We start from the raw sequence: 57,018 nt of genomic DNA on the forward strand, positions 1-57,018 counted from the left end.
CTCCAGCACGTCGGCGAGTTCCGTTTCCAGCTGGGCCAGCACCGGCGCGACCATTCGGCACGGCGGGCACCACGTCGCCCAGAAGTAGACGAGCACCGGTCGCTGCGCCGAGGCCAGGTGGGAGGTGAAGGTCGAGTCGGTCAGCGCGAGCACGGGCGGGTCCTTTCCGAGGCGGTGTCCAGCTGGGCGGCGAGGCGGTCGCGGATCTCGCAGAGCCGGGTGATCCCGGCGTCCAGCTCGGCCAGTTTGCGGCGGTAGACCTCGACCGAGGCCGGGCAGGCGTCCCCGGAGGCGTGTCCGGCCCGCAGGCACTCCACGAACGGCCGGGTCTCCTCCAGGGCGAAGCCGATCGCCAGCAACGACCTGATCTCCTGGACGAGCCGCACGTCGCTCTCGTCGTACTCGCGGTGCCCGTTGGCCGCGCGCCGCGCGGAAAGCAGGCCCTGGGCTTCGTAGTACCGCAGTGACCGTGTGCTCGTTCCCACCAGCCGGGCCAGCTCGCCGATCCGCATCATGACCACAACGTTAGGCCTTGACATCGACGTCAAGTCCAGGCTGCGTACTCTTGGTCGGTGCTCGTTCTCGCCCTTGACACCGCGACGCCCGCGGTCACCGCTGGTGTCGTCGACTTCGACCACGAAGGTCTGGCCCGTACGCTGGCCACCCGGGTCACGATCGACGCCCGCGCGCACGGCGAGCTGCTGACTCCGCACACGAAGGAGGCGCTCGCCGAGGCCGGACTGGACTTCGCCGACCTGGACGCCGTCGTGTGCGGCTCCGGGCCGGGCCCGTTCACCGGGCTGCGCGCCGGAATGGTCACCGCCGCCGCGCTCGGCCAAGCGCTTGGTAAGCCCGTCTACCCGGTCTCGACGCTCGACGCCCTCGCCGCGGACTATGCGGAGGTGCACCGCCTTCTCGTGGTCACGGACGCCCGCCGCAAAGAGGTGTACTGGGCGCGCTACGAGAACGGCCACCGCGTCGAGGGGCCGGACGTGTGCAAGCCCGCCGGGCTGGAGGACGTCGAGGTCGATCTCGTCGTCGGCGCCGAGCTGCTGCAGCGTGCCGTCGAGCCGGCGTCACCGAGTCCCAACGGCCTGGTCATGGCGGCCTCGCCCCTGTTCGGGCGGACGCCGCCGCCGTTGACCCCGCTGTACCTGCGCAGGCCGGACGCGGTCGAACCAGGCGCGCGTAAGCGGGTGAGCCGGGCGTGACCGTCCGGCTCGCACCCCTGCGCGGCGAGGATCTTCCCCGCTGCGCCGAACTGGAGAAGATCCTGTTCCCGGGTGAGGACCCGTGGAGCGTGCAGGCGTTCCAGTTCGAGCTGGAGAACGGCAACTACTACGTCGGCGCGCACGCCGAACCGGTCGGGCTGGTCGGTTACGCGGGGATCGCCGAGCTCGGCTCGCCCGGCAACTTCGAGTGCGAGATCCACACGATCGGGGTGGACCCGGCGTTCCAGGGCAAGGGCGTCGGCAAGGCGCTGCTGCGGGACCTGCTGGACCGTGCGGACAAGCTGCACGCCCCGGTGTTCCTGGAAGTGCGGACCGACAACGTGCCCGCGATCAAACTCTACGAGACACACGGCTTCGAACAGATCGGTCTGCGCAGGCGGTACTACCAGCCGTCGGGCGCGGACGCGTACACCATGGCCAGGCCGGGGAGACCCCAATGAGTGAGAAGATAATTCTCGGCATCGAGAGCTCGTGCGACGAGACCGGCGTCGGTATCGTCCGGCTGTCCGAGGATGGCGGCATCACGCTGCTCGCCGACCAGGTCGCGTCCAGTGTGGACCAGCACGCCCGGTTCGGCGGTGTGGTGCCGGAGGTCGCCAGCCGCGCCCACCTCGAGGCGATGACCCCGACGATGGAACGGGCGCTGGACGAAGCGGGCCTGTCGCTGTCCAATGTGGACGCCATCGCGGTGACGTGCGGGCCTGGTCTCGCCGGTGCGCTGCTCGTCGGCGTGTCCGCCGCGAAGGCGTACGCCGCCGCGCTGGACGTGCCGTTGTACGGCGTCAACCACTTGGCTGGGCACGTGGCCGCGGACACCTTGCAGCACGGGCCGTTGCCGGCGGAATGCCTGGCTTTGCTGGTGTCCGGCGGGCACACGCAGCTGCTGAAGGTCGAGGACCTGGCCGGGAAGATCACCGAGATCGGCTCCACGATCGACGACGCCGCGGGCGAGGCCTACGACAAGGTCGCCCGGATCATCGGCCTGCCGTACCCCGGCGGCCCGCCGATCGACAAGGCCGCCAAGCAGGGCGACCCGGACGCGATCAAGTTCCCGCGTGGCCTGACCGGTCCGCGGGACCCGAAGTTCGACTTCTCCTTCTCCGGCTTGAAGACCGCGGTGGCCCGCTGGGTCGAGGCCCAGGAGGCGGACGGCAGGCCGATCCCGGTCGACGACGTCTGTGCGTCCTTCCAGGAGTCCGTGGCGGACGTGCTGACGGCCAAGGCGGTCCGGGCGGCCAAGGAACTCGGCATCGGCACGCTGGTGATCTCCGGTGGTGTCGCGGCGAACTCGCGGCTGTCCGGGCTGGCCCGGGAGCGGTGCGAGGAAGCCGGGATCGAGCTTCGCGTGCCGCGGCCCCGGCTGTGCACCGACAACGGCGCCATGATCGCCGCGTTGGGCGCGCATGTCGTCGCTGCCGGTGTCCGGCCTTCTTCGCTTGAGCTGCCGACAGATCCAGGCCTGCCGGTCGACACCGTGTATGTCTAGCGCCAGAACGACGGGAGGACGTCGACGTCGTCGGCGTTGACGAACATGATCCGGTGTCCGAACTGGATTTGCAGGTACTTCGTCTTGCCGCGGACCACGGTGTGGTTCGCGGCGTCGAAGGTGGTCGCCCAGTAGTACTCGGACGGCAGGACCTGGCCGAGCGAGTACCGCTCACCCGCGGAGAACGTGTACTGCAGCGGCGTGACGGCCTGTGCCGGGATGTGCGACGGATACGCCGCTGCCTCGGGATATGCCCGGCCGTACACCTGAACCGTGGCCTTGCCCTTCTTCGGGGTGACCACGAGCCCGGTCGCGCCAAGGGCATTGGGCGCCTTGCGCGGGTTGTGGAACCAGCCCTTCTGGCCCAGGTACCAGATCGCGGTCCAGTCGCCACGGACTTCGGCGACCGCGAACTGCTGCCCGGTCTCCACGCGGCTGCTGTGGTCCGAGATCTCCATGGTGCCCGGTGACCCGTCCGGCCGGAGCCCGGCGTCCTTCAGCAGAGGCGCGTCCGCCCGGGGTTCGGTGTGCAGGATGACCGAAGTGGAGCCACGCGGCGGGCACGGTTCGCCGGGGGTGACGCAGCCGATGAACGCGGGCTTGTTGGTGGCGAAATCCGGCTTGATCGTGACCAGGCCGAGGTTGCCGGTCGGCCGCAGCGGCGCGCCGAGCAGGTCGAAGTAGTGCGCCCAGTCCCAGTAGGGGCCCGGATCCCAGTGCATTCCGCGCACGGTGGCCGGGATCGTGCCCGGGACGTTGTCGTGCCCGATGATGTGCGCGCGGTCCAAGGGAATCCGGTACTTCGCCGCCAGGTAACGCACGAGCTTCGCGGACGAGCGGTACATCGCCTCGGTGTACCAGGTGCCGAGCTTGGCGAAACCCTCGTGCTCCAGGCCGATCGACTTGGCGTTGACGTACCAGTTGCCCGCCTGCCAGGCCACGTCCTTGGCCTTCACGTGCTGGGCGACGTGCCCGTCGGCCGAGCGCAGTGAGTACTGCCAGCTCACGTAGGCCGGGTCCTGCACCATCTTGAGCACGCCGTCCCACTGGCCCTCGGTGTCGTGGATGACGATGTACTTGATCTCCTGCGACTCCGGCCGGTTCGCCTTGTCGTGGTTGCCGTAGTCGTTGTCCGGAAGTTCTTGGTACGGCGCGGGAATCCACTCGCAGGCCAGCGTACGCGGGCATTCCGTGTTGTCCGAAGTGGAGTTTCGGAGACCGAGTTCGCCGAGCAGTTGCTTGTTCGGCTGGACCGTGGTCGCCGGGAGTCTCACGCGCTGGCCGTCGTCGGTGAGACGTTCGGCGCCCGTGTTGATCGTCGCGTACACCTCGTCCGCGAAAGTCGCCGCGGAGCCGGTGTCGCCCGCTCCCGCGTACCGCGCCACGGCGCCGTACCAGTCGGCGGGATTGTCGCTGACGATCCCGATGTCCCTCTGGTACTTGGCGAGCAGTGCCGCGCCGCCACGGATGTTCTGCGCGGTGTCGGTCCGCAGCTTCTCGGTGGACACGCCCGTCAACGCGGCCGCGTCGTGCACGGTCAGCAGTTTCTGGAGTTGCTCGTCCACGGGGCCTGGTTTGGGCAGGCGCGGCGGCCGTGCTTCGTCACCGCGAGGGTCCTCGGTGCCGTCGTCGTGATGGGTGCCGCCCGCGTTGGCGGTCCGTACGTCGGTGAGGTGCATCGGGCCGTAACCGGCGCTGGTGCTCGGGGTCCCGGCGTTGGCGTCCCAGCGGGACTCCAGATAGGACACTCCGAGCAGGACGCTTTCCGGCACGCCGAACTCGGCCGCGGCAGCGCTGAACGCACGCTGGCGGGACAGGTCGGCTGGTTCGGCACTGGCCGCCGTGGTCACGCCGAGCACGAGGCCGGTGACCGTGGCCAGGACGAGGGCAGGGCGCATGGCGTTCTCCCGTAGACGAGGTCACGCATACTCTGCGGGCGTCGCGCCCTGCCCGTCAATAACTTGCGTCCAATCAGCCTGTTTAGTGGCTGAATTACGCCTGGTGGAGGCTGGGGTCGCGGTCGGCGACCACAAAACTGACGGCAGTCGTGGCCTCGGCACCAGGCTGCCGTACGTACGGCAGGATCCGGTAGTCCGCCCGCAGTTCGTCGGCGGTGAACTTGGTCCGGATGTACCCACGCCGGTTCTTGTGGAACTTGACGTGGGGGTTCTCGGCGAGCACCGCGGCGTTCGGGTTGTCGTTGCCGTCACCGCCGCTCGTGATCGACGTGGTGACGAACTCGGTGCCCAGGCCGCGGGAAGTCGGGTCGGTGTAGTCCGACTTGATCTCCGCTGCCCAGTGCCGGTGCACGTCGCCCGTCAGCACAACGCCGTTACGGGTCTTGCCGAGGCCTTCGGCGATCCGGTCACGGTTGGCCTTGTAGCCGTCCCAGGCGTCCATGTTGTAGCCCTGCGGCGCGCCGGGCGTGAGGTCGATCTGCGAGAAGAACACCTGCTGGCCAAGGACGTCCCAGCGGGCCCGGGACCGGCGCAGGTTGTCCAGCAGCCACCGTTCCTGCTCCTCACCGGTGATCGACCGGGTCGGTTCGAGGCGCACGTCGCAGTTCGCCTTGACGCCGTCGCCGCAGGCCTGGTCGTCGCGGTACTGCCGGGTGTCGAGCATGTGGAAGTTGATCAGCCCGCCCCACTGGACGGTCCGGTAGAGCCGCATGTCGATGCCCCGCGGCCGGGCGGTGCGGCGCAGCGGCATGTTCTCGTAGTACGCCTGGAAGGCGTTCTTGCGGCGGTCGAGGAAGTTCGGGTCCGGCTGCTCAGGAACCTCGTCAGCCCAGTTGTTCTCGGTCTCGTGGTCGTCCCACACGACCAGCCAGGGCGCGGTCGCGTGCGCGAGCTGCAGGTCCGGGTCGGTCTTGTACTGCGCGTGCCGCAGACGGTAGTTCTCCAACGTCCGCGTCTCCGGCCCAAGCACCTTGCGGACATCGTTGGCGCCCGCGGCGTACTCGTACTGGTAATCACCGAGATGCAGGATCAGGCCCGGCTCGTCCTCAGCCAGTCGCTTGTAGGCGGTGAAGTGCCCGGCACCGAAGTGGCTGCAGGAGGCGAAACACATCGTCAGGTCGGTGCGCGTGATGCCAGGCGCGGGCGCGGTCCGGGTACGGCCCGCCCGCGAGATGTGGCCCTGGGTACGGAATCGGTAGAAGTACTCCGCACCAGGCCTCAGCCCTTCCACCTCGACGTGGACGCTGTGCGCGAACTCCGGCCGCGCGACCTCCGCGCCGCGCCGGACCGTCCGGCGGAAGTTCTCGTCGGTCGCGATCTCCCACTCGACCAGGTAGGACCGATCCGGCATCCCGCCAAGACCGTTGTCCGCCAACGGGTTCTGCGCCAACCGGGTCCACAGCACGACACTGTGGTGATCAGGGTCGCCGGACGCGACACCAAGGGTGAACGGGTCCGTGAGCTTGTCCGCAGACGCACTCGCCTGCGTCGTGCCTAACGCCGTCAAACCTACGGCCGCCGCTCCGCCGAGCAGGACGGAACGACGTGAAGGTGTGGTGGGGACGGACACAGTACCTCCCATTTCCGGGCTCTACTGGTGTGTCACCCTCACCCGGCGGTTCGACCACCACCTCAAGATCCGGTTATCCCAGGATGAACAGTCCGTACCCACCCACCCCCCTCGTGAGTGTTTGTCAGGGTTAGAACACGGATAAACGCTCACGAGGGGTGAGCGGCCCAGGACAGCGTCATACCTCGTCCGTGGAGATGAGCGTGCAGCCGTTCAGCTTGCGTACTTGGCTTATCGCACACACCCATCGGACGGCTGGGTCGTCGTATGCGACAAGTCGCCGTTCTCCGTTGAACGGGACCGTGACCACTCCATTGCTTCGGTAGATGGGGCCGTGAACCCCGACAACCGGAAACTCCTGTGCCCAAAGCAGCGCTGCGCCCCGCCTGAGCGCCGGGCACAGCCGACTGGCCACCCCAACGCATCGCCTGCACACAGGCGGTTCGGTGACCGCCATGTCCTCGGGCCAGTTCTTCCAGTCCTCGCGGTGGTCCTTGAGCAGCCACAGAACACCGTGTTCCGAGCGCTCGGCCTGATCGCCGCAGACCTGGCAGAGCAGCCTCAGCATCGCGCGGCGTTGCCGCAGCGGATGCACGATCCCGAAGTTCGGTCTGCCCTGCTGTGGACGACAACCCCAGCGTGCAAACAGAAACGGCGCTTCTCGCCGACGTGAGGCTCGTGAGTGTTTATCAGGGTTAGAACACTGATATACGCTCACGAGGGAGGGGGCGAAACGAAACGGCGCTCCTCGCCGGAGCGAGGAGCGCCGTTCGCGTCGAACGAACTCAGTGGCCGAACGAACTCAGTGGCCGTGGCCATGTCCGTGGCCGTGACCGGCCGCGGGTGGCTCTTCTTCCTTCTTCTCCACGACCGAGCTCTCGGTGGTCAGGACCATCCGCGCGATGGACGCGGCGTTGGTGACCGCGGAGCGGGTGACCTTGACCGGGTCGATGATGCCGTCGGCGACGAGGTCGCCGTAGGTCAGCTTGGCCGCGTTGAGGCCCTGGCCCCACTCGCCCTCGCGCACGCGGTGCACCACGACGGCGCCCTCGAGGCCGGCGTTGCTGGCGATCCAGTGCAGCGGGGCGGACAGCGCCTCGCGCACGATGGCGACACCGGTCGCCTCATCGCCGGTGAGGCCGAGGTTGCCCTCGAGCTCCTTGGCCGCGTGCACGATGGCCGAACCGCCGCCGGGCACGATGCCTTCCTCCACCGCCGCCTTCGTGGCCGCGACCGCGTCCTCGATGCGGTGCTTGCGCTCGGTCAGCTCGGTCTCGGTCGCCGCACCGACCCGGATCACCGCGACGCCGCCGGCCAGCTTGGCCAGCCGCTCCTGCAGCTTCTCGCGGTCCCAGTCGGAGTCGGACGCCTCGATCTCCTTGCGCAGCTGCTCGATCCGGCCCTGCACCTCGGACTTGTCGCCACGACCCTCGACGATGGTCGTCTCGTCCTTGGTGATCACGATGCGCCGGGCCTGGCCCAGCACGTCCAGGCCGACCTCGGCGAGCTTCATGCCGATCTCGCTGGAGACCACCTGGCCGCCGGTGACGTACGCCAGGTCGTCCAGGAACGCCTTGCGGCGGTCGCCGAAGAACGGCGCCTTGACCGCGACGGCCTTGATCGTCTTGCGGACGGAGTTGACCACCAGGGTGGACAGCGCCTCGCCCTCGACGTCCTCGGCGATGATCAGCACCGGCTTGCCGTCCTGGACGATCTTCTCCAGGATCGGCAGCAGGTCCGCCAGCGCGGAGATCTTCTCCCGGTACAGCAGGATGTACGCGTCCTCGAGGACGGCTTCCTGTGCCTCCGCGTCGGTGGCGAAGTGCGCCGAGATGAAGCCCTTGTCGAACTGCACGCCCTCGGTGATGACGAGCTCGGTGGCCAGCGTGGAGGACTCCTCCACGGTGATCACGCCGTCCTCGCCGACCTTCTCGATGGCCTCGCCGAGCAGCGCGCCGATCGACGCGTCCCGCGAGGTGACCGTGCCGACCTGGGCGATGTTGTCGCGGCCCTTGATCGGGGTCGCCTTGGCGAGCAGCACCTCGACGACCTTGTCGACCGCGGCCTGCATGCCACGGCCGAGCGCGGTCGGGTTGGCACCCGCCGCGATGTTGCGCATACCGACGCGCACGAGGGCCTGCGCCAGCACGGTGGCCGTGGTGGTGCCGTCACCCGCGACGTCGTTGGTCTTGGTGGCCACGCTCTTGGCGAGCTGCGCACCGAGGTTCTCGAACGAGTCTTCCAGCTCGATCTCGCGCGCCACGGTGACACCGTCGAGCGTCACGGTCGGGCCGCCGAACTTCTTGGCGAGCACGACGTGCCGTCCGCGCGGGCCCAGAGTCACCTTGACCGCGTCGGCCAGCTTGTTGACCCCGCGCTCGAGTGCCCGACGAGCGTCCTCGTCGAAGCTGATCTGCTTGGGCATTTACAACCTCTCTTTATGACAAACACCCCGGGGGCCCCGGTGAAGGGGCCGCCGGGGCGTTTGACGTGGAGTGGTAGCGCGTCAGTTGATGACGGCCAGCACGTCGCGGGCGGAGAGGATCAAGTACTCCTCGCCGTTGTACTTGACCTCGGTGCCGCCGTACTTGGAGTAGATGACGACGTCGCCGACGCTCACGTCCAGCGGGACGCGGTTGCCGTTGTCGTCGATGCGGCCCGGGCCCACTGCCAGGACCTTGCCCTCCTGGGGCTTCTCCTTGGCGGTGTCCGGAATGACGAGACCGGACGCGGTCGTCGCCTCGGCCTCGCTGGCCTGGACGACGATCTTGTCCTCGAGCGGCTTGATGTTCACGCTCACCGGTGTGACCTCCATGGGTCTTCCAAAGCGTTGGCAGGTACCTACAGCGGCTCCTGGCCACCCCGCCGTCGCGGGTGCCGGGGCGGTGTCGGGTGCCGTGCAACTAGCACTCTACCCAGTCGAGTGCCAACGCTTCAACGAGGCCTCGCACATACCGGTGACGGCGGCATCCGGCGAAACGCTGCGAAGCGTGTTAGCGCTGGTTATGCTCCCGCTGCACAGGGTGGGAATTCGAGGCTGGGGGCTGGAAGTGAGCTATCCGCAGGGGCCGCAGTACGGCGGCTATCAGCAGCAACCGGGCGGCTACCCGCAACAGCAGGGCGGCTATCCCCAGCAGCAGGGATATCCGCAGCAGCCCGGACCGCAGCAGCCCGGATACCCGGGGCAGTACCCGCCGCCACGCAAGAACAACAACGGCCTGATCATCGCGCTTGCCGGCGTCGCCGGAGCGGCCGTGATCGCGTTGGTGCTCGTGCTCGCGTTATCCGGAGGGGACGATGACAGCGGCGAGTCGGCCGACGGCACCGGAACCGAGAAGCCGATCGGTGCGCCCGAGGTGAACGTTCCGCCGCCCAACGCGGGCAAGCCCACCGGCGGCAGCAGGCCGTCGAGCGGTGGCGGCGGAGGCGGCGGCGCGTCCAGTCCCGAGGCGTTGGCCGAGACGGCCATCGGTGTGATCGAGTCCCGTTCGACGAGCGCGATCGACGAGCTGGCCTGCAGCAGCTCGGCGGCCAGCGAGCTCAAGCGCGAACTGTCCCGCCTGCCACCGGGCGCCTCCGCCGAGCTACAGGGCGTGACCGGCTCGGGGTCGACGGCGCAGGCCCGGATCAGGCTGACCGTGCAGGGGCAGAACCAGACCATCACGATGGAGATGCGCAAGAGCGGCTCGAACTGGTGTGCCAGCGGCCTGTGATGGCGTACGAAGCGGTCACACCTGCGGCGGCCACGGCCGCCGCAGGTGTGGTCGGTGCATTTCCACCTCGCTGACGTGCCAACGCGCGACTGGCGACATTCCGCGGGTCACAGCTTGAATTCCGTCCGGGGTGTCGGGAACCGGGCGGGCTGCCGCAGCGGCGACTCAGGGGGAATCGTCGTGTCCGGCGAGACATGCCCCTCGTGCCGGAGGGAGCCGACCAGTGTGCCGTCCGGATGGAAGAACCCGACCTGCAGCCGCTGGATTCGCTCGTACTGGTCGTCCGGCACATGCATCATGATCGCGTTCACGTCTCTCATGACGACTTCCCGCAGCGCGTCGGCGGTCGCCAGCCCCCCGGGGATCTGGATCCACAGCTCGTGCCGGTCCGGTCCCAGCGTCGTGAGGTTGTCGGCCGCCGCCTTCATCGCGTCGGCCACGCGGTGGACCATCTCGAGCGGGCGGCCGTCGACGTTGACGATCTCCCGGCCGACAACCGGATGGGCGGGGTTGTTCTCACTCGGGAGGCCGATCACGCCGGTGCCCGCGTGCTCGCCGACAACCGGCAGGCCGGTACCCGGTGGTGTGAAGGACAACGCCATCGACGCCAGGCGCGGGCTGATTCCGGCGGCGGTCATCTTGCGCAGCCAGTCGGTATAGCGGGCCTGGTCCGGTTCGGGTACCCGGTGGAAGATCGCGTCCGGGGAGTTGCGGTGACCTGTGGGCGCCCAGCCGTTCCGAGAGAACGTCCAGTCCGTTCGCCCTGGTGTGTGCGGGGGATCAGTGGGCTTGGCCGGCCGGTCGTGCGGAATGATCTCGGCGACGCGCACCGGCTGCACCGACCTGGTGTCCGCGGGCACGGTGGTCGAGGCGGCGCCGTGGCTCTGCCAGAGGCGGGCCAGCTCGTCGAGCTTCGCGGTGGGGCCCGCCAATGATCCGGCCGCCGACGTCACCGTGTCCTGCACTTGGCGTTCGAGCGCCGCGAGCGGTTTGACATAGGCCGTGACGAGCTCGCTCGCTTGCGCGAGCACGGTGGCGGTCATGCCGCCCTGGGCAGCCATGATGTGCTGGGCGAGGGAGATGAGCCGCCGGACGAGGTCGGTAAGCAAGTCGTTCGCGGCGCTCCGGCCCGCCGCGACCGCGGCGGCGGTGCGGTCCACGGTGTCGGCCGCGGTTTTCGCCGTGGCCGCGAACTCGCCCAGTGCGGCGGCGATCCGCGCGGCCCGGGCACGGTAGCCGTCGGCGGCCACGCCGCGCCAGGCGTTGGTCTGGTCGGTGGCCGCCTCCGCCAGTCGACGCCGGACCTGCTCGACGTGCTGGGCCGCACCCGTCCATGCCTGCGTGAAGGCCTGGACCACCTGGGTGTTTCCCGCCATCCGGTCGAGCACACCCTGCAGCGGCCCGACGAGCGTGCTCAGGCTGCCCAGACCGGCTTGGTGCAGGGCGTCGACGGGTTTCATCGGCGCCGACAGGGCTGCCAGGTCAGACATCGCCACCGCCCAGGCGCGCCGCGTTGCCGTGCTCGGTGGTGTCGATCGCGGCGGCCGACGTGGCCACGCCGGTCGCGGTCGCGTTCAGCGCCACGACCCCGGCAGCCAGGGCCCGCTGCGCGGCGTGGACGACCTTGTCGAGTTCGGCGGTGAAGGGCTGGCCCACCTGGCCGAGCGCGTCGGCGGTCAGGCTCGTGCGCACCGCGTCCGCACCGTCGTGCAGGTCGTCAGCTACCTGCCGTAGGACGCGTGCGTGTCCGGTCAGCTCGTCCGTGACGGCAGTGAATCCGCTGGTCATCAGGCACCTGTCCCCCCGACGCTGTATCCGTGCCAGCAAGGCCGGGACGGATACAGCGTCTCCGCCTCTCGTTCCCTCGACTTTGGCACCGTAACGCGATCACGGTCGAGCGGAGACGACAGAAACAGCTACCACTACCGGAGTACCCGCGCTGTCGCCCGGTCGGACCACAGACGCCGCAACGACATTCCGCACGCGAGGAGTTGCCCACGTGCCTTCAGGGGCCGCGCTTTCTCGGAGGAAAGTCTCTGATCAGGTGCCCGCGCCGACAAAACTTCGCTTGCGGGACTTGATGATGGTGTCTCGTTCGGACTCGGAGAGCCCGCCCCAAATTCCGTACGGCTCGTGCACCGCGAGTGCGTGTTTGCGGCACAGTTCCAGGACGGGGCACGCGTGGCAGATCGCCTTCGCCCGTGCCTCCCGCCTGCTGCGTGCCGGCCCCCGCTCGCCGTCGGGGTGGAAGAAGAAGGCGCTGTCCATGCCGCGACAGCTACCTTCCAGCTGCCAGTCCCATACGTCCGCGTTGGGGCCGGGAAGCCTGCGCGTGTCCGCCATCGTGGCCCGCCTCCTCGTTCTCGTGGAGAGGACGTCGGTACTCCATTCGGTCCAACGAAGGCGACAGTAGAACCGCGCCAATACTTGTTCAAGGGTGATCACCTACAGATCACCCAATCCAGTAAACCGTCCACTACGGACAGCGCCCGGTCACCCGGACGGCGTACAGCGTGCGGTTCGGGCGATCACTCCGTCGGCACATTTGCTCACTTATGCGACACGAACCATGGATCCGGCCGTCCACTTTGCTCGGTCCGGCTGTTCCGGTTGCCGGGCCGGGTGGCGGACCCGACCATGAGACGCGTGGCGACGGGGCCGGATTCCTTGCTCGGCAACCCTCCGCGGGAGGAGATGCCCGAGCCGTCATTGCCGGTGGCAGCCGTGGCTCGCCGGCTCGGTGTGGCGCCGTCGACCCTGCGGACCTGGGACCGGCGTTACGGCTTAGGCCCGCGTGGCCATACGACAGGAAGACATCGCCGCTACAGCCCTGAGGACGTCGCGCGGCTCGAACTGATGCAGCGGGCCCTGCTGCGCGGCGCGTCGCCCGCCGAAGCGGCGGAGTACGCGCTCAAGGTGCACGCGGAGCCGGAAAAGCCCGCGCCGCAACCGATTGTGGTTCCGGGTGAGTCCACTTTGGCCAAAGGACTGGGCCGGGCCGCACTCGCCATGGACGGCCTCGGCGTCCAGCGGCTGCTCGTCGAGGCGATCGAGGCGGACGGTGTCGTCGCCTGCTGGGACCGTGTCGTCCGGCCCGTGCTGACCGCGGTCGCGGGTCGGTGGGCGCACTCGGGTGCGTGCGTGGAGGTCGAGCACCTGCTCAACGAGTGCGTGCTCGCGGCGATGATCGCGGCGACCCCGTTGCTCGGCCGCGCTCGTAACCCACGACCGGTACTACTGTCTTGTGCACCGGACGAGCGGCACAGTTTGCCGCTGTATGTACTGCGCGCCGCGCTGGCGCGCCGGGAGGTCGGAACCCAGATGCTCGGTGCCGCGCTGCCGGCCGACGCCCTCGCCTCCGCGGTACGCCGGACGGCACCGGCGGCAGTGGTGCTGTGGGCGCAGTTGCCGCGGCACGGCGATCCGGCCGTGTTCGGGCGGCTGCCGCGGACCCGGCAGAAGATCAGGATGTTCGTGTGCGGCCCCGGCTGGGCGCTCGCCCGGTTGCCCTCCCAGGTTCAGCGACTCGACGTGTTGGCCGACGCGGTCGACCGGATCGAGGCGGTGGTCGCGGGTGCCCGTGAGTGAGCAGTTGCGGCGCGCCGCGTTCGGCGACCGTCCGGACGTCCGCGTGGTGCCCGGGGAGACCCCCAAGGACCGCTGGCTCGCCGCCGTGGTGCTCGGCGGGCAGGGCCGGTACGCCGCGGCCGCCGCGATCCTGACCGATCTGCTCACGCACCCGGAGCCGGTGATCGGCTCGCTCGCGGCGAGCACCCTCGGCTCGCACCGCAGACAAGTAGGTGGGCACGACGTCGCCCGGCGCCTGGACGCGACGGCGCTCGCCCGGCTGACCGACACCGCCGCCGACGGGGATTGTGACGGAATCGATACTCTCGGTGCCCGGTCGGACGCACTGCTCGGGCTGGCGGCCGACGCGCTGGGCACCGGCAGGCTGACCGCCGCCCGCCGGCTCATCGCCACCGCGGACGCCCTCGGCGACGTCGGCTGGCGTGGCCAGGTCCGGCTCGGCTGGGTCAAGGCGGAAGTCGAGCTCGCCGCCGGAAATTCGTCTGAATCGGTACCGTTCGCCGAGGCGGCGCTGCGCCGGGCCCGTGCCGCGGGGGCCGCGAGGCACATCGCGAAGTCTCAGATGGTGCTCGCCGCGGCGCTGACCGCGAGCGGTGGCGTCACGCAGCGCATTCGGGCCAAGCACCTGGCGTCAGGGGTCGTGGACCAGTCAATCGAGTACGGCTTACTGCCTCTGGTGTGGCCTTGCTCACTGTTGCTCGCCGATTTGGACCCCGCGAAGGCGGCCGAGCACCAGCGCCGCGCCGCGGGTGCTCTGCACTGTGTGTTACGACGCGCAGACCCGATCGCGCGTCGCCTGGCCGCGTCCTCCCCTTGGGTGCCGGACACGCTCCTGGCATCGGGGGAACCCACTCAGCGGAGCATCCGGGCGAACTCGTTCACAGAATTACCACCAGATCGTGTCAAGGTCGGCGCGCAAGCGTCCGATAGGGGAGGAGGAACGTCACTCGGCTGCAGGAAGGAGTCCCCGTGACGACGGTCTTGATCTGCGACGACCGGCGCAGCGTGCGGGAGGGTCTCACCCGCGTTATGTCTGCTGTCCCAGGGGTTAGTCGCATCGACTGCGTAGCGCACGGTGACGAGTTGCTCGCCCGCTTCTCCCGCCAGCCGGTGGACGTCGTGCTCGTGGGTACCCAGCGCGCCGTACCGACAGGTGTGGAGGCCACGCGCCGGCTCGTCTCGGCCAACCCGCAGGCCAATGTCATCGTGTTCGGCGCGCCGGACGACGCGGGCAGCATCGCCGCCGCGATCGCCGGTGGAGCCCGTGGTTACCTGCGGTGGGACGCCTCGCGTCCGGAACTGGTCGCCGCGTTGGCGCACACGCTGGCCAGCACCTCGGTGCCGGCGCCGCGGCAGCCCTCGGACCCCGGTGTCCAGCTCACCGATCGCGAGCTGCAGGTGCTGCGCGGGATGAGCCAGGGCAAGAGCAACGGCCAGATCGGCCGCGAGCTCTACCTCTCGGAGGACACGGTGAAGACCCACGCCCGGCGGCTGTTCCGCAAGCTGGGCGTGCGCGACCGCGCGCAAGCCGTGGCGCACGGTTTCCGCCGGGGTCTGGTTTCCTGACCGCCGATCGACGACTATCTACAGCGTGGCGCGGCCCGGGGGTTGATGACCTCGGGCCGTTCCGCATGCCGGAACTGGTCGTTCGGTTCCACCGTGGTCGGATCCGACCACAAAGCCCCATCCGGCGGTTAGTCCGCTTGGGTGCGACCGGTACGGTGAGGAAGTTGTCACCGTGAGGAGGGATACTCCGCGCACGGTGACGGTTACTGTCGGACGCCTACGAGTAACGCCAAGGCTGTTGTCTGCGATGACGAATTTGGGGGACGGGCTGGACGCTTCAGTGAGCGCTGCCGTCGAGGGTGATCCTCAGGCGGTGGAGCGTGTATTGGCGTCCATACGTCCCCTCGTGGTGCGGTACTGCCGCGCACGGGTCGGTAGGCAGGAACGTTCATTCGCTTCGGCGGACGACGTCGCTCAGGAGGTGTGCCTCGCGGTGCTCACAGCTCTGCCGAGCTACCGCGATCAAGGCAGGCCCTTCCTGGCGTTTGTGTACGGCATCGCCGCACACAAAGTCGCGGACGCGCATCGCGCGGCGGCACGTAACCGTTCGGAGCCGGTGGCCGACGTACCTGACGAACCGGAAACCGACGCGGGACCGGAACAACGGGCAATGCAGGGCGAGCTCACCAGGCGCATGAAGCAACTGCTGGACGTCCTGCCTGACAAACAACGCGAGATCGTGGTGCTGCGGGTGGTCGTCGGGCTGTCCGCGGAGGAGACCGCAGAAGCGGTGGGGTCGACTCCCGGGGCCGTACGAGTGGCTCAGCACCGCGCTTTGGCACGGCTACGTAAGACTCTGTCAGCGGAGGAGGTGGTCTGAATGGCCGACCGGCACGAAAGTGACGGCAGAGAGTCACCCGAGTCGCCGCAGACCGGCCGATCGGGTGACCTTCACCCGGTCACCTCGGGCGCTACGTCCACGGAACGTGACGATACCCACGTTTCGCCAGAAAATGAATACTTCTCGGCAATTGACCTTGATGACGTCGAGGACGACCTGGCGCAGGTGCGCGCGGACGACGCGCTGCTCGACGCCCTCGCGGCCAAGACCATCGACGATGCCGAGTCCGTGGACTTCGACGACGAGCAGCTCAACGCGCTGCTGCTCGCGTGGCGCCAGGACGTGGACAGCGTTCCCGTACCCGAGATCGTGGACACCAAGACCGCCGTGGCGACCGTCACCGCGGCACGATCGGCGCGGAGACGCAGGCCACGCATGCTTGTCCCAGTCGCGGCCGCAGCGGCCGTGCTGGCGATGGCGTTCGCAGGTGTGGGGATGGCAGCGCGGGGAGCCGAGCCCGGCGACGCGCTCTGGGGTTTGAGCAAGGTCCTCTACGCCGAACACGCACGCTCGGTGGAAGCCGCCAAGTCCGTGCGCACCGACTTGAACGACGCCCAGCAGGCACTGGAACAAGGCAAGATCAGCGAGGCCAAGGACGCCCTCGAAGCAGCGGGTACCGCGTTGTCCAACGTCTCCACCGAAGACGGCAAGGACGTGTTGCAGGCCGAACACGAGTCGCTGCTCGAGCAGCTGACCCTGGGCCCGTTCCCGCCCCCGGCGACGTCGACGAACCCGCGCTCGGACGTGACCAAGCCCACGGCGAGCTCCTCGTCGAGCAAGCCGACGCCGAGCGGAACCCCGTCGGCCCCGCCCTCGAACCCGCCGAACTCCGGCACGCCGACGTCGACCTCCTCCGTGCCGGAGAACCCGCCGGGTTCGGGCACCAACGGTGGCACCGGAGAGCCCGGCAGCGGCAGCGGCCCGCCCCGCAGTGAATCCCCGGGAACGGGTGAAGGCGGCAGGCCGGGCGACGGCGACATCGTCAACACCGACGGCCTCGAAACCGAAAACCCCAGCTGACTGTTCGTGAGTGGTTCTCGTGAGTGGTTGTCGGGGTTAGAACCCCGATAAACACTCACGAGGACGTAGCCACTCACGAGGGGTTAGCGGGCGCTTTCGGTCGCGGTGACTCCGTCGGCGTAGCCGCGGCAGTATTCCCAGCTCACGTAGGCGCCGGGGTCTGGGTCGTACGCGGGTTCGTGCGGACGCATCCGGCCGTCGGTCAGCAGCTGCTCCAGGCTTGCCCGCAGCAGGGCCCAGTCGTGGTAGTGCGGCTCTTGGCATTCACCGCAGTCCACGACCACGCCCTTCACCCCGCGGTGCTCCAGCAGAGCCTGGTAAACGGCCAGGTCGGACAGGTCGGTCAGCAGTTCGGCCCGCTCGTCCTCTCCCATCGGGTGCTCGACCTCGTCATCGTGGTCGATGATCGCCCGGGCGGGGTCGTCCGGGTCGCCCGCGAAGGGGTCGGGGGGCAGTGAGTCGTGCGGCACGGTCTCGCACGGTACCGGGCGGGCCCCTGGGCCTGTCCAGATACCATGGGGTCAACTCCTCTCGCCTGGGAAAACACGGGCGAGTGCAGACGTCAGGCGTAGGAAGGCCCGGCAACGATGACCAGCGAGCTCACCGCCCATGAGGTGCCGGGCAAGTTCGCCATGCTCGGTCTGACCTTCGACGACGTGCTGCTGTTGCCGGCCGCCTCGGACGTGGTGCCCAGCGAGGTCGACACCCAGAGCAAGCTGTCGCGCAACATCACCTTGCGGGTCCCGCTGGCCTCGGCCGCGATGGACACGGTCACCGACGCGCGGATGGCCATCGCCATGGCCCGTCATGGCGGTATCGGCGTCTTACAGCGCAATCTGCCGATCGACGTGCAGGCGACGCAGGTCGAGACCGTGAAGCGGTCGGAGGCGGGCATGGTGACCGACCCCGTCACGTGCTCTCCGGAGGACACGCTGGCCGAGGTGGACGCGATGTGCGCGCGCTACCGCATCTCCGGCCTGCCGGTCACCGACGCCGAGGGCAAGCTCGTGGGCATCATCACCAACCGCGACATGCGCTTCGAGATGGACCACACCAAGAAGGTCAGCGAGGTGATGACCAAGGGTCCGCTGGTCACCGCCCAGGTCGGCGTCTCCGCCGAGCCCGCGCTGGGTCTGCTGCGCCGTCACAAGGTGGAGAAGCTGCCGATCGTCGACGGCGCGGGCAAGCTGCGCGGACTGATCACGGTGAAGGACTTCGTCAAGACCGAGCAGTACCCGCTGGCCACCAAGGACCCGGACGGCAGGCTGCTGTGCGGCGCCGCGATCGGCGTCGACGAGGCGGCGCACAAGCGGGCGATGGCCCTGGTGGACGCGGGCGTCGACGTGATCATGGTGGACACCGCGCACGGGCATCAGCGCAACGTCGTCGAGATGGTCGCCCGCCTGAAGAAGGAGCTCGGTGACGTCGTCGACATCGTCGGCGGGAACGTCGCGACCCGGGCCGGCGCTCAGGCGCTCGTGGACGCGGGCGCGGACGGCGTCAAGGTCGGTGTCGGTCCTGGCTCGATCTGCACGACGCGCGTGGTCGCGGGCGTCGGCGTCCCGCAGATCAGCGCGATCCACGAGGCTTCGCTGGTGTGCCGCCCGGCCGGCGTGCCGGTGATCGGCGACGGCGGGATCCAGTATTCCGGCGACATCGCCAAGGCGATCGCCTCCGGCGCCAGCACGGTCATGATCGGCGGCCTGCTCGCCGGCACCGCCGAGGCACCGGGCGAGGTGGTCCTGGTCAACGGCCAGCAGTTCAAGACCTACCGGGGCATGGGCTCGTTGGGGGCGATGCAGGCCCGCGGCGAAGGCAAGTCGTACTCCAAGGACCGGTACTTCCAGGACGACGTGCTCGCCGAGGACAAACTCGTGCCCGAGGGCATCGAAGGGCGCATCCCGTACCGCGGTCCGTTGGCGACCGTGGTGCACCAGCTCGTCGGCGGGCTGCGGGCCGCCATGGGCTACACGGGATCGCACAGCATCGCGGAGCTGCAGGACGCGCAGCTCGTCCGGATCACCGCGGCAGGCCTGAAGGAAAGCCACCCGCACGACATCACCATGACCGTCGAAGCGCCGAACTACACCAAGCGCTGACGGGCTAGCAGTAGCTGGAGGAATTCACAGTGCGGGATCTTGTCGAGATCGGCATGGGCCGGACGGCCCGGCGCGCCTACGAGCTTGACGACATCGAGATCGTGCCGTCGCGCCGGACGCGGTCGTCGAAGGACGTGTCCACGGCGTGGCAGCTCGACGCGTACCGCTTCGAGATCCCGTTGGTGACGCACCCGACCGACGCGGTGGTCTCGCCGCGCACCGCGGTCGCGGTCGGCGAGCTCGGCGGCCTCGGCGTGATCAACGCGGAGGGCCTGTGGGCCCGGCACTCCAATGTGGACGATGTGCTGTTCCGGCTGATCGAGGCCGCCGAAGAGGCGAACGAGGCGGCCGACGTGACCAAGGTGTTGCAGGAGCTGCACTCGGCGCCGATCCAGGCGGACCTGATCGCGCAGTCGGTCAAGGAGATCCGCGACTCCGGCGTGACGGTCGCGGCCCGGGTCAGCCCGCAGCGCGCGGCCGAACTGACCCCGGACCTGATCGCGGCGGGCGTGGAGATCCTGGTCGTGCAGGGCACGATCGTGTCGGCCGAGCACGTGGCCCGCGACGGGGAACCGTTGAACCTCAAGAAGTTCATCGAGGATCTGGACGTCCCGGTCGTCGCAGGCGGTGTGCACGACTACCGCACCGCGATGCACCTGATGCGCACTGGCGCCGCGGGCGTCATCGTCGGCTACGGCTACAGCAGCGGCGTCACTTCGACGGACAGCGTGCTCGGCATCGGCGTACCGATGGCGACCGCGATCGTCGACGCAGCGGCCGCACGGCGTGACTACCTCGACGAGACCGGCGGCCGGTACGTCCACGTGCTCGCCGACGGCGGCATGGAGACCAGCGGCGAGATCGCCAAGGCGATCGCCTGCGGCGCCGACGCGGTCATGCTCGGCGCGCCCCTGGCCGCCGCCAGCGAGGCGCCCGGCGGCGGCTTGTACTGGACGGCCGCTGCCGCGCACCCGTCGTTGCCGCGCAGCCGGGTCGTGCCTGCCGCGGAAAGCGAAGTCAGCCTGCGTGAGCTGCTGTTCGGCCCGTCCAGCGACGCCGACGGCACGCTCAACCTCTTCGGCGCGCTGCGCCGGGCGATGGCCAAGACCGGCTACTCGGACCTGAAGGAGTTCCAGAAGGTCGGCCTCACGATCCGGGGCTGACCTCGTCCAGCTGTGCGTTGATCAGCTGCTGGATCCGTTCCCGCCCGGCGGCGCCCAGTGCGCCGCCGAGCGCGTGGGCGAGCTTCTCGAACTGGTCGGCGAAGCGAAGCTCGCCCAGCGCCTTGCCGAGCTCATCGACTGTCCACAGTGAACCATCCCTGGTCACGTGCGCGCCGGGCGACCATCCGTTGGCGACCACGACTGTGCTGCCTCGGACCACGAGCACCTGACCGGTCAGCGGGCAGTCCGCACTCGCCAGGTAACCGGCGACCGGCGCGCTTGCTCCGGGGTGCAAGGGATCGAACGTGCCCGACGGCGGGCTGTCCGACATCCCGGGGACGCCGAGGGTGAGCCGGGTGCGGGCCATCGACGGCGAGATGCAGTTGACCCGCACGCCGTACCGGCCGAGTTCCAGTGCGCTCGAGATCGTCATCGCCGCGACGCCCGCGTTGGCCGCCGCGTAGTTCGTCTGCCCCGGCAACGGGTTCGTCAGGCCGGAACCGGACGACGTGGTCACGATCGCCCGGTCGACGCGGATTCCGGATTCGTACTGGGCACGCCAGTACCGTGCGGCCCACCTGCTGACCGCGAACGTGCCTTTCAGCTTGACCGCGACGACGTCGTCGAACTCGCGCTCGGTCATCCTGGTCATGGCCCGATCGGCCTTGATCGTGGCGTTGTTGACCACGGCGTGCAGGTCTCCGAATGCTTCGACAGCGGTATCGACCATGCGGCGCGCGCCTTCCCAGTCGTTGACGCTGTCGGTGTTCGCCACCGCGCTACCGCCGCGGGCCACGATCTCGTCGACGACCGCGGCCGCGACGCCGGCATCGCGGCCGCTGCCGTCCGGTGCCACGCCGGGATCGTTGACCACGACTTTCGCGCCTTCATCCGCGAAGAAGAGCGCTTCCTCGCGCCCGATACCCCGGCCGGCGCCGGTGATGAGGACGACTCTTCCCGTCAGAGCTCCCATAGTGACCCCAGTTGCTGCATGAGATGAATGAGTGCAGTCAATGTAGCAATTCATTGGATGTCGTATAGTCCTCGGGTGACCGAGGGGCGCCGTGAGCGCAAGAAGCAGCGAACGCGTCAGGCGTTGGTCGAAGCGGCGATCGAGCTGTTCGAGACCAAGGGCTACGAGGAAACGACCGTCGCCCAGATCGCCGAGGCCGCCGACGTGTCGACCAGAACGTTCTTCCTGCACTTCGCGGCCAAGGAGGACGTGCTGCTGGCGAATGCCGCCACCCGGGTCGGCAGCGGCGTGCGGGCCATCGTTCAACGTCAGGCCGATGAGTCCGTGCCAGAGGTTCTGCGCCGCGCGGCCGAGCGGATGATCGCCGATGCCTGGCACACCGATCTGCCCAACGGGTTGGCCGCGCTGCGCGCCCGCCTGATCGTGTCCGTGCCCGCGTTGCAGGCTGGACTCCTGCACCGGTTGCTCACCGGGCAGACCGAGCTGACCGAGGCCCTGTACCAGGCGTTTCCCGAGCAGCTGACGCTGATCGACGCTGCCGCCTTGGTCGGCGCGGTGGTCGGCGCGATCAACGCCGCCGCGCTCACCAGCCTGCGGCAAGGCGACCAACCTGACGAGGTCCGTGCCGCGATGAGCCGTGCTGTGGACGTCGCCATCACGAGTTCATCCGCTCATGGGTATTTTGTCGGGTGAATCCCTGCGGGGACCTCTTATCCGACCTGGGGGTTGGTGTGCGCAAGATCGTGTTCAAGGGCGACGGGTTCGCGTTGGCCGAACTCGCCGCGGGCGACCTGGAGTATCTGGGGGAGCATGGCGACGGTGCCTACGACGTCGACCGCGACGGCCGCGAGATACCCATCGAGTGCCCGATATACCGGCTGGCGGTGACCACCGAGGACGGCACTGAACTGCTCGGCCACGTGATGTGGCACCCGGTGACGTACGGGCCGTCGTACGGCTGCCTGGCGTGGAACTTCGGGCGTGAACTCCTGCCTCGTGCCCGGGGCAAGGGCATCGGAACAGCCGTGCTCAAGGCGTTCGTCCGGCACCTGTTCGACACGACTGACGTCGACCGCATCGAGTGCAGCACGGACGAGACCAACGTGCGTGCGCAGAAATCCCTCGAAAAGGCGGGATTCACCCGGGAAGGCGTGTTGCGCGGCGCCCAGCTGCGCAAGGGCAAGCGGCACGATCTGATCAGCTACAGCATCCTGCGCACCGACCTGAAGAAGAAGTGACGCCGCCGGGCTGATGTTACTGGCGAGAAACTTACTCCTAGTCAGAACGCGGTCGGCGAACTAGCCTCAGGGGATGGTTGACTACGACGTCATCGTCGTCGGCTCGGGTTTCGGCGGAAGTGTCGCCGCGCTCCGGCTGACCGAGAAGGGCTACCGGGTCGCCGTCATCGAGGCGGGCAGGCGGTTCGCCGACGACGAGTTCGCCAAGACTTCGTGGGATCTGCGCAGGTACCTGTGGGCGCCGGCGGTCGGCTGCTTCGGCATTCAGCGCATCCACCTGCTGCGGGACGTGATGGTGCTGGCGGGCGCCGGTGTCGGCGGTGGATCGCTCGTCTACGCGAACACGCTGTACCGGCCGCTCGACCCGTTCTACGAGGACAAGCAGTGGGCGCACATCACTGACTGGCGTGACGAGCTGGCGCCGCACTACGACCAGGCGAGCCGGATGCTCGGTGTCGTCACCAACCCGACCGTTACGGCGTCGGACGAGGTCATGCAGAAGGTGGCCGCGGACATGGGCGTCGCGGAGTCGTACCACCCGACGCCGGTGGGCGTGTACTTCGGCAAGCCAGGGGAGACGGTCGGCGACCCGTACTTCGGCGGCGCCGGGCCCGCGCGGACCGGCTGCACCGAGTGCGGTTCGTGCATGACCGGGTGCCGGGTCGGCGCCAAGAACACCCTGATGAAGAACTACCTGTACCTGGCCGAACAGGCCGGGGCCAAGATCGTTCCGATGACGACGGTCATCGGGCTGACCGAGCGGCCGGACGGGTCGTTCGAGGTGGCGATCCGCAAGACGGGCACACGTTTCCGGCATGCGCTGACCGCGTCGCATGTGGTGCTCGCGGCGGGCACGTGGGGCACGCAGCAGTTGCTGCACCAGATGCGCCGGTCAGGTACGCTGCCCCGGCTCTCGCCGAGACTGGGCGAGCTGACCAGGACGAACTCCGAGGCGATCATCGGCTCCGGGCGGTTCACAGTGGACCCGGCCAGGGACTTCAGCCGCGGTGTCGCGATCACGTCGTCCATCCACCCGGACGCGAACACGCACATCGAGCCGGTGCGCTACGGCAAAGGCAGCAACGCCATGAGTCTGTTGCAGACCATCGCGACCGACGGCGCGTCAGAGGTGCCACGGTGGAAGCAGGCGCTGCGGTTCGTGGTCCGGCATCCGGTGCAGACCGCGCGGCTGCTCAACGGGTATCGGTGGAGCGAACGGACCGTGATCCTGCTCGTCATGCAGTCGCTGGACAACTCGATCACCACCTATTTGGACAAACGCGGCCGGTACACGTCCAAACAGGGCCACGGCGAACCGAACCCGAGTTTCATCCCGGCCGGTCACCTGGCGAACCAGCTGACCGCGAAACACATCGGCGGCGTCGCGGGCGGCACGTGGGGCGAGATCTTCGATATCCCGCTCACCGCGCACTTCATCGGCGGCTGCCCGATCGGCCAGGACGCGGCGAGTGGCGTGATCGACCCCTACCACCGGGTGCACAACTATCCCGGACTGTCCGTTGTGGACGGAGCGGCGATCACCGCGAACCTGGGAGTGAATCCCTCGTTGACCATCACCGCGCAGGCCGAACGCGCATTCTCCCTGTGGCCCAACAAGGGCGAGGCCGATCCCCGGCCGGACCAAGGTTCACCGTATCGTCGTATCGAGGCGGTCGCGCCGAGATCACCCGCCGTACCCGATTCCGCTCCGGGGGCGCTGCGCTGAACGACACTACTCGTTTCGGGTGACATCTCCCGCCTCCACCCGCTGTTATGCATCTGACGACATTGTCGTGCGCGGAGTCGCCGGACGACCGATGATGGAGAAGTCGGGAGGAGTTCGGGGATGATCGATCGGCGTGCCTTCTTGCGGGCCGCGGGACTGGCCGGGGCGGGCACCGTCCTGGCGGGCTGTTCGTCCGCCGACACGACCGCGCCCGGCGCTCCGGGCACGACGACGTCGCCCGTGCCTACGGCCACCACCACGGTGACCGTGCCGCCGGCCCCGCCGAACTGGGAATCCCTGCGCGCGCGAATCTCCGGCACACTGTTCTTGCCGGGTGACAAGGACTTCGACACGGTCAGGCAGGTCTACAACCCGCTTGTGGACGGCCGCAAACCCGCCGCGGTCGCCCGGTGTCAGACCATTGAGGACGTTCAGGCCTGCGTCTCGTTGGCGGCGGAGTCCAAGGTGCCGATCGCCGCCCGCGGCGGCGGCCACAGCTATGCGGGCTATTCGGTCCCGGAATCCGGCCTTCAGGTGGACCTGAGCGAGCTGAAGAAAGTCGCTGTCCGTCCAGATGGGACAGTCCGGATCGGGGCGGGCGCCAAGCTCGTCGACGTCTACACCGAACTGGCCAAAGCCGGGAAATGCCTGCCCGCCGGCTCGTGCCCGACCGTCGGCATCGCCGGGCTGACGCTGGGCGGCGGAATAGGCGTGCTCTCGCGGAAATTCGGGCTTACCTGTGACCGTCTCGACGCGGCGACGGTGATCACAGCGGACAGCCGGGTCGTCGAGGCGTCCTCGGCCAGGGACACGGATCTCTTCTGGGCACTGCGAGGCGGTGGCGGCGGGAACTTCGGGATCGTCACGGAGTTCGTTTTCGCCCCGCTGCCCGCGCCCGCGTTGGCCGTCTTCACCATGCGGTTCCCGGCCGGATCGGCAACGGATGTGCTGGGTGCGTGGCAACAATGGATCGCCGCGGCGCCACCGGAGCTGTGGTCCAACATCATTGTCACCGGCGCGGCCCAGGCACCCGCCTGCGAGGTCAGCGGCTGTCACGTCGGCTCGCTCGGCGAGCTCAACGGCCTGCTCGCGGGCCTGAAGGTCCGCCCGTCCTCGCGCGTGGTGCAGGCGAAGGAATACCTCGACGGAATGCGGTTCTTCGCCGGGAGCAGCCGTCGACAGTCCTTTGTGGCCTCGTCGCGGATGCTGCCGGGCCCGGCCGATCCCGCGAAGATCACCCGCATGATGACCGGCAGGCCCGGACTGGACCTGTTGATCGACAGCCTCGGCGGCGCGATCGCGGACCTCGGGCCGTCGGACACCGCGTTCCCCCACCGGAAAGCCTTCGCCAGCGCCCAGATCTACATGAAGGCGGACGCCGCCGACGCCGCCCGGGCCACCACTCAGGTCAGCGAGGTTCGCGACGCCCTGACCGAGGTCGCCGGCACCACGGGGTACGTGAACTACATCGACCCGACCATGCCGGACTGGGCTGACGCGTACTACGGCGCCAATCTCCCCCGGCTGCGGAAGATCGCCGAAACCGTCGACCCGCACCGGGTTTTCGCCTTCCCGCAGGCGATCCCACGGGCCTAGGCCGTGTTTCAAATGCCCGATCGCGATAGCCGGGCCGGATGCGGCCCCTGACGCCACCGCGGGACCGCCCAAAGACAACCAGTATTCGCGGCGATCCCGCGGCGACGCCAGGAACCGCCCCACCGAGCCGATTCCGGCCTCCGGCCGGGGCAGACTCTCATCGACCGGGACATTCGAAACACGACCTAGCCGACAGGGGTTCAGCTGCCGAGGCAGACGAAAGGACGGCGCAACGGGTCGACGGCCACCGCTTCGGCCAAAGCCACGGCAGGCGAAGAACCAGCGGCCAAAGCGCGGTGGTAGTCGTCCATCGCGGCCGCGGCGGGCAGGTCGCCGACCCGGCTGGCGGCGGCGACAACGGTTCCGACGCCGCCGGCCAGCAACGCACCGGCGAACCCCAAAGCCTCGTCACCAGGCCGGATGCGGTGCAACGCCAGTTCGCACGCGGCGAGCACGACCTGGCGCGGAGGCCGTTCCAACCGGGCGAGTTCGTGCGCGAACAAGGCCCCGTCGACCAGTTCGAGCCTGGAGAACAACGCGTTCTCGGCCTCGTGTTCCCCGTGCGCCGCGATGTGCACGAGCGAGGCGCCGTCCAGGCTTTCCAGCACCCGGAACGAAGTCGCGTCCGGACCGGCGAGCAGTGTCGCCTTCTCGTAGTGCGCCGCCAGCTTGTCGATCTCGCCGATGGCGGCCGACAACCCCGGCCCACGGACCAAAGCCGTGTGTCCCGAATGGACAGGCGAGCGCGAGGCGGCCAGCCAGGCGGTGGCTGAAGGAGCGACCACGACCGGCCGGGAACGCAGCGAATCCAAAGCGCCCCAAGGAACTGCGTACAGCGCTCGCGTCGGCACGATCACCAGGTCCCCGGTTAACGCGGCCAACGGGCGCATCAGCTGCGCGTCCAACGCGGCCGCGTGCTTGCGGGCGGACGTCGAGATCGCGTTGAACAGCGGTTCCGGCAGGTGATCGGGCGCCATCGCGTTCAAGTCGGCCTGCAACCGCATCGCGTTCTCGGTCGCCTGGGCCGCCGAACCCAGTCGCACCAGCTGGACGCGACCCTCGGTCAGCACCACCGCCAGCATGGCGCCGCCTGACACCGCGAAGCTGACCAATGCGCCGGATCCGAGCTGCGTCAACACATCCGCGAAGTCGGCGACCGGTCGAGGCTTGCCCCACCGGGACGCCGCGTGCCAGCCGAGCCGCATGGCGGCTCGTTGCCGTTCGGCGTAACGGGACCGCAGCCGTGTCGTCGGCCGACCGTCCAGTTTGGCCTGCCGCAACGCGTAGCCGAGGTTACGGATCTCCGCGATCAACTCGACCAGCTGGGGGTCGTCGATCCCGGAAACCGGTTCATAGCGGTACATCTGCGCCCGAGTCTGTTCAAGCCAGCCGAACATGCGACGTGCCTCGGCCGTGGAGTCACCGCCGTCGAGCACCAGCCGGACAGCCAGATCACCGAGTTCCTGGCCGTGGATCGCGGTCGCGGACACCAGTTCGAGCCCGCCCATCCGGTCACGTGCCCGGCCGAGGTCGCCCAGGCCCGCCCGAGCCTGGGCGAACGCCTGGCGCCTGTTCCCCTCGGCGGCCGCGAGCTCGGCACGAGTCAGGCGAAGGAGCATGCGCTGCTCGATCGGTGTCAGTGGCCCAGGCCGGCTCAACGCACCGAGCAACGACTTCGCCTCAGCGATGTTTCCTCGCCGGACCTCCAGCCGCGCTGCCAACGTACGGGCGATCGCGGCTTCGTCCATCAGCCGGACGGACGTGAGTTCGTCCGCCAGCTGACTTGCCCGCGCGGGCAGGGACGCGGGGATTCTTTTGCCACGCCACGCTTGTGCGACGTCCACACGCAATCCGATGAGCGCCGCCACCGCGGCCCACGCGTCACTGCCGCGCCGCTTGAAACGGCGTCGTGCGGAGTTGGCGAGCTTACGGCCCAGCGAGAGGTTGTCCTCCATCAGCGCGGCCGTCGCACGCATCAGCTCGGCTTCGGCGAGGTCCTGCTGGACGCGCTCCACCTGCATCTGCGGCAGCACGTCGTCGAGGTGCTTGGCGACCTCGTCGGCCAGGCCCGCGGAGATCAGCGCCTGAGCCTGGTCGATCCGCAGCCGCGGCAGCATGAACGGGGCGAGTTCGAGGTAGTCCCGTTCGGCCAGTTGGTAGTAGCGCAACGCCTCCGGGATGTCGCCCGCGCGCTGGTACAGGTCGCCCAGCAGGTGGTGCACGTAGGCCACCCGCATCGGCAGGTCGTTGTCCTGGCCGATGGTGATCGCCCTGTTGAGATTGATGAAGGCCGGTTCGATCCGGCCGATCTCCAGGTACGCCAGGCCACGGTTGGACAGCGACGCGGCCAGCGCGTTGATCAGCCGTGGCAGGTCGTCCGTGCCCAGTTCAAGGTTGCGTTCGTTGTGGCTGATGGACGAGTCGAGCAGCGGGATGCTCTCCTCGTACCGCCCGCTGCGGAGCAACAGGCCCGCGTGGTTGCCGTCGATCGCGCCGAGCAGTTCCGCGCGGATCGCTTCGTCGGTCACCGCCTCGACCTCAGGGCGGAGCGCGTCGAGCTGGGCGAGTCCCTGCGCGAGGGTGCCGGACTCCGCCTCGGCGAACGCGACTGTGATCAAAATCCGGGCACGGGTGCGAATCCAGTCGATGCTGTCGCTCGGACCCACGCTTTCCAGCAGGGCGAGCGCCCGGCGCAACAGCCGGTTCTCCTGGGTGTAGCGGCCAGCGTGCCCGATCTCCACCGCCCTGCGATGCAGTTCTCGAGCTTGGCTGATCACCTCGGCCGGGGAGGTCGCCCTCGTCCGGTTCGTCCCTTCGGTCGGGCGTGTCGCGGGCACCGGTCTATGAGACCACAAAAGGTCAACAAGCGAGCCCGTCGACCGGGTGGGTCGACGGGCGGGCGCTCATCACCGGGCGTGGGTCACGGCTGGACGGGCTCGGGCTTCGGCTCCGTCTTCTGGTGCGAGACAGGGCCGTCCGGCTGGGTGGTCCCGTCGCCGTCGCCGTCCGCCGGCTCGGTCTGGTGCGACACCGGGCCTGCCGGCCGGAAACCACCGCTGCTGTCGATGGGTTCGGTCTGGTGCGACACAGGGCCCTGCGGCCGCATCTCGCCGTCGTCCTTCGGCCGGACCAAGCCCTGCAGGTCTTCGTTCTCGGTGTTCGCGGTCGTCATGGGTAGTCCCTCCTCGTAACGCGCCTTGGGCACGTGTCCCCTAACCAGAGTCCTCGAACGGTGAACACGACTCTGGGTGTTCAAACGCGGTTCCCCCCACTGGAACCGGTCCGAATCTACCGCACGAATGGGGGTATGGGAATTACGAAGCGAAACGGGATCTTGGTCGAATTACTCCGATTGTGACGTAATTGATCGGGTCAGAGGCTAACGTTTGTCAGGACCGTTATCCGCTCCTCGGTCAGGTCGATCATCGCTGATCGGACGCCCTCCCGGCCGTAGCCCGACCCCTTCACGCCGCCATAGGGCATCTGGTCTGCGCGAAATGACGGAACGTCACCGATGATGACGCCGCCGACTTCCAGTTCGGCGCCCGCGCGTGTCGCGGTCGGCAGATCGCGGGTGAAGACGCCGGCCTGGAGTCCGTAGGCCGAGGAATTCACCCGATCGAGTGCCTCGTCGTTACCGTCCACAATCGACACGGCGAGCACCGGCCCGAAGACCTCCTCGGCCCAGACCTTGCTGTCCTCCGGCACGTCCAGCAGCACGGTCGGCTCCACGAGCGTCCCCTCGCGACGCCCGCCGGTGAGCAGTTTCGCGCCACGGGAGGTCGCTTCCTCGATCCAGGACTCGATCCGGGCCGCGGCCGCGTCGTCGACCACGGGGCCGACCTCGACCTCGGGATCGTGCGGGTCGCCGTTGCGCAGCGCGCGGACCGCGTCGACGAGCTTGCCGATGAACTCGTCGGCGATCGTGCGGTCGACGAGCACCCGCTGGACCGCGATGCACGACTGCCCCGCCTGGTAGTTGCCGAACGTGGCGATGCGGCCGGCCGCGAAGTCGAGGTCCGGCCAGTCCGCGCACACCACGGCCGCCGCGTTGCCGCCCAGTTCGAGCACGAAGTGCTTGCGGGGCGCGGCGTCCATCAGCGACCAGCCGACCGGGCCGGAGCCGGTGAACGACACCACCGGCAGCCGCTCGTCACGCACCAGCGCCGCGGTCGCCTCATTGCCCACCGGCAGCACCGAGAACGCGCCCTCCGGCAGATCCGTCTCCGCGAGCAGTTCGCCGAGCACCAGAGAGGACAGCGGGGTCCGCGGCGCGGGTTTGATCAGGATCGGCGCGCCGACCGCGAGCGACGGAGCGACCTTGTGCGCGACCAGGTTGAGCGGGAAGTTGAACGGCGCGATGCCCAGCACCGGTCCGCGCGGGAACCGGCGGACCAGGGCGACCCGGCCCGCCGCGGCCGGTTCGGTGTCCAGCCGCTGGATCTCACCGCCGAACCGGCGGGCCTCCTCAGCGGCGACCCGGAACGTCGAGACCGCCCTGTGGACCTCGATCTCGGCCCATTTCAACGGCTTGCCGTTCTCCGCGGTGATCAGCTCGGCGAGCTCCTCGGCCTGTGCGGCGAGTCCACGTGAGACGTGTTCGAGCGCGTCGGCCCGGACGTGGGCCGGTGTGCGCCGCAACTCCGTCGCGACGGCAGCGGCGGCCGTGACGGCACGCTCGATCTGCTCGGCGCCCGGGACCGCGACCGTGGCCACCTCGGAACCGTCGAACGGGTGAAGCACCGTCAGTGCTTCCACGCCCTGTTCCGGGCGTCCCGCGATCCAACAGGGCCTAGGTGTGGGCGTGTAGGCATCCATGGCGTCCAACGTAGTCACTCCACTGAGTATGCGTTCAAGCACACTGCGCCATTGCGGGCGTCAGAGCCGTCGTTCCACGCGGCCGACACCACGCAGTGCCTGCTCGCCGCCGTAGTTGGGGCGCGAACGACCAACGCGACCAAGCCCACGGGTGAACCTCTTCACCCGCCAGGCCCGTCGCCAGCGGCGCCTGCGATGCTTGACCTGCGTCATCCGAGAGGAGCTATGCAGTGTCCGACGCCAGCGCCAAGCCAGTGCTCGTTGTCGACTTCGGCGCTCAGTACGCCCAGCTGATCGCGCGCCGCGTGCGCGAGGCGCAGGTGTACTCCGAAGTCGTCCCGCACACCGAGTCCGTCAAGGAGATCATCGCCCGCGACCCGGCCGCGATCATCCTGTCCGGCGGCCCCGCGAGTGTCTTCGCCGAAGGCGCGCCGAACGTCGACCCGGCCCTGTTCGAGGCCGGGGTGCCGGTGTTCGGGATCTGCTACGGCTACCAGGCGATGGCCGGTGCCCTGGGCGGCACGGTCGAAGCGACCGGCATCCGGGAGTTCGGCCGCACCGAGCTGTCGGTGTCCGGCGGTGTCCTGCACGAGGACCTGCCCGGCAGGCACCCGGTCTGGATGAGCCACAACGACAGCGTGACCAAGGCGCCGGAAGGCTTCGCCGTCACCGCGTCCAGCGACGGCGCCGCGGTCGCCGGCTTCGAGAACGTCGACCGCAAGCTGGCCGGCGTGCAGTACCACCCCGAGGTCGGGCACTCGCCGCACGGCCAGGAGGTGTTGCGCCGCTTCCTGCACGAGATCGCGGGCATCCGGCCGGACTGGACCGTCGCGTCCATTGTGGAGGACCAGGTCGCCGCGATCCGGGCGAAGGTCGGCGACGGGCGCGCGATCTGCGGGCTGTCCGGCGGCGTCGACTCCGCTGTGGCCGCGGCACTGGTCCAGCGCGCCATCGGGGACCGGCTGACGTGTGTCTTCGTCGACCACGGCCTGCTCCGTGCCGGTGAGCGCACGCAGGTGGAGCGCGACTTCGTCGCCGCCACCGGCGTCAATCTGGTCACAGTGGACGCTCGGGACCGCTTCCTCACCGCGCTGGCCGGGGTGACCGACCCCGAGGAGAAGCGCAAGATCATCGGCCGGGAGTTCATCCGCGTCTTCGAACAGGCCGCCCGCGACCTGAAGACTGAGGAGGGCGTCGACTTCCTCGTGCAGGGGACGCTCTACCCGGACGTCGTCGAGTCCGGCGGCGGTGCCGGCGCGGCGAACATCAAGAGCCACCACAACGTCGGCGGCCTGCCGGACGACCTTCAGTTCCAGCTCGTCGAGCCGCTGCGCACGCTGTTCAAGGACGAGGTCCGCCGGGTCGGCCTGGAACTCGGCCTGCCGGAGACGATCGTGCACCGCCAGCCCTTCCCCGGGCCCGGCCTGGCGATCCGGATCATCGGCGAGGTCACCGCGCACAACCTGGAGATCCTGCGCGCGGCCGACTCCATCGCCCGCGAGGAACTGACCTCCGCGGGCCTGGACCGGGACATCTGGCAGTGTCCGGTCGTGCTGCTGGCCGACGTGCGAAGCGTTGGTGTGCAAGGAGACGGCCGGACGTACGGGCATCCGGTCGTGCTGCGCCCAGTGTCCTCAGAGGACGCGATGACGGCCGACTGGACGCGTCTTCCCTACGACGTCCTCGAACGCATCTCGACTCGGATCACCAACGAGGTGCCCGAGGTCAACCGCGTCGTCCTGGACGTCACGAGCAAGCCCCCGGGCACCATCGAATGGGAATAACCCCCTCGTGAGTGTTTATCGGCGTTCTAACCCTGATAAACACTCACGAGGGTTTACCTGGGTCAACCACCGGAGTTGGTGCGGATCCAGCTGGCCAGCGCCGAGGTGTCGACGTAGATCGACGGGCCGGTGGCGCAGGTCGAGCTGCCGTTGCCGGCCCGGCTGGTCGCGCCGATCAGCTGCCACACGCCGTTGACGCGCTTGACCTGCGGGCCACCCGAGTCGCCGTAGCAGGCACCCGCGTTGCCACCCGGGTTGTTGGTGCAGATCTCGGTCGCGCCCCGGATACCCAGGCACCGGCTGTCGGCCACGATCGAGGTGTCCAGCTCCTGCAGGCCGATCGGCGCGCCACAGCCACCACGGACGGGGCACGTCTGGCCCCAGCCGATGATCCGGGTCGCGGTGCCCACCGCGCCCGACTCGGCCGCGAGGGCGATCGGCGCCTGCGGCACCGAACTCGCCAGCTGCAGCACGGCGAGGTCGGCCGACGGGTGCGCGATCCGGCGCGACACACGCGCGACGGAACCACCACTGGTGCGGTTGGTGGTGCCGACGCGCACCTGGTACGGCGTCCCGCAGTGGGCCGCGGTCACCACCCAGTTCGGCTTGATCAGCGAGCCGCCACAGGAGTGGCCGCCTGAGCTGGACTGCAGGGAAACCATGAACGAATAGACTTCAGAGGCCGGGCGGCCGTTGACAATCATCGGTTCGACCACGCCTGTTGGCTCTTCCGCCTGAGCCGCCGCGGCTGGGATGACCAGACCGGCGAGCGCGACTCCAGCGGTGAACAGGCCGGCGAGCAGGGACCGTGCCTTCATGGAGTTCTCCTTTTGTGGTCCCGGAAGGTGATCCGGGTCACGGAGAACCGTAGGAAAGGCCGTTACCGCACCGTAACCGTCAGAAGTAGGGAAGAAATCCCAATTGCCTCAAACCAGACGGCGGTCCGAAGCCCAGCGCGACAACTCGTAGCGGTTCGACAGCTGGGTCTTGCGCAGCACGCTCGACACGTGTGTCTCCACCGTCTTGACCGAGATGAACAGCTCGGACGCGATCTCCTTGTACGCGTAACCACGCGCCAGCAACCGAAGCACGTCACGCTCGCGCGGGGTCAGCAGGTCCAGTTCGGGGTCGCTGATCGGTGCCGAGCCCGGCCGGTCGGCGAACGCGTCCAGGACGAACCCGGCCAGCCGCGGCGAGAACACCGCGTCGCCCTCGGCCACCCGGACGACCGCCCGGACCAGTTCCTGGCTGGAGATCGTCTTGGTGACGTACCCGCGGGCCCCGGCCCTGATCACCGTGATCACGTCTTCGGCCTGGTCGGAGACGGACAGCGCGAGGAACACCACGGCCGGGTGTGTCGGGCGGACCTGGCGCAGCACCTCGGCGCCGCCGCCGTCCGGCATGTGCACGTCCAGCAGCACCACGTCGGGCAGTTTCGCCGCGATCCCGGCGACCGCCTCGCCGACGGTGCCCGCCTCGCCGACGACCTCGATCTCGTCGGTGATCGAGTCCAGTTCGGTGCGCACGCCCGCGCGGAACAACGCGTGGTCGTCCACCAGGAAGACCCGCACCTTGCGGGTAGTGTCGGTCGTCTCGCTCACGCCTTGGCCTCTCTCCCGGCATTGCGCGCCGAAGCGGTGCTCCTCGGCATCTCGAGGTGCACTTCGGTGCCTTCGCCGAGGGCGGTGCGAATCCGCACCGAACCCCCGTTGCGGTCCATCCTGCCCTTGATGGAGTCGGCGAGGCCATGCCGGTCGGCCGGAACGGTCGTCTCGTCGAAGCCCTTGCCGCGGTCGCGCACGAAGATGTTCACCCGATCCGGTTCCACCTCGGCGTACACGCTGACCTCGGCCACCCCGGCGTGCTTGGCGGCGTTCACGGTCGCCTCCCTGGTCGCCTGGACCAGCGCGGTCAGCTTCTCGTCCAGTTCGCAGTCGCCCACCACGACCTGCTGGACCTTGATCGCGAACGTGTCCTCGACCTCGCCGCACGCCACCTCCACCGCCTCCGACAACGTGGTCGGCCCGCTGACCTGCTGGGTGGTAGGCCCGTCGCCGCGGCTGTAACCGGACGGCCCGTACAGCCAGGTACGCAGTTGACGTTCCTGACCACGGGCGAGCCGCAGCACCTCACGCGGCGTCTCGGCCTGCTTCTGGATCAGCGCAAGCGTTTGCAACACGGAGTCGTGCAGGTGAGCCGCGATCTCGGCGCGTTCTTCGGTCCTGATCCGCTTGCGGCGCTCCTCGCCCAGGTCGCGGACCAGCCGCAGCCACCACGGCACCGTCACGGCCGCGACGCCGAGCAGCACGGCCAGCACCGACGCGACGACGAACTCAGGCTGGTCGTAGTTGGTGACGGCCTGCAGCAAGAACGCCACGACACCCGAGATGACCAGCGCGATACCGGACAACGTGCGCACGAACGCGCCACGCTCACCCTTACGGCGTTCGTCCGCCTCACGCCAGACGATCGCGGCGCCGATCACCGCCAACGCCAGCGCGGCTCCCGCCCAGCCGTTGAACGTGCCGGTCAGGGTGCCACCGGCCAGCGCGACGCCGACCCCCAACGCGATCAGGCCGATCGCCTGCTGGCGCTCCTTCGGCGAGATCGGCGTGGCCTCCGCGTCCGCGTCCTGCTGCGGCACGAACGCCCACAACAGGCCGTACACGATCACACCGACGCCACCCGCCGCGGCCAGCGCGGCGAACGCCAGCCGTACCCAGAGCACGTCGACACCGAGATGATCGGCGAGGCCACCGGCGATGCCCGCGATCGTCCGCCCGGAGCGCCGCCGGTACATCCGGTTGAACTCCGGGCCCGTCGTCAGGGCACTGGTATCCCGCCTGAGCTGCAAACCCACACGAGAATGGTCACACGTACGCGTGAACAGGTCATCAGGGAAGGACCCGGGGACAAGCTCAGGGGCGGTCCCTGATGTGCCAGATGGCCTGGTCGGCTCATCCTTGTCACTGTGAGTGGAGCGCAGCGACAGCAGAACCATCCGTTGGCCGGGGCGGAGGACACGCTGAAGGACTTCTGGGTCACCCGGCCGAGGCGGCCGCGGCGTGGCCGGAAGATCGCGGGCGTCGCGGCTGGCATCGCCAACCGCTACCAGATCGACCCGATCCTCGTGCGGGTCCTGCTGGTCGTCTCCGCCATCGTCGGCGGCGCCGGTCTGATGGTGTACGTGGCGGGCTGGCTGTTCTTCCCCGAGGAGAACGACGAGGAAGCGCCGCTGCCCGCGCTGATCGGCCGTGGCCGCAGCAGTACCGGGTGGTTCATCACGCTGGTGCTGTGCGCGGTGCTGTTCGGCGTCTCACTCTGGACCTTCAACGGCAACGGCGGTGAGGGGATCGTCGGCCTCGCCCTGCTGCTCGGGGCCATGTTCCTGCTGCACCGCAGCCGGGCGTCACTCGCGCCGTCGACCCCGCCGCCCGCCGCCCCGCAGCCGACGATGCCCCTGGGGATGGACATGAACGCGCCGACGACCGAGCAACCGGTGCCGCCACAGCCCGAGCAGCGGACCAGCCCACCGGCGTGGGATCCGCTCGGTGCGGCACCTTTCGCGTGGGACCTGCCGGACCCGGCGCCTGCCAAGGTCGAGCCGGAGCCGCCCGCTCCGCGGCGTAGGCGATCCGCGATCGGCGGGATCACCCTGGGCGCGGCACTCGCTGTCGGTGGAGCGTGTGCGCTGGCAGCGCCGTACGCCGCCTGGCTGACGCCAGGACACATCATCGGCATCGTGCTCGCCATCGTGGGCCTCGGCATGGTCGGCGGCTCGCTGATGGGCGGTGGCCGTGGCCTGATCGGCCTCGCGGTTCCGTTGGCGCTGGCCGGCTTCGTGTTCACCACGACCGTGCGCAGCGACGGCTGGGTCGACCAACGGCAGGAGTGGGGCAGCGTCGCGTTCCGGCCGACGTCCGTGGCCGCGGTCCAACCTGGGTACAGCGTCGGCGGCGGCACGGTCGACCTCGACCTGACAGCCCTGCCGAACACCGGCACGGTCCACACATCGGTCCACGTGGGCCTGGGCACCGTGTCGGTGCTCGTGCCCGAGAACGCGGACGTCGAGGTCACGTGCGAGGCGTCGCTCGGTTCGGTCGACTGCCTCGGCTACGAGCAGAACGCGACGGACGCGCATGTCAGCACGGTCGACAACGGCACCGACGGCGCCGGCGGCCTCAAGATCTACTTGGACGCCCGGGTGAACTCCGGGGACGTGGAGGTGCGCCGTGGCTGACAACACGGAGAACACAGCCAACGAGAACGCGACCGAGCGCAGGCGGCCGGACCTGCTGACCTTGTTCGCCGGGATCGCGGCGCTGGTGGTGGCGGCCTACGTGCTGACCGACGGCCAGACCTGGCTCCCGTCGTTCGACCCGCGCTGGCTGCTCGCCGGCGGTGCGGTCCTGGTCGGTCTGCTGCTACTCGGCAGTTCGGTCCGCCGCCGCAACCGGTGACGGTGCCGCCGCCACGGCCGGAACCACGAGTTCCGGCCGGGCGGCGGCTTTGGGCTGCCAGCGGGTCATACCCACCCCCAGCAGGACCACGACCATGCCGACCACCACTCGCACCGTGACCGGTTCACCCAGCACGACGGCACCGAGCAGGACCGACACCACCGGCAGCAGGTAACCGACAGCCGTCGCGGCGACCGCGCCTTCGTCGGCGATCAGGCGGTAGTTCAGGGCGAACGCGAGCCCGGTGCCGAAGACGCCGAGGACCACGATGGCGACAACGCCCATCGGGTGCCAAGAAATCGGCTCAAGGCCGTCGATCGGCAGCAACAACGTGCTCAGCCCGGCCGCGGTGACCAACTGAGCGGCTGACAACGCGATCGGCGCCGTGCCCTTGCCGGACAGTTTCAGGCCGATGTACGTGTAGCTGACGGCGTAGCTCGCCGCGGCGCCGAGGATCGCCAGCGCGCCCCAGCTGGTCAGGCCGCTCGTCTGCCACGGCGCGAAGATGAGCAGAGTCCCGGCGAAACCGACGACCATGCCGAGCATGCGCAACGAGAACAGCTTGCGTTCCTGGCCGAGCAGCACACCGATCAGCAGGGCCCACAGCGGCGTGGTGGCGTTCAGCACACCCGCGACGCCGGAGTCCACGGTCTGCTCGCCGAAGCCGAACAGGAAGAACGGCAACGCGTTGCCGAAGAACGCGGCGAACACCAGGTGAGCCCACACTTTGCGGTCCCGGGGCAGTCGCTGTCTGCCGGAGTAGCACAGCACGACGAGGACGGCCGCGCCCAGCAGGATTCGTCCGATCGCGATCTGGCCGGGCGACATGGACTGCAGCGCGAACTTGATCCACAAGAAGCTGGATCCCCACAGCAGAGCCAGAACGCCCATCCTGATCAGAGTGCCCCTGCTGCCCACCGGTGATCTCCCATCGTCGAACCCGCCCCAACGATGCCCCCGCTAACTACGCAGAACAAGTGAATATAAGTGCATGCACCCTTTAGTAAAGCTGTAAGATCGGGCCATGCTCGACGTACGCCGGATGCAGCTGCTCAGAGCGGTCGTGACCAGCGGATCGGTCACCTCCGCGGCCAGCAACCTGGGCTACACGCCCTCCGCGATCAGCCAGCAACTGGCTGTCCTGGAGAAGGAAGCCGGAGTGGCCCTGCTGGAACGCGTCGGCCGCGGCATCCGGGCGACCGCGGCAGGGCGGCTGCTGACCGAGCACGCCGCGATCATCAGCAAGAACCTGTCCGACGCCGAGAGCGCCTTGCGTGACCTCAAGGAAGGCAAGACCGGGCAGCTGTCGATCAGGTACTTCTCGACCGCGGGCGTGGCACTCGTCCCGCCGGCGATGGCCCAGTTGCGCAAGCACCACCCAGGCCTGCAGATCGACCTGAAGCTGATCGACCCGGAAGACCCGTTGCCGGAAGTCGAAGAAGGCCGCGCGGACGTGGCGATCGTGGTGTTCCCCCGGATGAACCCGCCGCGCCGCGGAGTGCAGCTGATCCACCTGATGCACGACCCGCTGCGGGCAGTCCTGCCGCGTGGGCACAGGCTGGCCGGCAAACGCTTCGTGGACCTCACGGACTTGGCGGAAGAGCCTTGGGTGAGCACGGAATTCGTGCCGGGCCCGTGTGCGGACCTGTTCATGAACGCCTGCGCCGCGGCTGGTTTCACACCCAACGTCGCCGTGGAGTCGGAGGATTACACGACCTCACAAGGGTTTGTGGCGGCGGGCCTCGGCGTGGCCCTGATTCCCAAGCTGGGCCTGGACACCACGCACTTCGGCGTCGTCGCCAAGCGCGTCCGCCGGCCCGAGCCGACCAGGGAGATCTACGCCGCGATCCGCGAGACCAGCGCGGACAATCCCGCTGTACAAGCGTTTCTCGCGGCTTTGAGCGACGTGGCCAAGCGGATCGCCACCTAGGAGCCGTTGCGGCACGGCTACTGCACGAGGCGGGTGGGTACTCTGGGACCGCGCCTTTTCGCGGACGGGACGCCCTCGGTCGATGGGTCGCGGGCACGCGGAGAGGTCGACGCCACGAGAGGGTGATCACGTCGTGGTTTCACACCTGACCAGGCCAGAGCCGACACCCAGCGAGATCGGCGAAAAGATGCGCCGGCTCCGCGAACGTCGCGGATGGAGCCTTGAACTCGTGGCCGGTCGGCTCGGCATGACGCGGCAGAATCTCTCGAAGTACGAACGTGGTGAACGACGTGTCCTGGAACGAGGACTGTTGACGAGGATCGCCGAGGCGTACGAGTGCCACGTGCTTGACCTGACGGGAGAACCGTATTCGCCGGTCGACGAGCAGTCCGCGATCGCGCACTCGGCCATCATGCCGATCCAGCTCGCGCTGCTCGACTGCGATTTCGACGACGTACCCGACCAACCCGCCCGGCCGCTCGACGACCTGGCCCGCGGTGTCCGCGACGCCAACCGGCAGCGGGATTTCACACGCTACGAGATCGCCGGTCGAGACCTCGGCGACCTGCTGACTGAGCTGCAAATCGTCGCGGCGACAGGCGACGAGGCTGAGCAGAGACGGGCGCTGACGCTCTTCGTTGAAGCCTGCCTCGTCGCGTATGAGATCTCGAAGAATCTGGGACATCCGACGCTGGGAGTCGAGGCCGCCCGTCGCGGGCTCGGCGCCGCCAAGCGCCTCGGTGACCCGGCGATGCTTGGGTTCGCCCGGTGGTACTACGCCCTCGGCTTGATGCGTGTGGGGGCCCACCGGCGAGCGGCCGCGTCGTTGGCCAGAGGAATCGAGCACATGGAGGCCGTTGCCGACCCGTCGGCCGCCGACACACTCGGCACCGAGATCTACGGATTGCTGCACCTGACGTCAGCGCTGGAGGCGTCACGCACCGGCCGGGCCGACGTGGCGCATGGCCACTTGGCGGAGGCTCAGCGGACCGCGGCCCGAACCGGTGAGCGTAACGGCTTGATGCAACATTTCGGGCCGACCAACTGCGCCGCGTGGTCCCTGACCGTCGGCGTCGAACTCGGCGAAGGAGCGGGCGCTGCCGAACGCGCACGGCGCGAAAACGTCGACCTGAACGTCTTCGATTCGCCGAATCGAGTCGGTGCCTGGCATTACGACTTCGCTCGCGCGCTCGCCCAGGACGGCGGCGGCCGGGACATGGACGCGATTCGGCACCTGGACATCGCGGCCCGGACGGCTCCCCAGCGGTTGAACCACGATCCGATCGCCCGCGAGTTGGTGATGGAGTTGGACGGCCGCGCGCGGATGGCGATGTGGGAGCTGGACAGCTTGCGGAACAGGTTCGGCCTCAACGTCGACTGACCCCATCGTGTGAACATGAGGGTTTGTCAACTGGTAGTTGACAACTAGTTCCTGATCAAACTTGGCGTCCTTCCCGTCAGTCACTGCCTTTCGGGAAGGCGACGCGGTATGTGGCATTCCGGATGGGAAACCATCCACGCAGGCGACACCTTTGGAGCCCGCTCCCCAACGCAGTCAAGCCTTACGTCCAAGAGCGACGTGGCTCCAAGCACCATTTGAACCACTGATCACCTGGAGTTCGACCGTGTCTCACAAGACTCAGATATCCGCCGCCGACCACGGTGACACGTCAAATCGGCGTGTCGACGGTGGAGACTTCGCGACGTCCGTCGCGGAGATGGTCGCCGATCAGGCACCGCCCATGTTCGCTGTTGTCCTCGAGTTCGGCGATGGCGCCGAAGCAGAGATAGTTGCCTGGGGAATGGTGCTTGACGACAGCACGTACATGGTCACGGTGGACGGCAAGAACCAATACGTCTTGGCTGAGCCAGAAAATGCCGTGCGCTACATCCGCGGTCATAGCGACATCACGCCACATCTGGTGTGGGCAGGACCGTCGGCCGCTAGGTCTCACGGGTAAGCCCAGCAAGCACAAGTCACCAGCGGAATTTTCGTGTCTGAGCAGCAAAGCCCACCATGTCCACGCACTCGGCTGGGAGCCAAGCTTCGCCGGATGAGACGACAGGCAGGACTCACCCTTGACCAGGCGGCGTCGAGGCTCGACAAGTCTCGAAGCAGCATGTACAGGATCGAAAACGGCCGTACCAGGGTGGATGTTCACCTGGCGCGGTCGATGATGGACCTCTACGGCATTCGTGACATCACACTGCTCGAAGAGGTGCGCGAAGCCGTCAAGCCGGTCGGTGGTTTACCCGGTACTGAGGGGGCGACACGTGGCCAGTGATCAGGCCGTACCGGCTTTGAAATCGTCGATCATCAGTTTGCCGTTCTGGACGATCACGGTGAACCGGTAAGGCTCGCGGGTTTCGCGGCCGTCCTTGAACTTGAACCGCACTGTGCCGCGGACGTTGCCTTTGTCGTCCTGGTTGGTGTCGGTGATCCGGACGTCGGACATCTGGGCGTAGAAGGTGAAGTAGCCGTCCCGGCCGTTGGACAGCCCCTGGGCCTTCGGGGTGAGCAGGGCCCACCCCGCCTCGGGGTTCTCCGGCAACAGGTCGTAGTAACGGCTGACGAAGTTCGCCGCGTCGTCCAGGGACTCGCCGTCGTCGTCGTCATCGGTCGACGGGGTGGACGTGGGCGAGGACGAAGGTGTGGTGGGCGGCGGTGTGGTCTTCTTCGGCGTCGCCGAGGGCGTCTGGGTGACGGTGGTCGGCGGCGGCGGGGCCAGTGTCGTCGGGTTCTGCTGCGCGTTCGTCGGTTTTGTGGGCGTGAAGATGTTGGCTACCAGGACGCCGATAGCGGCCGCACCGATGATCGCGAGGATCGTCAGCACGATCTTGCGGACGTCCCTGCGGGGTCTTGGCTCCGCGGGCATCGGGTCGCGTCTGGGTTGCGAGCCGTGCGGTGGCGGTTGGTTGCCACGTGGCGGCGTGCCGGGCGGCGGGCCCAGCGGGAAGCCGCCGGGCGGTGTACGACGTGGCTCAGCGAGCGGGTTGGCGTCGATCCGCGTCTGCGGGTGCGGCGGCACGGGTGGGGGCGGCGGCGGTGGCGGCGGAGCGATCCGTGGGGCGACGGCGACGGTCGGGCCGTCGTAGTTGCCGCCGCTGAGCAATCCGGGCGGGACGGGACGACCGGCGGCGATCGCGGCCAGTGCTTCCTTGGCGGCGGCCATGGACGGCCGCTCCTCCGGTTCGGTACGCAGCAGGCGCATCAGCAACGCCGTCAACGGACCCGCCTGACGAGGCGGGGTGATCTTGCCCGCCGCGACCGCGTGCAGCAGTGCGAGCGTGTTCTCGCTCAGACCGAACGGCGAGTGTCCCTCGACGCAGATGTACAGCGTCGAGCCCAGCGAGAACACGTCCGACGCGGGCGTCGGCTCCATGCCCTTGGCGACCTCGGGAGCGAGGTACGCGGGTGTCCCGGCGAGCATGCCGGTGGCGGTCACGGTCACGTCGCCGACCGCACGCGAGATGCCGAAGTCGGTGATCTTCACCGAGCCGTCGTTGCCGAGCAGCACGTTGGCGGGCTTGATGTCGCGGTGCACGATCCCGGCCGCGTGCGCGGCGACCAGGCCGGCCGCCACCTCGGTGCCGATCCTGGCGGCCTCCTGCGGCGGCAGCGTGATCCGCTCGTCCAGTTCGGCCGCGAGGCTGCGGGACGGCAGGTACTCCATCACCAGCCAGGGCTGGCCGTCATCCTCGACCACGTCGTAGACCGTGATCGCGTTCGGGTGCTGCAGCCGGGCCGCGATCCGGCCCTCCCGCATCGAGCGGAGCCGGCCTTCCTCGGCCTGCGCGGCGCTCAGGCCGGGCTGCGTCAGCAACTGTTTGACCGCGACCGTGCGGTGCAACCGCTCGTCGTGCGCCTGCCAAACGACGCCCATGGCGCCGCTGCCGATGCGCTGTCCCAGTCGGTATCGACCCGCCACCAGGCGGTCTTCGTCGGAGGGCAACGCCTAACTCCCGTACGGCTGGTTGTCTGCGACCTAGGACTCTACTTATGTGTCGTTTGGGCGCACTCGGAGGTTGCTTCGTACTACCGGGAATTCGGGATGCTGATCGTTCCCGGGTTCGATGGCCTGGTCGGCGAGTTCGACGGCGGCGACGACGGTTTGGGAGTGGTGGTCGTCGTGGTCGTCGTGGTGGTGGTCGACGACTGCGTCTTCGGTGGCTCCGTCTGCTTCGGTGTCGACCTCGGTGGCTGGCGGGTCGGCTGCTCGCTCGACGTCTCGGTGTACGTCTCGGTGTAGGTGAACGTCGGCACGGAGCTGGTGGTCGTCTGCGAGCTGTTGACCTTGGACGGGTCCGGCCCGCCCTTCTCCTCGTTGCCGCTGGCCGCGATCAGCCAGCCGCCCAGCCCCAGCACCAGCGCGGCCATCACACCGGCCAGCACGAGCGGCCGCTTGGACTGCTTGTGCGGTGGCGGCGGAGCCGCCGCGGGCCGGACACCCGTGCGCGACCGCGCACTCGGTGCCGCGACGGCCCTGGTGCGCGGATCGGTCGACGGACCGGCGAACACGGTCCGCGTCTCCGGCACGTCCGGGTGGTCGCCACGGGCCACCGCGGCCAGCATGTCCCTGGCGTGCGCGGCGGTCGGACGGTCCTCGGCCTCGGTGGCCAGCAGTGCGATCAGCACCGGGGTCAGCGGTCCCGCCAGCTGCGGCGGGTTGATCTTGCCCGCGGCGACGGCGTGCAGCAGGCCGAGCGTGTTCTCGCTCAGGCCGAACGGCGGCTCGCCTTCGACCGCCGCGTACAGCGTCGAGCCGAGGGAGAAGACGTCGGTGGGCGGTGTCGGGTCCTTGCCGTACGCCACCTCAGGCGCCAGATACGCGGGCGTCCCGGCGATCAGCCCGGTCTTGGTGACCGTGACGTCGTCACTGGCCCGCGAGATGCCGAAGTCGGTGATCTTCACCGAGCCGTTGTCGGCGAGCAGGATGTTGCCCGGCTTGATGTCCCGGTGCACGATGCCCGCGGCGTGCGCGGCGGCCAGCGCCGCGGCGATCTGCGCGCCGATCGCGGCGACCTCGAGCGGCGGCATCGCGCCGCGCTCCTTCATGGCCGCGGCCAGGCTCTGACTGGGGACGTACTCCATCACCAGCCAGGGCGCGTCGTCCTCGTCGACCACGTCGAAGACCGTCACCGCGTTCGGGTGGTGCAGCTTGGCGGCGATCCGCCCTTCCCGCTGCACGCGTTCGAGCGCCTCGTTGATCTCCTCCTGTGACAGGCCGGTCTGCAGCAGGACCTGCTTGACGGCGACGACTCTGTTGAGCCGCTCGTCCTTTGCCTGCCAGACCACGCCCATGGCGCCAGTGCCGATGCGATGCACGAGCCGGTAGCGACCGGCTACCAGTCGGCCTTCGTCGCTCACGACACCTCCTTGCCCGCGAACTGCTCGCCGGCGATCTTCTCTGTCAGGCGGACATCCCCCGAGATCCGCCTCCAGGCTATGCGCTCACTCTTCGCGCACGGCCGCGAGACCGTTACCTGGACACGAACAGCACCGGCGTGTCGTCGCGACCGGCTCGCAGATTGAGACCAACGCCACACACCAGCCCAATCCTCGGGCGTGCTCAGCTTAGCCCGATCGGGGGTCGCATTGGTGACGCGAGGTACTGAGCGGCCCGATCGCCTCACTACTTCGGCTGAATCAACTGCGCTGAGCGGAGACGATCTCGGCGCCGGTGATCCGTTTCGGCTGGCTCTCGGTGACCCTGAGCAGCTGTTGTACCCGAGCGGTGCCGCCGTCGGGCAGCACCATCTCGACAACGGCCAGCAACGCTCCGTCACCACGCGGCTGCACGTCGATCACCCGGATGTCGCGTGTCTGCGTCCACGAGTCCAGGAAGTGGGACAGGTCGGTCTGCCGGAGCAGTCCGTCCAGCAGTCCGACGGCCTGCTGTGGCTGGCTGGCGAGCAGCTTGTAGTACTCCCTGACCAGCTCGGCGTCCGTCGGCGCGGTGTTGGTGACCTGCGCGGGCGGGGTCACCGGGGCGGTGAGCTTCTTCGAGTCGTTCGCGCGGCGGCCGGAACCCGTGTTCTCCATCGTCGCGGAGGCGCTGCCCGTGTTGGGCGCGGGCATCTCCGTGGTGATCCGCGGTGCGTTGACGGCGGTGAGGGTGAACATGTGCGGCAGCAGAGCCTGCTCGTTCGTCATCTCGGCGACCGGGCGGCCGACCGCGCCGGTCTCCGCCTGACGCCGGGTGTTGATGATGGACGCGGCGGCGATGGAAGCGCAGAGCACCGCGGTGGCCACGCCGAGCCCGGCGAGCTTGGCCAGGTGCCCGGTGCGGGCCGCTTGGCGGCGGTGGGTCCTCGGAGCGGGCGACGGCTGTGCCAGCGGTCGCGGCTCGGCCGAAGTGACCGGCGGCATCGGTTCCGTGGCGATGCCCGCGGGCATCTCCTCGGTGGCGGCCTCGTCGCGGGACTCCAGATGAACCGGGGTCGGCCGGTTCTTGATCAGCTCCGCAACGGTGATCGACCCGGCTCGGATGTGCCGGCGACCAGACGTCGGACGCTCCACTGTTACTTCCTTGCGTGTCTGTCCTGTACTCGGGGGCGTCGAGTCACGGAAGGCCACATCAGGGTCACCCGTTCGGGGCTGCTCGTGGCGGTGTCTGTAGCTCGACCGGGCCAGCGGTCACCGCTGGCACTGTCGGTATCGGCTCGAACGGGCCCGGACTTAATGGGTAACTTCAGAACGGATTTTCGGATCCCGGCCCGACGTGAACTTCAGCCGTCTGCGCTCGGTGATCGTGGACCCGTCCTTCTTCGTGATCTTCACTTCACTGAGAGTCGTGCCCTGGTTCGGGTCGATGCAGATCCTGTACACCTCGACCGCCTTGATGTCGGCGTAGCGCTGCCGGAACGCCTCCTTGCCCTGCATACGCATCTCTCCGGTGGTCATCTGGTACGCCGCGTCCGGGGCGGCGGTGACCTGCTCGTAGAACGCCTCGGTCCGGTCGCCGATCTGCTCGGGGTCGTTCATCGCCAGCGCTCGCTTCGGCGTGGTCTCCCGGAGCGGCGTGGCAGGCGGTGGCGGGGACGACGGCGGCGAACCGGTCGACTGCGGACCGCTGGTGCGCACCGTGCGGCTCGCGGCCGGTCCGCCGGTCGTGCCCCGATGGGACTGGTTCGGCACGGCCGCGACCGCGGACCGTTCCACGACGCGGTCCGCGGGCTTCGGTGACCGGCTCGGGACGGGGCCCGCGGACACGTCGAGGAACACCGGCGCGCTGGGCACACCAGGCAGGGCGTCGATGGTCTCGGTGTTCTTCGGCCTGCCGACCAGCGCGGACGCCGCGAAGCTCAGGCTGACCACGACGGCCAGTGATGAGCCCACTGCGAACCACGCGGCCTTGCGCCAGGTCTTCGGTGGCGTGACCGAGGCGGGAATGGTGCCGAGGTCGAACTTCCGCAAGCCGGGACCGGTCATCTCAGCCACAGTCGGCGGCGCGAGCACAGGCTCGGGGAGCGCGTGCGCGGGTGGGTTCGCGTGACCGACCTGCGGTGTCCACGTCCCCTGGCTGTGCCGGTGGCGTCCCTTCTCCGGGTGTTGCTCCTCGCTGGTCATACAGCTGTGACCCTTCTCACTGCCGGGTATGGCCCGATGGCTCATGACCACGGCGTGGCGACCACGTGAGCGCGGCGAAGGGCTTTCCACCAACGGGCCGCGCGGGTCGCGCGCGGACCGTTCCGATGGGCCCGTCAGTGCTCACCCGAGCCAGGGTATGCCGGACCTTCCGCGCACAGAAACGCTGGTAGGGCCCCAGATTCGTCTCCACACGACCGGGTGAAAAATCTTGACAGTGTTGGATTGTCCTCGCTTCGCTCGGACGGATTTGGTCGCCTTGAGCCGGCCATTTCCACCCCGCCCCACGCTGCCGACACCGTTCGGTGCCTGGTTTTTCGCTGGGGTTGGGGCGGTGTCGGGCGTGTTGCGGGGCGTAAATGACCGGCGCGACCAAATCGTGGGCGGTTGCTTGGCCTGCGGTGGTTGCTGGGGCGGGTCGTTCGGTCCTGTCTCACGCTGCCGACACCGCTCGGTGGCTGGTTTTTGCTGTGGTTGGGGCGGTGTCGGGCGTGTTGCGGGGCGTAAATGACCGGCGCGACCAAATCGTGGGCGGTTGCTTGGCCTGCGGGGTTGTGGGGGTGGGTCGTTTCGGCTCTGTCTCACGCTGTCGACATCGCTCGGTGGCTGGTTTTTGNAAATCGTGGGCGGTTGCTTGGCCTGCGGGGTTGTGGGGGTGGGTCGTTCGGTCCTGTCTCACGCTGTCGACATCGCTCGGTGGCTGGTTTTTGCTGGGGTTGGGGCGGTGTCGGGCGTGTTGCGGGGCGTAAATGACCGGCGCGACCGGATCGTGGGCGGTTGCTTGGCCTGCGGTGGCTTGTGGTTGCCGGGAGCGGGTCGTTTCACCGCGCGCCGACACCGGCGCGACCGGATCGTGGGCGGGCATCTGGGAACCAGGCATGTCCCGGCCAGGCCCGCGACCGGATTGTGGGTGGTCGCCTGGGGGCGGTCATGCCCGTGCCCGGGCCCATGCGGCGGTGCCGCGGGGCGGGGGACGACGAGGGGGACCGGGTCAGGAGTCTGTTTTGTACTTCTTCTGGGTCGACTCCAGGGACTTCACGGCGACGGCACCGGAGCCGCCGCCGATCAGGATCGCGAGGACGTCGACGAAGCCGCTGCCACCGGTGAGCAACAGCCCGAGCAGTGCTCCGGCCGTCGTCACACCGGCGACCGGCCAGCGGCCGCGGACGTACTGCGCGATCGGCCCGCCGCCCGCACGCTTGGTCGCCGCCGAGTTCAGCAGCGCCAGGTAGCCGACGTGGGCGAGGGCGGCCACGAGGGCCACGATGACGATGATCACGGCGATCAGGTCCAGCATGCCTCCAGTGTGCCCTCATCCGGGGCCGTGGCGGATGGGTGATCGCCCTGATATTCGCCCTAGCGCCCGAGGCGGCCCCGGCCGAGGTTGAGCAGGGCCATCGCGAGCTGACGGCCCTCCGGGCCCAGTTCCCGGTAGCGCGCGAGCACGTCTATCTCGCGGTTGTAGACGATGCGCGGCCCGCCCGCCGCCATCCGCGCCGCGCCGATCGTCTTGGACACTTCGATCCGGCGCTTGACCAGTCGCAGGATCTCGGCGTCCAGCGAGTCGATCTCCTTGCGCAGGGCGTCGATGTCGTCGGCGGCGGTGCCGTTCTCGGTCGTCGGGGTCATCGGCTTTCCTGTCCGTCTAGGAGGCCTGGCCCGGAGCGCGAAACCCCCGGGTCCGAGGACTCCGGGGGCTTCGTGGTGTCTGGTGGCGTCAGAGAACCACGGGAGCCGGAGTCCGGTTCCCGTAGAAAAAGTAAAAGCGCTCTGCCCGCACTCCGTCATCTTGACACAACCGCCGGGCGGACGTCGACCGACGGCCGGTGAACATCCTTCTCCTGCAGCTCGGCGGCCTTGTCGAACCGGCGAAACAGCTTGGTCATGATCAGTCCGCCGATCACCACACCGCCGCCGACCAGCGCCAACGACAGCACGCCCGGGTCGATGAACTGGCCGACGCCGGACAACGCGGCCCCGACCGCGGTCCAGAGCGCCGCCCACACCACCGCGGAGACGCCGGCGAAGAGCGTGAACTTCCGCAGCGGCATCCGCAGTGCACCGGCGAGCACTGGTGCCAGCGTGTGCGCCACGGAGACGAACCGCGCTGTCACCAGCAGCCAGCCGCCTGATTCCCCAACCAGGCGTTCGGCTTGTGCCCACCGCTTCGGGCCCGCCTTGCGGCCGACCCATCCGTGCTTGATCGCGGGCCCCGACCAGCGACCAAGCGCGTATCCACCCAACTGGCCCGCGAGACACCCCGCGGCCGCCACAGCCCCGGCCAATGGCGACCACGCGACGTGCAACACCCCGATGCACGCGCCCACGAGCACTTCCCCCGGCAGCACGACGCCGACCACGACGCTCGTCTCGAGGAACGCCAGCACGAAGATCGTCACCAGCACCGCGACCGGTGACAGTGCCGTGAGGTCCGGCATCAGGTCTTCGAACACGTTCCCCGCCCCCGTCTGTCCGGCTCGACCAACTCCCTGTTCACAGACTGTCGCCCGCGGCAGGCGAATGGATCAGGGATGAGCCCCGGAAAACCCCGGAAACGAACCCCGAACTCCTGGTGAAGCCCCCTGACACAGAGGTACTCCGTCACCCGCTGTCCAGGCCAACCATTTATCGGCTGGTTCTATGCCCGACGAACTTGGCGGACCTGGGACACCCCGGGAGTGAACACACGTGCGAGGGTGCCCGGACTTTGTCGGGGCGGGCGGGTACCTTTGTTCGCGATGAACGCCTTGTTCGAGCTTCCCGGCACCACACCTGTCAACCCGGCCGTCGCCGCCCTGCTTGAGGGGCTCAACGACCGGCAGCGTCAGGCTGTCGAGCACAGCGGTACGCCGCTGCTCGTCGTCGCGGGCGCGGGTTCGGGCAAAACCCGTGTGCTGACAAGGAGAATCGCCTACCTGCTGGCCGCGCGGGACGTACATCCCGGCCAGATCATGGCGATCACGTTCACCAACAAGGCCGCCGCCGAGATGAAGGAGCGCGTCGCCGATCTGGTCGGCGGGCGCGCGAAGGCGATGTGGGTCTCCACGTTCCACTCGATGTGCGTGCGGATCATGCGGCGCGAGGCGAAGACCATCGGCATGTCGTCGAACTTCTCGGTCTACGACTCCGACGACACGCGCAGGCTGATCACGCTGGTGGCCAGGGATCTGGACCTGGACCCGAAGCGGTACTCCGCGCGGTCGCTGGCCGTGCAGATCTCGAACCTGAAGAACGAGCTGATCGACTACGAGACCGCGGCCTCGCGCGCCACCAACGACTTCGAGCGCCGCACGGCCGAGGTCTACGCGGTCTACCAGCAGCGGTTGCAGCAGGCCAACGCGTTCGACTTCGACGACCTGATCATGAAGTCGGTCGAGCTGTTGCAGACGTTCCCCGACGTCGCCGAGTACTACCGGCGCCGGTTCCGGCACGTGCTGGTGGACGAATACCAGGACACCAACCACGCGCAGTACATGCTGGTCCGTGAACTGGTCGGGGTCGGCGCGGGCGACATCCCGCCCGGCGAGCTGTGCGTCGTGGGCGACGCGGACCAGTCGATCTACGCGTTCCGTGGCGCGACGATCCGCAACATCGAGGAGTTCGAACGGGACTACCCGGACGCGACCACGATCAAGCTGGAGCAGAACTACCGCTCGACGCAGACCATCCTGTCCGCGGCGAACGCCGTCATCTCGCGCAACACCGGCCGGATCGACAAGCGGCTGTGGACCGACTCCGGTGAGGGCGAGAAGATCGTCGGCTACGTCGGCGACAACGAGCACGACGAGGCCGCGTTCGTCGCGGGCGAGATCGACAAGCTGGTCGACCACGGCGACGCCCGCAACGGCGACATCGCGGTGTTCTACCGGACCAACAACCAGTCCCGGGTGTTCGAAGAGATCTTCATCCGGCTCGGGCTGCCGTACAAGGTGGTCGGCGGCGTCCGGTTCTACGAGCGCAAGGAAGTCCGTGACGCGTTGGCGTACCTGCGGGTGCTCGCCAATCCCGAGGACACCGTGTCGCTGCGGCGGATCCTCAACGTGCCCAAGCGCGGCATCGGTGACCGGGCCGAGGCCGTGGTCGCGACGCACGCCGAGCAGGAGCGGATCTCGTTCAGCGCGGCCCTGCGCAAGGCCGCGGCGGGCCAGGTCCCGCTGCTCAACCCCCGTTCGGAGAAGTGCATCGCCGGTTTTGTCGAGTTGCTGGACTCGCTGCGTGAGCAGGTCGACGACGGCGTGGCCGAGCTGCTCGAAGCGATCATCGACCGGACCGGCTACCAGGCCGAGCTGGAGGAGAGCGACGACCCGCAGGACGCGACCCGGCTGGACAACCTCCGTGAACTGATCACCGTGGCCCGGGAGTTCGCCGAGGTCCCGCCCGCGATCGACGACGAGGAGACCGCCACGCCGCTGGGCACGCTTGAGGCGTTCCTCGAGCGCGTGTCGCTGGTGGCGGACGCTGACCAGGTGCCGGACGCGGAGTCGGACGGTGTGGTCACGCTGATGACGCTGCACACCGCCAAGGGCCTGGAGTATCCGGTCGTGTTCAGCACCGGCTGGGAGGACGGGATCTTCCCGCACATGCGGGCGTTGTCCGACGAGGTCGAACTGGCCGAGGAGCGGCGCCTGGCGTATGTCGGGATCACGCGTGCTCGTGAGCGGCTCTACCTCTCCCGTGCGGTGGTGCGGTCCGCGTGGGGGCAGCCGTCGACCAACCCGGCGTCCCGGTTCCTCGACGAGATCCCGGCCGAGCTGATCGAGTGGCGCAGGCTGGAGCCGTCGCGGCGCTCGTCCGGGCCGTCCGCGGTGACCACGTGGAGCCGGTCGGGTTCGGACTCGGCGCAGGCCAGGATCGCCAGGCAGGGCATGAAGTCCACGTCGTTCAAGGGCTGGCAGGACACGCCCGCGCTGAAGCTCGAGGCCGGCGACCGCGTCAACCACGACAAGTACGGCCTCGGCACGGTCGTCGCGACCGACGGCGCGGGTCCGCGTGCCACCGCGACGATCGACTTCGGCAGTTCGGGCACGATCCGGCTGATGCTGATCGGCAGTGTTCCGCTCGTGAAGCTCTAGGAAAGTAGGGTTCACTCCACCGTCCACGTGCCGGTGTGCCCCACTCTTAGGGGTTGTGTTCAGGGACGGCTACGGGGTTTTCCCGATGCGTGTCATCGCCTGGTGGGACCAGTATCTGAATTACTGGATTTCTCGCTGTGGGGAGACACGTGAACACCAAGCCTGTACAGGAAGCCGTCAGCAAGTGGTTCAAGCAGACGGCAGGGGGAGAACAACGGCCGGTGCTTTTTGATATCGACGAGACGTATCCGGCACTACGGAGTCTCGACAATTCGTACGCGGACATCCGGAGCGAGCTCGACGGGGTCCTCGCCGACCGCTCGACGCTGCCCGCGTATCACGACCTGGACCCCGACCAGGCCACCATCTCCAACGTGACCCCGAACGAATGGAAGATCTTCTACCTGTGGGCCATGGGGGAACGGGCCGAGCCGAACGCCTCGAAATGCCCGAGGACGACCGCGCTGCTGGCGTCGATCCCGAATGTCTTCCAGGCGTTCTTCTCCATTCTCGAACCCGGCAAGTCGATTCCCGAACACGAGGGTCCGTACTGCGGGTATCTGCGCTACCACCTCGGGTTGAAGGTGCCGGACGACGCGCCGCCGAGCATTCGGGTCAAAGACGAGTGGTACACCTGGCAGGAAAAGCAGAGCATGCTTTTCGACGACAGCTGGAACCACGAAGTGGTCAACGAGAGCACGGGTGAGCGGATCGTCCTGATCGTCGACGTGCTGCGGCCGATGCCGCTGCCGCAGACGATCGTGAACAAGGGCGTGGCGCTGGCCGCCAGGTACGTCTACGGCCGCAAGGTGCTCCAGCGAGCGGCCGAGCCCCGTCGGCAACCGGCCACGGCAACGTCCTGACCAGCGGATTCGACCACAAGTTCGAAAACTGTCAGACCCCTCTGCTTGACTCGCGGCATGACAGAGAACCGCGTCAAGCAGAGGGTGTCCCCATGGATGAGGTCTTGTTCCGCGCGCTGGCTGAGCGGGTGGCGGGCTATCTGGACGGCGTTGACCGGCTGGCGACCGCGCAGCCCTGGGAAGCCGGCCGAGAACTGCGCAGGCTCGCCGGAGCCTGGCGGTCACTGCTCGGCCAGCACACGCCCACAGGCCGCAAACGACGATGCGGTGGCTGTCCCGCGCCGCGCGGCTCACCTGCCATGTGTTCGGTCTGGCGGGTCGCCGGTGCCTGGTTCGCCCGGGCTTGACCCGTCAGACCACCCGCACGCCCTTGGCGGCCATGATCGGCACCGGGTTCAGCTTGCGCCCGCTGGAGTCCCAGATCTCGAAGTGCAGGTGGGTACCGGTGGACTGGCCACGGTTGCCCATCCGCGCGATCTGGTCGCCTGCCTTGACCTTGGCGCCTTCCCGGACCGTGATCGAGTCCATGTGGCCGTAGACGCTGATCGTGCCGTCCGGGTGCTGGATGCGCACCCACAGGCCGAAGCCGCTGGCCGAGCCCGCCTCGATCACGACGCCGTCGGTGAAGGCGCGGATCGGGGAGCCGAACTTGCCCGCGATGTCGATGCCGAAGTGGGTCGTGCCCCACCGCGCACCGTAACCGGAGGTGAAGGTGCCGTCGGCGGGCTTCGCGTACTTGACGCGGGCCTTCTCGGCAGCCTCTTCGGCTTCCTTCTGGAGCTTGGCCGTGCGGTTGGCGATCAGCTGCGCGCTCTGGGTCAGCTTGCGGGCTTCGACACCCGCGTCGCTGACCTGCGCGACGGTGAGAATCTCGGGAGCGGCGGTGCCGATGCTCGAGTCGCCGCCGACGCCGAACGCCGCGGAGGCGTCTCCGGAGTTGGCCAGCGGAGCGATGTCATCGCCGGTTGATGCGCCTGCTTTGAGCGTCTGACCAGCTGCGGCGGCCGCGAATGCGCCAATGGCCACTGCTGCAACGACCACACGGCCACGCAACGCGGGTGGCGGCGCCGGAAGCCGGTGCGCACCACGCTCTGCGCGGTCGTCGTTGGAGGTGCGCTCAAGCGCCTCCAACAGGACTGCAGACTGCTGCGGCCCGCCGGGGGAGCGGTGTCGAGACAAAGCCTGCCCTTCTGCCTCGGGGAGATCCGGGGCGGCACCTCGGCTCGCGGGGACGAGCTCTGGCGTGGACACCGGGCGGGGGATCCCGGGTGAGTGGCTTCGGGGGAACCACTCAGTCCTGCCGTGACCGGACCGTGACAACGGACCGGGGGACAGTAACCAAGGGAGACAGCCGAGGGCAACTTCCCCGACGCGGCTTCTGCCGTTCAGGTCGGGGGCGCAAGTCACTGATCAGTAACTATTACCCAAAGTTAAGGGCACATAACACGACCGAATGTGATCTCTGTTACGCCAACCGGGCGGTCCTTCGCGTTACCCGGTCGCGACCGACCGTTCGCCGCACGCACCGCGCCGCTACTCGATTCGCGGCGGTCGTATGCGTTTGATGCAACCTCCCGGCGACTCCACCCCGTGTCGCCGGTCGTCCCCGCTTGCCCGTTGTCCCGTCCGGCCGGTCCGCCGACCGTTTCCCCAGGTCGTCGGCCCCTTGCTTTGCCTCGTGCCCTATATGACGCCCCGCACGCGCCTCAGGTTGTCTGCGTCAACCCTCGAACCTTGCGGAAGATTCCCACCCCGCCCGGCCACGCCGTGCCCACCATTCCGGCACCGCGGCACCCCGTGTCGGCTTCCGGCATGCGAGTTGACCGCTCCGGCACCTCGTGTCGACCGTTCCGGCACCTCGTGTCGACCGTTCCGGCATGCCGTGTGGGCCACTCCGGCACCGCGCGGCGCAGGGCGGGGCGCCCCGTGTCGGCCTTTCCGGCATGCCGAGTCCGGCCATTGCGGCACCGTGCGGCGGCAACCCCTGCCATGTCGTGCCGCACGCCTGCCCAGGGCTGCCCCGTCCGGCGTGGGAGTCCGCCGTCCCAGCACGAGGTCCTGTGAAGGCGTCGTGCCGCCGCTGAACCGTGGCCCTGGGTCCGCTCGTATGGCCGTCAAGATCACCCGCGGGTGCGGATCGGGGTTCCTGCGTGTGACCTGGGTGTTGTCTTCGGCGCGTGTGGTGGGAGAGGTCGGGTGTGATCGCCTTGCTAGGTTCGGGCTGATGAATTCGCGGATCCGTACGTCGGAAACCCGGCTGGGGACCGGCCCGGCCGCTGATGAAGGTGGAGACCTGGTGCCGGAGCGGCTTGAGGTACCGGCGCTGTTGAAGCTGGCGGTCGTCGTGGCCGCGGCGGGCGCGGCGTTGCTGGCGATCGGTCCCGGCGTCGGGGTGCTGCAGGGCGCGCCCCCGGCGGCGTACGGCAGTGGGCCGCTTCTGATCGCACTCGCGGTGCTGCCGGTCGTGGCGGCTGTCGCTCTGTTGCTCGCCGGTAAGCCGGTGGGCGCGGCGGGTGTTCTCGTCGGCGCGGCGTTCCTGGCTCCCGGGCGTGCGTTGGGTGATCTTCAGCTCGCGGCGGACGCCCTGGTGGCGTCGAGGCCCGAGCTCGTCGTGCCGACCGACCTTGTCCCCTTGGCAGCCGGGACGGGCACGTGGTTGCTGCTCGCCGGGCACGTTCTGACGCTGGTCGCCGGTGCCATGGTGATCGTGCGTGCCGGTGCGCGGCCGGGCACCGCCGTGGCCGCGGAGTTTGAGGACTCCGAGCCGGAGTCGCGCAAGAGGCTGCTCGGCTGGGGCCTGGCGTTCGGCGGGCTCGCCACGGTCGGCCTGCTGATGCCACCGTTCACTTCGGACAACGCGTATCTGCTTGAGCTCGACCTGGCGAACGGGCCGGGGCTCGTCATGATCGGCGGGTTGCTGATCGCGCTCGCCACCTTGCTCGGCTGCGTCTTCGCCGGAACGGCCCGCACGCCGAAGATGGGCCGTGGTGTCCTGGCCGGCGTCGCCCTCACCGTTCTGGCCGTCCTGCTGCCCGCGCAGATCGCCGGGATCACAGTGGACTGGCTGCACACGGACTGGCGGTCGTTCATGGCCACGGCCGGGGCCGCCGGACTTGTCGCCACGGCGGTGTGGCCGAGCGGTCTTGCCTTGAAGCGCAAGGAAAGCAAGCCGATCACCGAGAGCGGCGGCCGGATGCACGTGGCCGCGGGCGTGCTGGCGATCCTCACCGGTGTCGCCGCGATCCTGGGCCAGGCCACCGACTTGTTCGTCGTGGTGATCCCGACGGACGTGCCGATCAACCAGACCGACGAACTGATCATCCTGTCCGGCGTGCGGCCCGGGTCGTTCGCGAACGGGCTGCTGCTGCCCGCCGGAATCCTGGTGCTGGTGCTGGGTGTGCTGCTGCTGATCAAACCCGTCGCACGGATCTTCCGTCCGATGTTGAGCGTCGCGTGGGTCGCGGTCCCGCTCGCCGGATTCCTGGCGTTGGACGCGGTCGTCACGGCCACGTCCACGAGCAGCGCGATCCGCTCGGGCGCGGCGACGTGGTGGACGTTGACCGCCGTCGTGCTCTCCGTCATCGCCGCCATCTGTGCCGGTGCGGCGGGCGCGATCGAACGGGACGACGTCGACCTGACCGAGCGGTCGCCGAACATCATCCTGATGGCGCCGATCGCGGCCGCGATGCTGTTCGCCATCGGCGCGTTCGGACTGCCGGCCATGCGGGCCGAGCAGTACGTCGCGCCAGGCATCTGGTCGAACTTCCGTGTCGCGTCGTGGGGCCTGATCGTCGCGGTCGTCGCGGTGCTCATCGCCTCGGTTGTCGCGGCACGCAGTCGTCCCGCGCGGGCGGCCGCGTTGTTGTTCGGCACGGCGGGCCTCGTCGCGGTGCATGCGCTGGAAGTCCCGATGACCGGCGAACGCGCCGAAGGCGCCGCGGCCGCGGCGGGCACATGGCTGTCGCTGGCGACCATCGCGGCCTTGGTGATCAGTGCCTTCGTGGCCTTGGCGGTACGGCCCGAGCCCGCGAAGCGTCGATGATCAGGCTGCTGCTCGTCGAACTCGAACCGGACGACATCGAGACCCTGACGTTGGCGCGCGCTCTGCGTGACCGCGGCGTCGAAGTCGTCTACGCCAAGGCGGGCACTGCCGAGGAGATCGCACGCGCCGCCGAACAGGAGGACGTGCGCGCGGTCGGACTCGTCGTCCGGAGCGACGAACATCGCCTGATCGGTACAGAACTGGCCGCGCGGACCGTGGTGTTCGCCACTGCCGAGGACGACGAACACGCCATGCGGATGGCCGGAGTCAAGGCGATTTTCCGGCCAGGCAACGCTGACCACGTCGTGAGCTGGGCAAGTTCGCTGACCCGTGATCACGAGCGGTGACCGACCTCACCAGGACCGACGGCCCGGCTCCAGGCGCAGGTCGCTAGGGTCGTTCCGTCCAACGCAGTGCATATGGTGGAGCAGGAGCTCTCAGTGGACCTGTACGAGTACCAGGCGAAGGACCTCTTCGCCGCCCACGGAGTGCCGGTACTGCCGGGCTCCGTGGCTGACAACCCCGAAGACGCCAAGGCGATCGCGGCCGAGCTCGGCCAGCGTGTCGTGGTCAAGGCGCAGGTGAAGACCGGTGGCCGCGGCAAGGCGGGCGGCGTGAAGCTGGCCGACGACCCGCAGGACACCAGGACCAAGGCCGAGGCCATCCTCGGACTGGACATCAAGGGCCACGTG

Annotated in this window: 54 protein-coding genes (2 of these 54 only partly in view); 27 read left to right on the plus strand and 27 right to left on the minus strand. The window is 68.7% G+C overall.

Features of this window, described 5'->3' with window-relative positions; all coding sequences use genetic code 11:
• Together GC106_RS09220 and GC106_RS09225 are read right to left on the minus strand one after the other, a co-directional pair.
• Window positions 1-153, minus strand: the beginning of a protein-coding gene (locus GC106_RS09220; RefSeq protein ID WP_173126897.1) for a thioredoxin family protein. 177 nt of this gene lie to the left of the window's left edge; the window shows 153 of its 330 coding nt (coding positions 1-153); it begins with the start codon at window positions 151-153; the stop codon falls past the left edge of the window.
• A complete protein-coding gene (locus GC106_RS09225; RefSeq protein ID WP_173127784.1) occupies window positions 141-512 on the minus strand; it encodes a MerR family transcriptional regulator in 372 nt (123 codons plus the stop codon). Before GC106_RS09225 ends, GC106_RS09220 begins: the two co-directional genes overlap by 13 nt.
• 60 nt (window positions 513-572) lie before the next feature.
• On the opposite strand from GC106_RS09225, the gene tsaB reads away from it, so the two are divergent.
• From tsaB to tsaD, 3 genes are read left to right on the plus strand one after another with little or no spacing between them, the layout of a single operon-like run.
• Window positions 573-1,211, plus strand: a complete 639-nt coding sequence (gene tsaB, locus GC106_RS09230; RefSeq protein ID WP_173126900.1) for a tRNA (adenosine(37)-N6)-threonylcarbamoyltransferase complex dimerization subunit type 1 TsaB — start codon at window positions 573-575, stop codon at window positions 1,209-1,211.
• On the plus strand, window positions 1,208-1,672 hold the full coding sequence (gene rimI, locus GC106_RS09235) for a ribosomal protein S18-alanine N-acetyltransferase (protein ID WP_173126904.1): 465 nt from the start codon (window positions 1,208-1,210) through the stop codon (window positions 1,670-1,672). Before tsaB ends, rimI begins: the two co-directional genes overlap by 4 nt.
• A complete protein-coding gene (gene tsaD / locus GC106_RS09240) occupies window positions 1,669-2,718 on the plus strand; it encodes a tRNA (adenosine(37)-N6)-threonylcarbamoyltransferase complex transferase subunit TsaD (protein ID WP_173126906.1) in 1,050 nt (349 codons plus the stop codon). The genes rimI and tsaD overlap by 4 nt, the downstream gene beginning before the upstream one ends.
• Here the strand turns inward: tsaD and GC106_RS09245 are convergent.
• The 4 genes from GC106_RS09245 to groES form a co-directional block, all read right to left on the minus strand.
• The gene (locus tag GC106_RS09245; protein WP_173126909.1) at window positions 2,715-4,616 is read right to left on the minus strand and encodes an N-acetylmuramoyl-L-alanine amidase; all 1,902 of its coding nucleotides are present in this window, start codon (window positions 4,614-4,616) and stop codon (window positions 2,715-2,717) included. The two genes, tsaD and GC106_RS09245, sit on opposite strands and share 4 nt — an antisense overlap.
• Window positions 4,617-4,710: 94 nt before the next feature.
• Window positions 4,711-6,258, minus strand: coding sequence for an alkaline phosphatase D family protein (locus GC106_RS09250; protein ID WP_173126912.1), 1,548 nt, complete (start codon window positions 6,256-6,258; stop codon window positions 4,711-4,713).
• 790 nt (window positions 6,259-7,048) lie between these two features.
• Window positions 7,049-8,671 carry a chaperonin GroEL gene (gene groL / locus GC106_RS09255; RefSeq protein WP_173126915.1) on the minus strand — a complete coding sequence of 541 codons (1,623 nt, stop codon included), beginning with the start codon at window positions 8,669-8,671 and terminating at the stop codon, window positions 7,049-7,051.
• Between the two features lie 81 nt (window positions 8,672-8,752).
• Window positions 8,753-9,046 carry a co-chaperone GroES gene (gene groES / locus GC106_RS09260; protein ID WP_125728378.1) on the minus strand — a complete coding sequence of 98 codons (294 nt, stop codon included), beginning with the start codon at window positions 9,044-9,046 and terminating at the stop codon, window positions 8,753-8,755.
• A gap of 250 nt (window positions 9,047-9,296) precedes the next feature.
• On the opposite strand from groES, the gene GC106_RS09265 reads away from it, so the two are divergent.
• On the plus strand, window positions 9,297-9,959 hold the full coding sequence (locus GC106_RS09265) for a hypothetical protein (RefSeq protein ID WP_173126918.1): 663 nt from the start codon (window positions 9,297-9,299) through the stop codon (window positions 9,957-9,959).
• A 107-nt stretch (window positions 9,960-10,066) separates the two neighbouring features.
• On the opposite strand, the gene GC106_RS09270 is transcribed toward GC106_RS09265, so the two are convergent.
• The 3 genes from GC106_RS09270 to GC106_RS09280 form a co-directional block, all read right to left on the minus strand.
• A complete protein-coding gene (locus GC106_RS09270) occupies window positions 10,067-11,449 on the minus strand; it encodes a hypothetical protein (RefSeq protein ID WP_173126922.1) in 1,383 nt (460 codons plus the stop codon).
• The gene (locus GC106_RS09275) at window positions 11,442-11,747 is read right to left on the minus strand and encodes a type VII secretion target (RefSeq protein WP_173126924.1); all 306 of its coding nucleotides are present in this window, start codon (window positions 11,745-11,747) and stop codon (window positions 11,442-11,444) included. Before GC106_RS09275 ends, GC106_RS09270 begins: the two co-directional genes overlap by 8 nt.
• A 252-nt stretch (window positions 11,748-11,999) precedes the next feature.
• Window positions 12,000-12,302, minus strand: coding sequence for a WhiB family transcriptional regulator (locus tag GC106_RS09280; protein WP_173126927.1), 303 nt, complete (start codon window positions 12,300-12,302; stop codon window positions 12,000-12,002).
• Between the two features lie 351 nt (window positions 12,303-12,653).
• On the opposite strand from GC106_RS09280, the gene GC106_RS09285 reads away from it, so the two are divergent.
• From GC106_RS09285 to GC106_RS09305, 5 genes are all read left to right on the plus strand, one after another.
• On the plus strand, window positions 12,654-13,547 hold the full coding sequence (locus GC106_RS09285) for a MerR family transcriptional regulator (RefSeq protein ID WP_246365337.1): 894 nt from the start codon (window positions 12,654-12,656) through the stop codon (window positions 13,545-13,547).
• A complete protein-coding gene (locus tag GC106_RS09290; RefSeq protein WP_312872560.1) occupies window positions 13,534-14,520 on the plus strand; it encodes a hypothetical protein in 987 nt (328 codons plus the stop codon). Before GC106_RS09285 ends, GC106_RS09290 begins: the two co-directional genes overlap by 14 nt.
• Window positions 14,517-15,113: a response regulator transcription factor gene (locus GC106_RS09295; RefSeq protein ID WP_018682728.1), complete on the plus strand. Its 597-nt coding sequence runs from the start codon at window positions 14,517-14,519 to the stop codon at window positions 15,111-15,113. Before GC106_RS09290 ends, GC106_RS09295 begins: the two co-directional genes overlap by 4 nt.
• 247 nt (window positions 15,114-15,360) lie before the next feature.
• Window positions 15,361-15,933, plus strand: a complete 573-nt coding sequence (locus GC106_RS09300; RefSeq protein WP_173126932.1) for a sigma-70 family RNA polymerase sigma factor — start codon at window positions 15,361-15,363, stop codon at window positions 15,931-15,933.
• A gap of 186 nt (window positions 15,934-16,119) precedes the next feature.
• Window positions 16,120-16,974, plus strand: coding sequence for an anti-sigma-D factor RsdA (locus GC106_RS09305; RefSeq protein ID WP_312872561.1), 855 nt, complete (start codon window positions 16,120-16,122; stop codon window positions 16,972-16,974).
• A gap of 83 nt (window positions 16,975-17,057) precedes the next feature.
• Here GC106_RS09305 and GC106_RS09310 read toward each other — a convergent pair whose 3' ends face one another.
• The gene (locus tag GC106_RS09310) at window positions 17,058-17,444 is read right to left on the minus strand and encodes a DUF5319 domain-containing protein (protein WP_312872562.1); all 387 of its coding nucleotides are present in this window, start codon (window positions 17,442-17,444) and stop codon (window positions 17,058-17,060) included.
• 117 nt (window positions 17,445-17,561) lie between these two features.
• On the opposite strand from GC106_RS09310, the gene guaB reads away from it, so the two are divergent.
• Together guaB and GC106_RS09320 are read left to right on the plus strand one after the other, a co-directional pair.
• A complete protein-coding gene (gene guaB, locus GC106_RS09315; protein WP_173126935.1) occupies window positions 17,562-19,073 on the plus strand; it encodes an IMP dehydrogenase in 1,512 nt (503 codons plus the stop codon).
• A 29-nt stretch (window positions 19,074-19,102) separates the two neighbouring features.
• Entirely contained in the window at window positions 19,103-20,236 is a 1,134-nt protein-coding gene (locus tag GC106_RS09320; protein ID WP_173126938.1) for a GuaB3 family IMP dehydrogenase-related protein, read from the plus strand.
• Here GC106_RS09320 and GC106_RS09325 read toward each other — a convergent pair.
• The gene (locus GC106_RS09325; RefSeq protein ID WP_173126941.1) at window positions 20,220-21,209 is read right to left on the minus strand and encodes an SDR family NAD(P)-dependent oxidoreductase; all 990 of its coding nucleotides are present in this window, start codon (window positions 21,207-21,209) and stop codon (window positions 20,220-20,222) included. The two genes, GC106_RS09320 and GC106_RS09325, sit on opposite strands and share 17 nt — an antisense overlap.
• A gap of 75 nt (window positions 21,210-21,284) precedes the next feature.
• Here GC106_RS09325 and GC106_RS09330 point away from each other — a divergent pair, with 75 nt between their 5' ends.
• The 4 genes from GC106_RS09330 (at window position 21,285) to GC106_RS09345 (ending at window position 25,769) form a co-directional block, all read left to right on the plus strand.
• The gene (locus tag GC106_RS09330) at window positions 21,285-21,902 is read left to right on the plus strand and encodes a TetR/AcrR family transcriptional regulator (protein WP_217280281.1); all 618 of its coding nucleotides are present in this window, start codon (window positions 21,285-21,287) and stop codon (window positions 21,900-21,902) included.
• Window positions 21,903-21,940: 38 nt separating this feature from the next.
• A complete protein-coding gene (locus GC106_RS47605) occupies window positions 21,941-22,447 on the plus strand; it encodes a GNAT family N-acetyltransferase (protein ID WP_173126946.1) in 507 nt (168 codons plus the stop codon).
• Between the two features lie 73 nt (window positions 22,448-22,520).
• Window positions 22,521-24,173, plus strand: coding sequence for an FAD-dependent oxidoreductase (locus tag GC106_RS09340; RefSeq protein ID WP_173126949.1), 1,653 nt, complete (start codon window positions 22,521-22,523; stop codon window positions 24,171-24,173).
• A gap of 120 nt (window positions 24,174-24,293) precedes the next feature.
• Window positions 24,294-25,769, plus strand: coding sequence for an FAD-binding oxidoreductase (locus GC106_RS09345; protein WP_173126952.1), 1,476 nt, complete (start codon window positions 24,294-24,296; stop codon window positions 25,767-25,769).
• A 200-nt stretch (window positions 25,770-25,969) separates the two neighbouring features.
• Here the strand turns inward: GC106_RS09345 and GC106_RS09350 are convergent, their stop codons facing one another.
• The 3 genes from GC106_RS09350 to GC106_RS09360 form a co-directional block, all read right to left on the minus strand.
• Window positions 25,970-28,606 carry a CHAT domain-containing protein gene (locus GC106_RS09350; protein WP_173126955.1) on the minus strand — a complete coding sequence of 879 codons (2,637 nt, stop codon included), beginning with the start codon at window positions 28,604-28,606 and terminating at the stop codon, window positions 25,970-25,972.
• 83 nt (window positions 28,607-28,689) lie between these two features.
• A complete protein-coding gene (locus GC106_RS09355; protein ID WP_173126958.1) occupies window positions 28,690-28,941 on the minus strand; it encodes a hypothetical protein in 252 nt (83 codons plus the stop codon).
• Window positions 28,942-29,141: 200 nt separating this feature from the next.
• Window positions 29,142-30,587 (minus strand): aldehyde dehydrogenase family protein, encoded by a 1,446-nt coding sequence (locus GC106_RS09360; protein WP_173127790.1) that lies wholly within the window; start codon window positions 30,585-30,587, stop codon window positions 29,142-29,144.
• A gap of 230 nt (window positions 30,588-30,817) precedes the next feature.
• Here GC106_RS09360 and guaA point away from each other — a divergent pair, with 230 nt between their 5' ends.
• Window positions 30,818-32,371, plus strand: coding sequence for a glutamine-hydrolyzing GMP synthase (gene guaA, locus GC106_RS09365; RefSeq protein WP_173126961.1), 1,554 nt, complete (start codon window positions 30,818-30,820; stop codon window positions 32,369-32,371).
• 62 nt (window positions 32,372-32,433) lie between these two features.
• On the opposite strand, the gene GC106_RS09370 is transcribed toward guaA, so the two are convergent.
• The 3 genes from GC106_RS09370 to GC106_RS09380 all read right to left on the minus strand — a co-directional run bounded on the left by GC106_RS09370 (window position 32,434) and on the right by GC106_RS09380 (window position 35,171).
• Window positions 32,434-33,189 (minus strand): S1 family peptidase, encoded by a 756-nt coding sequence (locus GC106_RS09370; protein WP_173126963.1) that lies wholly within the window; start codon window positions 33,187-33,189, stop codon window positions 32,434-32,436.
• A 108-nt stretch (window positions 33,190-33,297) separates the two neighbouring features.
• Entirely contained in the window at window positions 33,298-33,972 is a 675-nt protein-coding gene (locus GC106_RS09375) for a response regulator (RefSeq protein ID WP_173126966.1), read from the minus strand.
• Window positions 33,969-35,171 carry an ATP-binding protein gene (locus tag GC106_RS09380; RefSeq protein ID WP_312872588.1) on the minus strand — a complete coding sequence of 401 codons (1,203 nt, stop codon included), beginning with the start codon at window positions 35,169-35,171 and terminating at the stop codon, window positions 33,969-33,971. Before GC106_RS09380 ends, GC106_RS09375 begins: the two co-directional genes overlap by 4 nt.
• A 171-nt stretch (window positions 35,172-35,342) precedes the next feature.
• Here GC106_RS09380 and GC106_RS09385 point away from each other — a divergent pair, with 171 nt between their 5' ends.
• Entirely contained in the window at window positions 35,343-36,611 is a 1,269-nt protein-coding gene (locus GC106_RS09385; protein WP_312872563.1) for a PspC domain-containing protein, read from the plus strand.
• The gene (locus GC106_RS09390; RefSeq protein WP_173126972.1) at window positions 36,604-36,831 is read left to right on the plus strand and encodes a hypothetical protein; all 228 of its coding nucleotides are present in this window, start codon (window positions 36,604-36,606) and stop codon (window positions 36,829-36,831) included. The genes GC106_RS09385 and GC106_RS09390 overlap by 8 nt, the downstream gene beginning before the upstream one ends.
• Here the strand turns inward: GC106_RS09390 and GC106_RS09395 are convergent.
• On the minus strand, window positions 36,796-37,722 hold the full coding sequence (locus tag GC106_RS09395) for a DMT family transporter (protein WP_173126975.1): 927 nt from the start codon (window positions 37,720-37,722) through the stop codon (window positions 36,796-36,798). The genes GC106_RS09390 and GC106_RS09395 overlap by 36 nt on opposite strands.
• 133 nt (window positions 37,723-37,855) lie before the next feature.
• Here GC106_RS09395 and GC106_RS09400 point away from each other — a divergent pair, with 133 nt between their 5' ends.
• Both GC106_RS09400 and GC106_RS09405 read left to right on the plus strand, forming a co-directional pair.
• Window positions 37,856-38,761 (plus strand): LysR family transcriptional regulator, encoded by a 906-nt coding sequence (locus GC106_RS09400; protein ID WP_173126978.1) that lies wholly within the window; start codon window positions 37,856-37,858, stop codon window positions 38,759-38,761.
• 82 nt (window positions 38,762-38,843) lie between these two features.
• Window positions 38,844-40,142, plus strand: coding sequence for a helix-turn-helix domain-containing protein (locus tag GC106_RS09405; protein WP_281368420.1), 1,299 nt, complete (start codon window positions 38,844-38,846; stop codon window positions 40,140-40,142).
• Between the two features lie 289 nt (window positions 40,143-40,431).
• Here GC106_RS09405 and GC106_RS09410 read toward each other — a convergent pair whose 3' ends face one another.
• Window positions 40,432-40,662: a hypothetical protein gene (locus GC106_RS09410; RefSeq protein ID WP_173126984.1), complete on the minus strand. Its 231-nt coding sequence runs from the start codon at window positions 40,660-40,662 to the stop codon at window positions 40,432-40,434.
• A gap of 93 nt (window positions 40,663-40,755) precedes the next feature.
• On the opposite strand from GC106_RS09410, the gene GC106_RS09415 reads away from it, so the two are divergent.
• Entirely contained in the window at window positions 40,756-41,046 is a 291-nt protein-coding gene (locus GC106_RS09415) for a helix-turn-helix domain-containing protein (protein ID WP_312872564.1), read from the plus strand.
• On the opposite strand, the gene GC106_RS09420 is transcribed toward GC106_RS09415, so the two are convergent.
• From GC106_RS09420 to GC106_RS09450, 7 genes are all read right to left on the minus strand, one after another.
• Window positions 41,047-42,714, minus strand: a complete 1,668-nt coding sequence (locus GC106_RS09420) for a serine/threonine-protein kinase (RefSeq protein ID WP_246365303.1) — start codon at window positions 42,712-42,714, stop codon at window positions 41,047-41,049.
• Between the two features lie 83 nt (window positions 42,715-42,797).
• The gene (locus GC106_RS09425; RefSeq protein ID WP_173126992.1) at window positions 42,798-44,129 is read right to left on the minus strand and encodes a serine/threonine-protein kinase; all 1,332 of its coding nucleotides are present in this window, start codon (window positions 44,127-44,129) and stop codon (window positions 42,798-42,800) included.
• A 279-nt stretch (window positions 44,130-44,408) separates the two neighbouring features.
• The gene (locus tag GC106_RS09430) at window positions 44,409-45,281 is read right to left on the minus strand and encodes a hypothetical protein (RefSeq protein ID WP_173126994.1); all 873 of its coding nucleotides are present in this window, start codon (window positions 45,279-45,281) and stop codon (window positions 44,409-44,411) included.
• A gap of 159 nt (window positions 45,282-45,440) precedes the next feature.
• Window positions 45,441-46,331, minus strand: coding sequence for a hypothetical protein (locus GC106_RS09435; RefSeq protein ID WP_173126997.1), 891 nt, complete (start codon window positions 46,329-46,331; stop codon window positions 45,441-45,443).
• Between the two features lie 1,009 nt (window positions 46,332-47,340).
• The gene (locus tag GC106_RS09440) at window positions 47,341-47,646 is read right to left on the minus strand and encodes a hypothetical protein (RefSeq protein WP_173127000.1); all 306 of its coding nucleotides are present in this window, start codon (window positions 47,644-47,646) and stop codon (window positions 47,341-47,343) included.
• Window positions 47,647-47,705: 59 nt separating this feature from the next.
• Window positions 47,706-47,978, minus strand: coding sequence for a chorismate mutase (locus GC106_RS09445; protein WP_173127002.1), 273 nt, complete (start codon window positions 47,976-47,978; stop codon window positions 47,706-47,708).
• Window positions 47,979-48,133: 155 nt separating this feature from the next.
• Entirely contained in the window at window positions 48,134-48,802 is a 669-nt protein-coding gene (locus GC106_RS09450) for a DedA family protein (protein WP_173127005.1), read from the minus strand.
• A gap of 285 nt (window positions 48,803-49,087) precedes the next feature.
• On the opposite strand from GC106_RS09450, the gene pcrA reads away from it, so the two are divergent.
• The 3 genes from pcrA (at window position 49,088) to GC106_RS09465 (ending at window position 52,631) form a co-directional block, all read left to right on the plus strand.
• Window positions 49,088-51,421, plus strand: a complete 2,334-nt coding sequence (pcrA, locus tag GC106_RS09455; RefSeq protein WP_173127008.1) for a DNA helicase PcrA — start codon at window positions 49,088-49,090, stop codon at window positions 51,419-51,421.
• A gap of 149 nt (window positions 51,422-51,570) precedes the next feature.
• Window positions 51,571-52,284 carry an aspartyl/asparaginyl beta-hydroxylase domain-containing protein gene (locus GC106_RS09460; RefSeq protein WP_173127011.1) on the plus strand — a complete coding sequence of 238 codons (714 nt, stop codon included), beginning with the start codon at window positions 51,571-51,573 and terminating at the stop codon, window positions 52,282-52,284.
• A 92-nt stretch (window positions 52,285-52,376) separates the two neighbouring features.
• Window positions 52,377-52,631, plus strand: coding sequence for a hypothetical protein (locus GC106_RS09465; RefSeq protein WP_173127014.1), 255 nt, complete (start codon window positions 52,377-52,379; stop codon window positions 52,629-52,631).
• Window positions 52,632-52,635: 4 nt separating this feature from the next.
• Here GC106_RS09465 and GC106_RS09470 read toward each other — a convergent pair whose 3' ends face one another.
• Window positions 52,636-53,310, minus strand: a complete 675-nt coding sequence (locus GC106_RS09470; RefSeq protein WP_312872565.1) for a M23 family metallopeptidase — start codon at window positions 53,308-53,310, stop codon at window positions 52,636-52,638.
• A gap of 1,198 nt (window positions 53,311-54,508) precedes the next feature.
• Here GC106_RS09470 and GC106_RS09475 point away from each other — a divergent pair.
• The 3 genes from GC106_RS09475 to sucC all read left to right on the plus strand — a co-directional run.
• On the plus strand, window positions 54,509-56,326 hold the full coding sequence (locus GC106_RS09475) for a hypothetical protein (protein WP_173127021.1): 1,818 nt from the start codon (window positions 54,509-54,511) through the stop codon (window positions 56,324-56,326).
• Window positions 56,323-56,673: an NAD-binding protein gene (locus tag GC106_RS09480; protein WP_173127024.1), complete on the plus strand. Its 351-nt coding sequence runs from the start codon at window positions 56,323-56,325 to the stop codon at window positions 56,671-56,673. Before GC106_RS09475 ends, GC106_RS09480 begins: the two co-directional genes overlap by 4 nt.
• A 93-nt stretch (window positions 56,674-56,766) precedes the next feature.
• On the plus strand, window positions 56,767-57,018 hold the beginning of the coding sequence (gene sucC, locus GC106_RS09485; RefSeq protein WP_173127796.1) for an ADP-forming succinate--CoA ligase subunit beta. 927 nt of this gene lie beyond the right edge of the window; the window shows 252 of its 1,179 coding nt (coding positions 1-252); it begins with the start codon at window positions 56,767-56,769; its stop codon lies beyond the right edge, outside the window.

The organism is Kibdelosporangium persicum, from assembly GCF_013280595.1.
GTDB lineage: Bacteria > Actinomycetota > Actinomycetes > Mycobacteriales > Pseudonocardiaceae > Kibdelosporangium > Kibdelosporangium persicum.

Excerpts from the sequence above, each read along its gene's own strand:
- GC106_RS09355 (WP_173126958.1), bottom strand. The coding sequence starts at position 28,941 with ATGACGACCGCGAACACCGAGAACGAAGACCTGCAGGGCTTGGTCCGG.
- GC106_RS09465 (WP_173127014.1), top strand. The coding sequence starts at position 52,377 with ATGGATGAGGTCTTGTTCCGCGCGCTGGCTGAGCGGGTGGCGGGCTAT.
- GC106_RS09475 (WP_173127021.1), top strand. The coding sequence starts at position 54,509 with ATGAATTCGCGGATCCGTACGTCGGAAACCCGGCTGGGGACCGGCCCG.
- GC106_RS09225 (WP_173127784.1), bottom strand. The coding sequence starts at position 512 with ATGCGGATCGGCGAGCTGGCCCGGCTGGTGGGAACGAGCACACGGTCA.
- GC106_RS09280 (WP_173126927.1), bottom strand. The coding sequence starts at position 12,302 with ATGGCGGACACGCGCAGGCTTCCCGGCCCCAACGCGGACGTATGGGAC.
- GC106_RS09370 (WP_173126963.1), bottom strand. The coding sequence starts at position 33,189 with ATGAAGGCACGGTCCCTGCTCGCCGGCCTGTTCACCGCTGGAGTCGCG.
- GC106_RS09435 (WP_173126997.1), bottom strand. The coding sequence starts at position 46,331 with ATGACCAGCGAGGAGCAACACCCGGAGAAGGGACGCCACCGGCACAGC.
- GC106_RS09400 (WP_173126978.1), top strand. The coding sequence starts at position 37,856 with ATGCTCGACGTACGCCGGATGCAGCTGCTCAGAGCGGTCGTGACCAGC.
- GC106_RS09270 (WP_173126922.1), bottom strand. The coding sequence starts at position 11,449 with ATGTCTGACCTGGCAGCCCTGTCGGCGCCGATGAAACCCGTCGACGCC.
- GC106_RS09250 (WP_173126912.1), bottom strand. The coding sequence starts at position 6,258 with ATGGGAGGTACTGTGTCCGTCCCCACCACACCTTCACGTCGTTCCGTC.
- pcrA (WP_173127008.1), top strand. The coding sequence starts at position 49,088 with ATGAACGCCTTGTTCGAGCTTCCCGGCACCACACCTGTCAACCCGGCC.
- GC106_RS09405 (WP_281368420.1), top strand. The coding sequence starts at position 38,844 with ATGGGTCGCGGGCACGCGGAGAGGTCGACGCCACGAGAGGGTGATCAC.
- GC106_RS09275 (WP_173126924.1), bottom strand. The coding sequence starts at position 11,747 with ATGACCAGCGGATTCACTGCCGTCACGGACGAGCTGACCGGACACGCA.
- GC106_RS09345 (WP_173126952.1), top strand. The coding sequence starts at position 24,294 with ATGATCGATCGGCGTGCCTTCTTGCGGGCCGCGGGACTGGCCGGGGCG.
- tsaD (WP_173126906.1), top strand. The coding sequence starts at position 1,669 with ATGAGTGAGAAGATAATTCTCGGCATCGAGAGCTCGTGCGACGAGACC.
- GC106_RS09245 (WP_173126909.1), bottom strand. The coding sequence starts at position 4,616 with ATGCGCCCTGCCCTCGTCCTGGCCACGGTCACCGGCCTCGTGCTCGGC.
- GC106_RS09480 (WP_173127024.1), top strand. The coding sequence starts at position 56,323 with ATGATCAGGCTGCTGCTCGTCGAACTCGAACCGGACGACATCGAGACC.
- GC106_RS09300 (WP_173126932.1), top strand. The coding sequence starts at position 15,361 with ATGACGAATTTGGGGGACGGGCTGGACGCTTCAGTGAGCGCTGCCGTC.
- GC106_RS09440 (WP_173127000.1), bottom strand. The coding sequence starts at position 47,646 with ATGCTGGACCTGATCGCCGTGATCATCGTCATCGTGGCCCTCGTGGCC.
- GC106_RS09360 (WP_173127790.1), bottom strand. The coding sequence starts at position 30,587 with ATGGATGCCTACACGCCCACACCTAGGCCCTGTTGGATCGCGGGACGC.
- GC106_RS09395 (WP_173126975.1), bottom strand. The coding sequence starts at position 37,722 with ATGGGCGTTCTGGCTCTGCTGTGGGGATCCAGCTTCTTGTGGATCAAG.
- GC106_RS09325 (WP_173126941.1), bottom strand. The coding sequence starts at position 21,209 with ATGGGAGCTCTGACGGGAAGAGTCGTCCTCATCACCGGCGCCGGCCGG.
- GC106_RS09340 (WP_173126949.1), top strand. The coding sequence starts at position 22,521 with ATGGTTGACTACGACGTCATCGTCGTCGGCTCGGGTTTCGGCGGAAGT.
- groL (WP_173126915.1), bottom strand. The coding sequence starts at position 8,671 with ATGCCCAAGCAGATCAGCTTCGACGAGGACGCTCGTCGGGCACTCGAG.
- GC106_RS09380 (WP_312872588.1), bottom strand. The coding sequence starts at position 35,171 with ATGTACCGGCGGCGCTCCGGGCGGACGATCGCGGGCATCGCCGGTGGC.
- guaB (WP_173126935.1), top strand. The coding sequence starts at position 17,562 with ATGACCAGCGAGCTCACCGCCCATGAGGTGCCGGGCAAGTTCGCCATG.
- GC106_RS09410 (WP_173126984.1), bottom strand. The coding sequence starts at position 40,662 with ATGACCGCGGATGTAGCGCACGGCATTTTCTGGCTCAGCCAAGACGTA.
- GC106_RS09445 (WP_173127002.1), bottom strand. The coding sequence starts at position 47,978 with ATGACCCCGACGACCGAGAACGGCACCGCCGCCGACGACATCGACGCC.
- GC106_RS09285 (WP_246365337.1), top strand. The coding sequence starts at position 12,654 with ATGCCCGAGCCGTCATTGCCGGTGGCAGCCGTGGCTCGCCGGCTCGGT.